Genomic DNA, 57049 nt, shown 5'->3' with positions numbered 1-57049 from the left:
CGGCCTGATCAAGGCCATCGACCGGTTCGACCTCTCGCGCGATGTCGAGTTCGCCACCTTCGCGGTCCCCTACATCGTCGGCGAGATCAAGCGCTTCTTCCGGGACACGACCTGGGCGGTTCACGTCCCCCGGCGGCTCCAGGAGCTGCGTGTCGACCTCGCGAAGGCGAAGGAGCTGCTCTCGGCCGAGCTCGACCGGGACCCCACGGTCAGGGAACTCGCCGCACATCTCGGCCTGCCCGAGGAAGAGATCATCGAGGGTCTCGTCGCGGCCAACGGCTACTCGGCCGGTTCGCTGGACACGCCTTCCGCGGAGACCGATTCCGGCAACGACCAGCGGTCGTACGCCGACGTGATCGGCGAGACCGATCCCGGGATGGAGACGGTCGAGAACCTGCACACGCTGGCTCCGCTGCTGGAGCAGCTGGACGACCGCGAGCGCCGGATCGTCCGCATGCGCTTCGGCCAGGAGATGACGCAGTCCGAGATCGGTGCCGAGCTCGGCATCTCGCAGATGCATGTCTCCCGGCTGCTCGCGCGCATCGTGAAGCGGCTGCGTGCGGGCATGTCCGTCGAGGCCTGAGACCTGACGCGAACGGGCTTCCGGCCCCCGGACCGAGTACTCCTCCATGGCCGTGGTGCGGCTGCGCCCGCGCGCGTAATATCTGCTGACAACACCCGGGAGTGGGATGTCCCGACGCGGGTACACGATCAGCGAGAAAGAGGCCCACGGCCTCCCCGCTGCGCCCTGGCTGGAGCACATGAACGAACAGGCCATCTCCCGGCCGGACGACTCCGGTCGGAGCTGCCCGCCCACGGAGGCACTGCACAGCGCCGAGGTGTTCGCAGGCGAACCGGGGTGCATCTCTCAGGCACGGGCGCTGGCCGACCGCTTCCTGGCCCGGCTCGTGTCCGAGTGGACCGCTGTGCTCGGCCCCCGCACCCGCACCGATCTGATGCTGGCCGTGAGCGAGCTGGTCACCAACGCCGACCGCTACAGCCACGGCCCCTACCTGCTGGAGCTGGAGGGCACCGCGGAGCGGATCAGCGTCACGGTGTACGACAGCAGCAGCGCGCTCCCGGTCTTCTACTCCCCCGATCCCACCCGCCCGGGCGGCCACGGCATGGAGATCGTGGTGGCCCTGTGCGACAGCCTGACGGCCGAACGCGTCCCGGTCGGCAAGCGCATCCGGGCCGAGTTCACGCTCAGCAGCTGACCCTGCCGTTCCGCCCGGGACCGTGACACGACAGGCCCGAGCGCCCTTCCCCCGTCGGACGGGGGGGAAGGGCGCTCGGCGTGTCACCGGCCGTCGGCTCAGCCCAGAGCCGGCGGGGCGTCCTCGGGCGAGGTGCCCCAGCCGGACGGCTCGTCGCCCACGGTGAAGGTGAGCGAGCGGGCCGAACGGATGTCGTCCGTGGTCAGGTAGGTACGCGACTGCCGCGCACCGTCGAGCCGGGCCGACTGGATGTAGCGGTCGGCGTCGGAGGCGCCGGGGGCGCTGACGGTGAGCGCGCCGCGCGGGTAGTACCGGCGGTCGAGCTTGATGTCGACGCGCTCGAACGCGGGCGTGGACAGGCCCCAGGTGTCGGTGCCCGGCTGGACCGGGAAGACACCGATCGCGGAGAGCACCATCCAGGCGGACATGGTGCCGAGGTCGTCGTTGCCCGTCATGCCGGTCGGGCCGTTGGTGAAGAGCGTCAGGGCCGCGTGGACCACATCGGTCGTCTTCCACGGCTGGCCGGTGGAGAGGTAGGTGTACGGGGCGATGAGGTCGGGCTCGTTCTGCGGGTTGTACTTGTCGGCGTTGTAGTACGCGTACGGGCCGTTCACCCACACCTCGCGCGCGGTCTTCGCCGGGTCGGCGAGGAGCTTGTCGTACGCGAAGAAGGAGTCGAGCCGCTCGTTGGCGGCGTCCTTGCCGCCGATCAGGCCGACCATGCCGGGGATGTCCTGCGGCACCATCCACTGGTACTGCCAGGACGTGCCCTCGTGGAAGCCCTCGCTCTGCGCCGGGTCGGCGGGGCCGGTGAAGGCGCCGGAGGCGTCGCGGGCGCGGAAGAAGCCGGTCGAGGGGTCGAAGATCCTCCGGTAGTTCTGGGCGCGCGCGTCGTAGCGGGCGGCGTCGTCGTCATGCCCGAGGTCACGGGCCATCTCGGCGAGCATGCCGTCGGACAGGGCGTACTCCAGGGTGGCGGAGGCGCCGTGGTCGTAGTCCGAGTCACCGGGCTTGGCGTGCGGACGGTTCTTGATGTACGGGGCGAAGCCGCCCTTCAGGTACTCGACGTTGGCTTCGCGGCCGACCGGTGCGAAGTCCGTGGCCGGCACACCGTCGGCGTTCTTCTTCAGGGCGCGGTACGCCTGCTCCTCGTACCCCTTCAGCAGCCCCTGCTGGTAGGCGTTGGTGAGGAAGGGGGTGACCGGGTCACCGGTCATGATGTTCGTCTCGACCGTGCCGTAGCCCCACTTGGGCAGCCAGCCGCTCTCCGCGTCGATCCGCAGGACGGATATCGCCATGTCGCGGGACTCGCGCGGGGCGAGCAGCGAGAGGAGCTGGGCCTGGGTGCGGTAGGTGTCCCAGAGCGACCAGTTCTGGTAGTAGGTGAAAGTCCCGTGCGAATCGACAGCGCGGTGGGTCTTCTGGTCCCAGCCGGTGTAGCGGCCGTCCACGTCGCTGCCGACGTTGGGCGCGAGGAAGGACCGGTAGAGCGAGGAGTAGAAGGTGCGGCGGAGTTCGTCGCTGCCGCCCTGGGCCTTCACGCCTTCGAGGCGCTTCTCCCAGCTGCGCTGTGCGGCGCGCTCGACACGGTCGAAGCTGCGGCCGCCCTCGGCGCGGAGGTTGAGCGCGGCGCCCTCGGCGTCGACGTAGCTCAGGGCCGTCGTCGCCTCGACGGTGCGGTCCTCGGTGGTGTCGAAGCGCAGCCAGGCACCGTTGCGGGCGTCGGTGGCCGAGGACTTCTTCGAACCCTCGGTGACGGTGGCGCCGTTCCAGGTACCGGACGTGGTGAACGGCCGGTCGAAACGGGTGACGGTGTAGACCGTGTACGCCTTGGTGTCCTGGCAGAAGCCACTGCCCTTGATCGCGGTCCGCACGGTCCGGTTGTCGAGGATCTCGACCTCGGACGAGAGCGTCCTGTGCAGCGACTGGCCCGCGTTGAGCAGGACGTTGGCCTTGTCGGTGGCCGGGAAGGTGTAGCGCTGCACCCCGGTGCGCTGCGTCGCGGTCAGTTCGGCGTCGATGCCGGTCCTGAGCCCGACCTTGTAGTAGCCGGGGCTCGCCTTCTCGTCGTCGTGGCTGAACTCCGCCGCGTACTTCGCGTAGTCGGTCTCGGTGACGTCACCCGTGGTGGGCAGGGTCGGCAGGTCGCCGCCCAGTCCGCAGCCGACACCGGAGAGGTGGACCGAGGAGAACCCGCGGATGTGGTTCTCGCCGTAGTCGTAGCCGGTGTTGTGGCCGGTGTCCGGGGAGAGCTGCACCATGCCGAAGGGCACGGAAGCGCCGGGATAGGTGTTGCCCTCGTTCTGGGTGCCGATGAACGGGTTGACCAGGTCGGTCAGCCGGCCGTCGGTCCGGGGCGCGGCCTGGGCCGTGGCCCCGGTGGTGAGGACACCGCCCAGGAGCGCGGCGGCGGCGAGTGCGGCCGCCGGGCCGCGCAGTCGCGGCCGTGGGGTCCGGTGCATGGGGATACTCCTTCGGACAACGTTGTCAGAGCGCGATCATTCTTGGTTCCCCGCTGATCCGCGTCAAGGGGTCGGACGGTGCCGCTCCGGCCCGCCCGATGCGGGGCCGACCGGAGCTGCGCCTTTCGGCATGCCCGGGGAGGTGGCGGGCGGGCCGCGGGTCAGACGAGCTGGTAGAGGCTCTTGGCGACCAGCCACACTCCGACCAGCAGGGACAACGTCACGATCACCTGGTCCTGGTGGCCCTCGGTCCACTCGCGCAGCGCGGCAAGTCCCGCCCGGGCCTCCGCGGGCCGGAAGGTCGCGTAGAGCTCCATGACCAGCAGTCCGAAGGTGGCCAGCAGACAGAAGACCATCAGGGCCACGTACGAGCCGAGGGAGGACAGGTGCGCCTGGACGACCGTGGCAGCGCCCGCCGCGACCAGCCCCCAGGGCTGCAGAATGACGCCCAGTCCGGCGGCCGTCCAGCCGGAGGCGCTGTCCAGCCTCCCCAGCCACTTGGGGGTCCGGCGCGGCCGGGCGGCCCGCCGCCTCTTGCGCTCCGCGTAGACCACCATCCCGAGACCCAGCACCAGTTTGAGTGCCAGCGCAAGCGTGGAGGGCGCGCTCCTGGGCGCGGGCGGCTTGCCTCCGGTCAGCAGAGTCACCGCGGCGAGCACCAGGACCAGACAGCCGAGCCAGGCCAGGATGAACGCCAGCCCCTTCCGCACGCCCCGGGGCGCGGAGAGCAGCAGGATGAACGCGCTGTTGTGCAGGGGCCCCATGGTGATGGCCACGGCGATGATGACGAGGTCAAGAACCATGCGTGGCGCTCACTCGCCCCGGACCGGGCGTACGGCCGACGTCGGCCCGGCGCCCCCGCCCGGCCGGCGTCGGCACCCGGCGCGGGCGCGGAGAGCGGCGCCGGTGGTCCTCACGGTGGGCTGCTGCATGTCCGGGCTCCTCGTCGCGGGAATGAACCGTTCTCCGTCGACTTCGTAACCCGTTCGCCGCCCGGACGCCGCCCGGACGCCGCCATTCGTGCCGAACCGGTCGGGAGGGACTCGAAGGGCTCTGCCGCGCGAGCCCGGCGACCGGACTCATCCGCGTCCGTCCCCACTCCGGCGACTGATCAGCCCTCTGCCGCGCACAGCCCGGCAACTGGCCCGTCCGCTGCCGAACGCCCCCGGGTACGAACGAGGCGCGCCCGGGACTCGGGAGAAACCGGGCGCGGCCCGTCAGCGTCATCGGCGGGCGTTGAGACGGGCGGCCTGGCGCGTCAGGTGGTCGCGCTCGGCGAGGTTGGGCGCCTTGTGGGCCGCTTCGGCGTACAGCCGTGCCGCCGCCACCAGGTCGCCGTCGCGCTCGTGGAGGTACGCCGACACCGCGGCGTAACGGGGCAGCGAGGCGTCCAGCGCCGTGAGCGCCGCCAGGCCGGCGCGCGGTCCGTCGGCCTCGCCGACGGCGACGGCGCGGTTGAGCCGGACGACCGGGCTGTCGGTCAGGCGCGTGAGCTCGTCGTACCACTCGACGATCTGCGCCCAGTCGGTCTCCCCGGCGGTGGGCGCGTCGGCGTGGAGCGCCGCGATGGCGGCCTGGGCCTGGAACTCTCCCAGCCGGTCGCGGGCGAGGGCCGCCTGGAGGATCGCGACTCCCTCGGCGATCAGCCGTGTGTCCCAGCTGCCGCGGTCCTGCTCGGCGAGCGGTACGAGGCTGCCGTCGGGTGCGGTCCGGGCGGCGCGCCGTGCGTGGTGGAGCAGCGTGAGGGCGAGCAGCCCCGCAGCCTCGGGGTGGTCGACTGCGGCCACGAGCTGCCGGGTGAGCCGGATGGCCTCGGCGGCGAGGTCGACCTCGCCGGAGTAGCCCTCGTTGAAGACCAGGTAGAGGACGCGCAGCACGGTGGCGACATCGCCGGGCCGGTCGAACCGCACGTCGGAGACGGTGCGCTTGGCCCGGCTGATCCGCTGCGCCATGGTCGCCTCCGGCACCAGGTAGGCCTGGGCGATCTGGCGGGTGGTCAGCCCGCCGACCGCGCGCAGCGTGAGCGCGACGGCGGACGACGGCGTCAGCGACGGGTGGGCGCACAGGAAGTAGAGCTGGAGCGTGTCGTCCACCGCGGACGCGGGCACGGGCGACGGCTCCTCGTCGACGAGGTCCTCACGCCGGCGGCGAGCCGCCTCCGCCCGCGTCGCGTCGAGGAACCGGCGCCAGGCCACGGTGACCAGCCAGCCCTTGGCATCCCGCGGAGGGTCGGCCGGCCAGACGCGGACCGCCTCGACGAGCGCGTCCTGCACGGCGTCCTCGGCCGCCGCGAAGTCGGCTCCGCGGCGGACGAGGACGGCGAGCACGCTCGGTGTGAGGCTCCTCAGCAGGGCCGTGTCCATCCGGTTCACCTGGGAGGTCACTCCGTGACGGTGGGGTGCACACCCAGGAACGGGCGCAGCTCCAGCCACTCGTGGATCGGCTTCCCGCCCGCACCGGGGGCGGCCGACAGTTCCCCGGCCAGCTCGACGGCGCGCTCGTAACTGTCGACGTCGATGGCCATCCAGCCGGCGATCACGTCCTTGGTCTCGGCGAACGGCCCGTCGGTGACCGGCGGGCGCCCCGGACCGTCGTACCGGACGAACGTTCCCTCGGGTGCCAGCGCCCGGCTGTCGACGAACTCGCCGGACTTCTCGAGCCGGGCCGCGAAGTCGTTCATGTACTGCATATGGGCCGAGATCTCCTCCGGCGTCCACTGGTCCATCGGCACGTCGTTGACGGCGGCCGGGGCGCCGCGGTAGTGCTTGAGCAGCAGGTACTTGGCCATCATGTTCCTCCTCGCTGGTGCGACCCATTGTGGTCGCGTTCATTCCTGGGACGGAGCCGGTCACGGGTTCTCGACATCGCCGTCCGGACTTCTTCCCGGCTCTCGTGGATGAGCCCGGGTGAGCCGTCCCGCGGCGTCCGGGTCCACAGCATGGCGCGAGGGCGAGAGCGCGGCGGATCGGCTCGGGCAGGACCCCTGAGTCATGGTGGTCCTCAGCTCCGTCGGCCACCCACTGTGACGCCGCATGCACCTGAAGCGCCACGGCTCGCGGAGCACCGTACCCGTACGGGATGATCGTTCTGACGCCGGCCACGGGGAGGACTACCGTCGGGAGGAGGACTCCCGGACCACTCCCGTACTACCAAAGCAGTACGCCGGATCGCCGTCTCAGGGACGACGACGCGGCGGCTTTGAAGGGAGATCGTGGTGTACATGAGTTCCCTCGCGCTGTCCGTCCTGCTGTCCCTGGTCTCCGCGGTCGCCTACGCGGCCGGGGCGATCGTCCAGGAGCGCGTGGCCACGGCCTCCGACGGCCGCTCACTCGCACCGCTGCGCAACCGGGTCTGGTGGGCCGCGGTGGCGCTGAACGGCGTGGGTGCCGTCCTGCACGTGGTGGCACTGGCATACGGTCCGCTCAGCCTCGTGCAGCCGCTGGGCGCGCTGACCATCGTCTTCGCCCTGCCGATGGCCGCCCTCTTCGTACGCCGCAGGGCCGGGGCCACGGCCTGGCGCGGCGCGGTCATGGCGACCGTGGGTCTGGCCGGGCTGCTCGCCCTGACCGGCAGCTCCGACGCGCGCACCCTGGGCGGGCCGCAGCAGCTGATGCTCGCCGTCGTCACCTTCGGTGCGGTGGCGGCGCTCATCCTGCTCTCCCGGGCGATGCACCGGCCGGTGATGCGGAGTGTGGTGCTCGCCGGGGCGGCCGGTGTCGCGTTCGGTATCGCCTCGGTGTTCACGAAGACCGTGGCCATGGAGTGGACCTCGGGTTCCGTGGGGTCGGGCCTGCCGACCCTGCTGGTGATCGCGGCTCTCGCGGGGTCCGGTCTGCTGCTGTCCCAGGCCGCCTACCGGGGCGCGGGTCTGACGGCCCCCCTCGCCACGGTCACCGTGGTGAATCCGGTGGTGGCGGCCGCGGTCGGCATCACGCTGTTCGGTGAACAGTTCCGGCACGGCACCCTGGGCACGGTCCTCGCTCTCGCCTGCGGAGCGGTCGCGGCCGGCGGGCTGATCATGCTGACCACGGAACGGATGGGCGCGGAGCGCCGCGAGGGACAGCGCACAGCCGGCGCGGACGAAGCGGCGCCGGTCCGGGGCCGTGCGGGCGGGTCGACGCCGGCCGCCACCGCGCCCGCGGCCCCTGAGGCCCTGCTCGCCTCCGGCGAGGATGCCGGGGATTTCGCCGGGCCCGCCGGATCGCAGGACCCGGCGGGCACCCCGCCGCAGCCGGTCCGGGCGACACCCGCCGTGGTGGCCCTTCCCGAGCCCGCGAGTCCGACGCCGTCGCTGACGGCCGCGGAAACGATTCCGGCAGCTCTGCAGTTGCCCGTACGCAAGCCGCCGGCGCTCCGGGTGGAGTTCGGCCCCGGCCCCCGGCCGCACACCGGCATCGCACGACGGAGCGGGTCGTCCGCGGGGTCCACCGGCTCGGCCGTCTCTGTCGCCGCCACCGTCGCACCGGCCGAGGAGGCCGGTGACGGCGGCACGGTTCAGACCTTGACGCCGCCCGCCCTCAGGTAGGCCAGCGGGTCGATGTCGGAGCCGTAGTCGGGGCCGGTACGGACCTCGAAGTGCAGATGCGGCCCCGTGACGTTCCCGGTGGCGCCGGAGCGGGCGATGCGCTGGCCCCCGGTGACGTGCTGTCCGCCGCGCACGAGCAGCGACGACAGATGCGCGTACTGGCTGAACTTGCCGTCGCCGTGGCGGATGACGATCTGGTATCCGTACGGCCCCGCCCAGCCCGCCGAGACGACCGTGCCGGACGCCATCGCCTTCACCGAAGTGCCGGTGGGCACGGGGAAGTCGACGCCCGTGTGATAGCCGCTGGACCAGGAACCTGCCTGGTGGTAGGGCGTGCCGGTACGGGCAGCGATCGGGGCGGTGAGTCCGGAGTGCTTCTCGGCCCGCTCGGTGCTGTGGTGCTCCGTCTTCTTGGGCTGCGGCTTCGTGTGCTGGGATTGCTGCTTCTTGGGCTGCGGCTTCGTGTGCTCGGTCTGCTGCTTCTTCGGCTGCGGTGTCTGTTTCGCCGGTGCCTGCTGCTTCGGCTGGGCCGCCTGCTGATGCTCGGGCCGGTCCGCCCGCTTCGGCTCGGCCGGGGCCTTCGGCCGGGCGGCGGGCTTCGCAGCCGGCTTCGGGGCGGTCCTGGCGGCCGTCCCCGGGGTCCCGGCCCGCTCGAAGCTGAGGCGCTGGCCGGGGAAGATCAGGTCGGGGTCGTCGCCGACGACCTTGCGGTTGGCCGCGTAGAGCCGCTGCCAGCCGCCGTCGAGGTGCCGCTCGGCGGCGATCCCGGAGAGCGAGTCGCCCGGCGTCACGGTGTACGAGTCCCGCTTGCCCGGCACCGTCGTCGGTGTGGCGGGCGCCGAGGCCGGCTTCGCCGCGGTGGACCGGCCGTCGGCCTTCTTCGGCGTCCCGACCCGGGTCGTCCGCTCGGTCTGCGGGCTGACGTCGGGCGTGTCACCGCCCCGCGTCAGTCCCGCCTTCCCGGAGCAGTCCGGCCAGGCGCCCGGCCCCTGCCCCTCCAGAACCTTCTCCGCGATGGCGATCTGCTGGTCCCTGGTCGCCAGGTCGGCCCGCGGCGCGTAGACCGTGCCGCCGTACGCCGCCCAGGTCGACCGGGTGAACTGCAGCCCGCCGAAGTAGCCGTTGCCGCTGTTGATGTGCCAGTTACTGGTGGACTCGCACGCGGCGACCTTGTCCCAGACATCCGCTGACGCAGCCCCTGCCGATGCGGCGGCGAGGAGCGGGAGCGCAAGGCCCGCACCGCCCGCCGTGACCGTCAGCGAGGCACGGTTGATGCGGCTCGGCTGATATCTGCGGTGCCGTCCGTTCGCGGCCATGACTTGGCTCCCCCACTGACTGTAGGACACGTCGCAAGCGGTCAACTTATGTGCAGACAAAGGGCGATGACAAGAGCACGGCCGAGTCCGGCCCCGCGTCCACGCCCCGCGCCCGCGCGACCGCTGCCCATTGACACGGTCGGCGTCGGCCAGCGACGCTGGGCCCGACAGATCGGGAGAGCGCTCTCCGATCGTTGCGGGCGCGAGGTTCGAAGGGGCATGACCGTCATGACGGACGAAGAGATCGATCCGCTGCTGGAGAAGCTCGACGCAGCACAGAAGGTGCGTCTGCTGACCGGCGCGAGCACCTGGCGCACCTACGAGGAACCTGCGGCCGGGCTGCGCCCCCTCACGCTCTCCGACGGGCCGGCCGGTGTACGCGGGGAGACCTGGGACGAACGGGAGACCTCGCTCGTCCTGCCCTCCCCGACGGCGCTGGCCGCCTCCTGGGACGAGCGGCTCCTGACGGATCTCGGCACGCTGCTCGCCGCGGAGGCGCGGCGCAAGGGGGTCGACGTACTCCTCGCCCCCACCCTCAATCTGCACCGGTCACCGCTGGGCGGCCGGCACTTCGAGTGCTTCTCCGAGGACCCGCTGCTCACCGGGCGGACCGGAGCCGCGCTCATCAAGGGCATCCAGTCGGGCGGGGTCGCGGCCACCGCCAAGCACTTCGTCGCCAACGACGCCGAGACGGACCGGCTGAACGTCGATGTCCGCATGGATGAACAGACCCTCCACGAGGTCTATCTCGCGCCCTTCGAGGCGGCGGTGGGGGCCGGGGTGTGGGCCGTCATGTCCGCTTACAACAAGGTGGACGGCATCACCATGTCCGCCTCCGCACTGCTGGAACGCCCACTGAAGGACGGCTGGGGGTTCGAGGGCCCCGTGGTCTCCGACTGGGGCGGCGTGCGCACCCTCCTGGACACCGCGCGCTCCGCGCAGGATCTGGCGATGCCGGGCCCGGACGGCCCCTGGGCGACCGGACTGCTCGCCGCCGTCGAGCAGGGGCTGGTGTCCATGGAGGCTGTCGACGACAAGGTGCGACGGCTGCTGCGACTCGCGGGCCGGGTGGGTGCGCTGGGATCGCCCCGGCCGGTGTGGCGGCCCGTGGTGGCTCCCGACGCACAGCGGGCACTGCTGCGCCGGGCCGTCTCCGCCGGTTCGGTACTGCTCCGCAACGAAGGCGGCCTGCTGCCGCTGGACCCGGCCGCCCTGGGCTCGGTCGCGGTCATCGGCCCGCACGCCACCGCGGTCCGCATTCAGGGCGGGGGCAGCGCGGAGGTGTTCCCCGATTCGGTGGTCACCCCGCTGGCCGGGATCGAGGAGGCACTCGCGGGGGCGGCGACGGTGACCTACCAACCGGGCCTGCCGGCGGCCGGCCGGCCCCGGCCGCTGGGCCGCGACACCTCGCGCGATCCCCGCAACGGCGAACCGGGCGTGCTCGTAAGGCTGCTGGACGCGAACGGGGCCGAACTCCACGCGGAGCACCGGCTGTCCGGGCGGATCGTGGAACCCTCCGTGGTGCCGGAAGGCACCGCGTCCGTGGAGATCCGGGCCCTGTTCCGGCCCGCCGTGGGCGGGGTGTGGACCTGGGCCGTGGGGGGCTGGGGTGCCATCACCCTGTCCATCGGCGGCCAGGAGGTGCTGTCCGGCACGTTCCCGCTGGACAGCGACGATCCGACCCGCGTCCACGTCGCCCCGCCCCTGCACCCCGCGAAGGCCGAACTGACCGCGGGCCAGGAGGTGGAAGCCGTGGCGCGGCGCTCGCTCACCCCCGGATCGGGTGTGGCGACGGTCCTCGCCGCCGCGCCGCCTGCCGGTGACGCGGCCGGCGCACTCGCCGGTGCCGTGGCCGCCGCGCGGTCGGCAGACGTCGCGGTGGTGGTCGTGGGCACGACCGAGCAGAGCGAGTCGGAGGGTCACGACCGCGAGGACCTCGACCTGCCGGACGGGCAGGAGGCGCTCGTACGGGCCGTGGTGCGGGCCAATCCGCGCACCGTGGTCGCGGTGAACGCGGGCGGCCCGGTCGCGCTGCCCTGGCACAACCGGGTGCCCGCGGTGCTGCTGACCTGGTTCCCCGGCCAGGAGGCCGGAGACGGGCTGGCGGACGTCCTGTTCGGCCGGGCCGAGCCGGGTGGCCGGCTGCCCACCACCTGGGGCGCCGCCCAGGACGACGTACCCGTGCTCGGCACCACCCCCGCCCCCGACGGGCGGCTGCACTACGAGGAGGGGCTGCACATCGGCTATGCGGCCTGGCTGCGCTCCGGGACCGCACCGGCCTACTGGTTCGGGCACGGCCTGGGCTACACGAGCTGGGCCTACGAGGAACTGACGGCCCCGGCGGCGGTCCGGGCCGGGGAAGCCTTCGACGTACGCGTCCGGGTACGCAACTCGGGGCGACGGCGCGGCCGCGAAGTCGTCCAGGTCTATGCGACGAGGAGCGCGTCCTCGGTCGAGCGGCCGGTACGCCGGCTGATCGGGTACGCGGCGGTCGAGGCGGATCCCGGGGAGAGCGTGGTCGCGGTGGTCCGGGTGGCCGGGCGAGCCCTTGCGCACTGGTCGCTCGCGCGGCACGGGTGGGAGACGGAGGCGGGTGAGTTCGCGCTGCTGGGCGGGCGTTCGGCGGGCGATCTCCCGCTCGGCGCGACGGTGACGGCGGTCGTCCCGCACACCCCTGCGGACACGGGCGCCGACAACGGTTCGGATCACAATGGAGAGCGCTCTCCGCTGATGCTATAAATGCGCTCATGACGGATGATCTGCGATCGGCCGGTACACCCACCCTTGAGGACGTGGCGAGGGCGGCCGGTGTTTCCCGCGCCACCGTCTCCCGGGTGATCAACGGCGTACGAAATGTCGACCCGGTGATCCAGGAGGCCGTGCGCCGCGCGGTCGACCTCACCGGCTACGCACCCAACCGCGCGGCACGCTCCCTGGTGACCCGGCGCACCGACGCCATCGCGCTGGTGGTGTCGGGCGCGGGTGTCGAGTCCGAACCGGACGACGGTACGCGGGCGGGCGGCGCCGACGCGGCGGCGGCCGACTTCGAGAACGGTTCCTCCTTCACCGCGCAGGTCTTCACCGACCCGTTCTTCGGCCGGGTGGTGACCGGGGTGGTCAACTACCTGCGGCCGCGCGGCATGCACCCGGTCCTGATGTTCGCCGAGACGTCACGGGCCCGCGAGGACGTGGTCTCGTTCCTGCGCCAGGGCAGCGCCGACGGCGCCCTGGTCGTCTCGACGCACGCGGAGGACCCGCTGCCCGGCATGCTGACGGACGCCGGGCTGCCGGCCGTGCTGTACGCACGCCCTGCCCGGCCGGTCCGGATCAGTTATGTCGACCTCGCTCACCAGGACGGTGCGCGGCTGGCCGCCGAGCATCTGCTGGCCCGGGGCTGCCGGCGGATCGCGACCATCGCGGGCCCGCTCAACGTACCGGCCGGGCAGGAGAGGCTGGCCGGTTTCCGCGACACGATGGCGCGCAGCGGGCATCCGTACATCCCGATCGCCGAGGGCCAGTTCACCCAGGAGAGCGGCGAGGCCGCGATGGAGCGGCTGCTGGCCGAGCATCCCGATCTGGACGCGGTGTTCGCCGCCAACGACCTGATGGCGATGGGCGCCTGCCATGTCCTGCGGGAACACGGCAGGCGGGTGCCCGAGGACGTCGCGGTGATCGGCTTCGACGACAGCAGCGCGGCGTCCGCCTGCCGCCCGCCGCTGACCACGGTCCGCCAGCCGGTCGAGGCGATGGCGGCGGAAATGGCCCGGCTGCTGATCGAGCGGCTGTCGAAGCCGGACGGGGCGGCGACGTCGGTGATCTTCGAGCCTGCGCTGGTGGTGCGGGACTCGGCGTAAACGGGCATCACGCCGCTCGGACGCCAGGGGGTGTTGTGCCGCCCGGCCACTGCCGAAAGGATCGGGCGGTCACTGTGCCACTTGATCGGGGTCCCCTGTGAGTCTGACCGACCGGATACTTCCCCTCGCGGGCGTCGCTCTCGGAGCGCTCATGTCGTACCTGGTGAGCAGTCTGAACGAACGCGCGAGGTGGCGCAGAGCACAGTCCGTGCGGTGGGACGAGCACCGCCTGACCGCCTACGCGGAGTACGCCCATTCCGTGAAGGAACTGGCGGCCCGCTATCACATGATCGCCTCCGCCCGGGGTCTGACGTCGGGGCCGGTGCGGCTCGAACCGACGCCCGACGTGCTCAGGGAGCTCGGCGAGCTGGAGTCCCGCCGCTCCGCCCTCTCGGAGACACTCGGGCTGCTCGGTGACACCGAGGCGAACACCGCCTCCAAGACGCTGGACCACTGTCTGTGGCGGCTGGAGTGCCTGGCCCGGGGTGTCACCACAGAAGTCGAACAGAACTGGGATCAGGCCTATATGGAGTTCCGCGAGGCTCGAAGCCGCTACGTGGAACGCGCCCGGGCCGGCCTCGGCGTGCCGGGGGCCGTCGCCCGGGACGTGACGTGGCCGGCCGCGTGGCGCCCCGCCGCCCGCGCGTCGTCCTCGTCGTGATCTGAGAAGCCGGCCCCACCGCCCCGTGGGCGTTGCGCTGCCCCGCCATCACCCCGCCGCGTCCGACGTCGTCCGCGCGCGCTCCCGGCTCCGTACCGCGTCCGCGGCGGTCCGGAATCCCGGCTGCGGGGCGGTGGGCTGCGGGTCGGGGGACGGGCGGCTGCCGCCCCTGGCCAGGAAGTCCGCCAGCGGCAGTGTGGCGGCGCCGACGGTGACCGCGTCGGGGCCGAGACGGCCCATCTCGATCGTCGTACGGGCAGCGGCGTGCCGGAGCGCGTACTCCTGTGCGTACCGGCGGATGTCGGGCAGCAGGTGCGGGCCGATCAGCAGGCCGGCCCATCCGCCGAGCAGGATGCGTTCGGGCAGGAACAGGTTGATCAGGTCGCCCAGCGCGGCGCCCAGGCACTCGGCGGTCTCGTCGAGCAGCGAGACGGCCAGCGGGTCGGGTTCGCCGCCGGGACCGGGATAGGCGGCGGCCAGCAGCGCGGCCAGGGCCGTCTCGTCGTCGGCGTCGGCGGGCAGCGGGCCCCCTGCCTCGTGCCAGCGCTCACGCATCGCCTCGGCGCCCGCGTACGCCTCCAGGCAGCCGATCGAGCCGCACCGGCAGCGGCGGCCGCGCAGCTGCACGGTGCTGTGCCCCCATTCGAGGGCCTGGCTGCTGCGGTCCTCGTCGAGGAGGTCGCCGTGGTTGACGCAGGCGCCGACGCCGGAGCCGATGAGCGCGATGGCCGAGGCCCCCGCACCGCGTCCGCCCCCGAACCACATCTCGGCCTGGCCGAGCGTCTTGGCGCCGTTGTCGATGAAGAACGGGACTTCCGTCGGGACCCGCACGGCGTCCCGGAGGAGCTGCTCGAAGGGGACGGCGCTCCAGCCGATCGTCTGGCCGTGCACGACCGAGCCCACGTCGCCGATCACCCCTTCCGGGGCGTCGCGCTCGATGATGCCGGGGACCCCGATCCCGATGCCGAGCAGTCGGCGCGGATCGGCGCCGGCGTCCCGCAGCACATCGGCGATCCCGCTGCGGACGTGGCCGACGATGCGGCTGACGTCGTAGCCGTGCTGGGCCAGCAGCCGTTCGGTGCGGGCGAGTTCGGTGAGGGCGAGGTCGAAGAGCTCGACCCTGATCCGGGTCTCGCCGATGTCGATGCCGATGAGGAGACCGCCGCCCGGAGCGACGCGGAGCAGCGTACGGGGACGGCCGCCGTCGGAGTCGACGACACCGGCCTCCTCCAGGAGGCCCTCCGCGGCCAGCTCCGCGACGACGTTGCTGATGGAACCTGAACTCAGCCCCGTCGCGGGACCGAGCTCCTGGCGGCTCAGCGGGCCGTCGAAATACAACCGTTGCAATACCCTCGCCCGGTTGCCCCGTCGCAGGTCACGCACGGTCCGTCTGTTGCGCTCAGCCATGTGGCTCCTTCCCTTCCCGCAACATACCGCGACCGCGGGACTTGACGCGACCTTCTCTCACCTCTTAAATCACGTCATAAATTAAGCCCTGAAGGTCGTTCGGTTCTCGAACGCGGCCTTCCTCCCCGGAAAGGGGCCATCCCGCATGCGCACCATCAGAGCCGCAGCAGCAGTCACCCTCGCCATCTCCATCGCCGCCGGAGTCACCGGCTGCGGAGGCGGAACGTCCGCCAAGGGCGGCAGCAACGATTCGCCGAAGACCCTCACGTACTGGGCCTCCAACCAGGGCCCCAGCATCGAGGCCGACAAGAAGATCCTGACCCCCGAGCTGAAGAAGTTCGAGGACCAGACCGGCATCAAGGTCAAGCTCGAGGTCGTGCCCTGGGCCGACCTGCTCAACCGGATCCTCGCGGCCACCACGTCCGGTCAGGGCCCGGACGTCCTCAACATCGGCAACACCTGGTCGGCCTCGCTCCAGGCGACGGGCGCGCTGCTCCCCTGGGACAAGGCGAACTTCGACGCGATCGGCGGACGGGACCGCTTCGTCGACTCGGCGGTCGCCTCGGCCGGCGCGGAGGGCAAGGACCCCTCCGCGGTGCCGCTCTACTCGCTCGCGTACGCCCTCTACTACAACAAGAAGAGCTTCGCCGACGCCGGCATCGACAAGCCCCCGGCCACCTGGGACGAGCTGGTCGAGGACGGCAAGAAGCTCTCCAAGGACGGCAAGTGGGGGCTGGGCGCCGAGGGCGCCAACCTCTCCAACAACATCCACCAGACCTTCGTCCTGGGCCAGCAGCACGGCGCGGACTTCTTCGACGCCGCCGGAAAGCCGACCTTCACCTCCGACGGCGCCGTGGCGGCCGTGAAGCAGTACATCGACCTCATGGCCAAGGACAAGATCATCGCGCCGGGGAACGCGGAGTACGCCCAGAACCAGTCCCTGACGGACTTCGCCAAGGGCAAGACCGCGATGGTGCTGTGGCAGGCCGCCGCCTCCACCTTCGCCTCCCAGGGCATGAAGCCCGAGGACTGGGGCGCCGCTCCCGTGCCCGTCGCCTCCGGCACTCCCGGTCAGGGCAAGAACGTCAACTCCATGGTCGCCGGCATCAACATGGCCGTGTTCAAGAACACCAAGAACATCGACGGCGCCAAGAAGTTCGTGAAGTTCATGACGAGCGACGCCGAGCAGAAGCTGCTCAACAAGACCTACGGGTCCATCCCGCCGGTCAAGACCGCCCAGGCCGACGCCGCGTTCTCGGCGCCCGACCTCGCCGTCCTGCGCGACACCCTGGCCAAGAGCGCGGCCCCGCTGCCGCAGGTCCCCAACGAGTCCCAGTTCGAGACGGCCGTCGGCACCGCGGTCAAGGAGCTGTGGGCCGACGCCGCAGCTGGACGCCCCGTGACCACCGAATCCGTCAAGGCGCGCCTCGAAAAGGCCCAGCAGACGATGCAGCAGTAAGGCACCCCTCATGACCGCCACCGTGAACACCGACAGCCGGACGGACAAGTCGGACAGGGTGACGAGCCGGGGCGATGGGGGTGCGCGCAGGAGACTGCCGCGCGTCCCCGACCGGATCCGCCAGGGCGGACTGCCCTATCTCCTGCTCCTGCCGGCCGTTCTGCTCGAACTACTCGTCCATGTGATTCCGATGGTCATCGGAATCGTGATGAGCTTCCGCCAGCTCACGCAGTTCTACATCAACAACTGGGGCGGGGCGCCCTGGACCGGCTTCGACAACTACAAGATAGCCGTCGACGTCAACGCCCCCATCGGCGAGGCACTGCTCCACTCGTTCTTCGTCACCTGCGTCTTCACGTTCTTCGCCGTCGGCCTGTCCTGGCTGTTCGGTGTCGCGGCGGCGATCATGCTGCAGGAGAACTTCCGCGGCCGCGGCTTCCTGAGGGCGGTCTTCCTCGTCCCGTACGCCCTGCCGGTCTACGCGGCCGTCATCACCTGGGCGTTCATGTTCCAGCGGGACAACGGCCTGGTCAACCACGTGCTCCACGACCAGCTCGGCCTCACCGACCAGCCCTCGTTCTGGCTGATCGGCGACAACAGCATCTACGCACTGATCGTCGTCTCGGTCTGGAAGGGCTGGCCCTTCGCCTTCCTCATCGTGATGGCCGGACTCCAGAACATCCCGCGCGAGCTGTACGAGGCCGCGTCGATCGACGGGGCCGGCATCTGGCAGCAGATCCGCAAGATCACACTGCCGTCGCTGCGCCCGGTCAACCAGGTCCTCGTGCTCGTCCTGTTCCTGTGGACGTTCAACGACTTCAACACCCCGTACGTGCTGTTCGGCAAGGCGGCGCCGGAGAGCGCGGACCTCATCTCGATCCACATCTACCAGTCGTCGTTCGTCACCTGGAACTTCGGCACCGGATCCGCGATGTCCGTACTCCTGCTGCTGTTCCTCCTGGTCGTGACGGCCCTCTACCTGCTCATCACCTCACGCGGAAGGAAGGGTGCAGATGCCTAGCCATGCCCAGCCGGCCGCACTGAAGACAACGGCGGGATCGCGGTCCCGGTCCCGGTCCCGGTCCCCGATGGCCGCGCCGCAGTCCTTCCTCTGGACCCGGCGCGTCATCCTGACCTTCCTGGCCGCCTTCGCCCTGCTGCCCGTCTATGTGATGGTCAGCAGCTCGCTCAAACCGCTCCAGGACGTGTCGGGGAAGTTCCACTGGATCCCGTCCGGGCTGACCGTCCAGCCGTACTTCGACATCTGGGAGACCGTCCCGCTCGCCCGGTACTTCGTCAACTCGCTGGTCGTGGCGGGTACGGCGACGGTGCTCTCGGTGATCATCGCGGTGTTCTCCGCCTACGCCGTCAGCCGCTACAAGTTCCGCGGCAAGCGCGTCTTCACCGTCACCGTGCTCTCCACCCAGATGTTCCCGGGCATCCTCTTCCTGCTCCCCCTGTTCCTGATCTTCGTCAACATCGGGAACAGCACGGGCATCGCCCTGTACGGCTCGCGCGGCGGACTGATCCTCACGTATCTGACGTTCTCGCTGCCGTTCTCCATCTGGATGCTCATCGGGTACTTCGACTCGATCCCGAAGGACCTGGACGAGGCCGCCCTGGTCGACGGCTGCGGACCGCTCGGCGCCCTGTTCCGGGTCGTCGTGCCGGCCGCCGTGCCGGGCATCGTCGCCGTCGCCGTGTACGCGTTCATGACGGCCTGGGGCGAGGTCCTCTTCGCCTCCGTCATGACCAACGACACCACCCGCACGCTCGCCGTCGGCCTCCAGGGCTACGCCACGCAGAACGACGTGTACTGGAACCAGGTCATGGCCGCCTCGCTCGTCGTCAGCGTGCCGATCGTCGCCGGCTTCCTGCTCCTGCAGCGCTACCTGGTCGCCGGCCTCACCGCGGGAGCCGTCAAGTGACCGCTTCGGAAAGGAAGTCAGTGACCGACCTCAGCGCCCTCCCGGCCGGATTCACCTGGGGCGTCGCCACAGCCGCGTACCAGATCGAGGGAGCCGTGGCCGAGGACGGCCGCGCCCCCTCGATCTGGGACACCTTCTCCCACACCCCGGGCAAGGTGGCCGGCGGCGACACCGGCGATGTGGCCTGCGACCACTACCACCGGGTTCCGGAGGACATCGCCCTGATCAAGGAGGTGGGCGCGGGCGCGTACCGCTTCTCGCTCGCCTGGCCGCGGATCGTCCCGGGCGGCGACGGGCCGGTCAACGAAGCCGGACTCGACTTCTACGACCGGCTGGTGGACGGCCTCCTGGACGCCGGGATCACCCCGTTCGCCACGCTCTACCACTGGGACCTTCCCCAGGCGCTCCAGGACCGCGGCGGCTGGACCGTCCGGGAGACCGCCGAGCACTTCGCCGCGTACACCTCGGTCGTCGTGGACCGGCTCGGCGACCGGGTGAAGGACTGGGCGACCCTCAACGAGCCGCTCTGCTCGGCCTGGATCGGGCATCTCGAGGGCACGATGGCGCCGGGTCTCACCGACCTGACCGCCGCCGTCCGGGCCTCGTACCACCTGCACCTGGGCCACGGCCTCGCCGTTCAGGCGATCCGCGCCACGTCCCCGGACGCCCGCGTCGGCATCGTCAACAACCTCAGCCCCGTGGAGGCCGCCACCGACCGCGAGGCGGACCGGGCCGCCGCCGTGCGCGGAGACGGGCACATCAACCGCTGGTGGCTCGACCCGATCCTCGGTCGCGGCTACCCGCAGGACATGGTCGACCTGTACGGAGTCGAACTCCCGGTCCAGGACGGCGACATGGAGCTCATCGCGGCGCCGCTCGACTGGATGGGCGTGAACTACTACTTCCGCCAGGTCGTCACGGCGGACGCGACGGGCCCCGTCCCGCACGCCAAGCAGGTCTATCTCCCCGGCTCCCGCCACACCCACATGGACTGGGAGGTCCACGCACAGGGGCTGGAGCAGCTGCTCCTGCGCCTGACCGAGGAGTACGGCGTCCAGCGGATCTACGTCACCGAGAACGGCTCGGCCTACCAGGACGTCGTCCTCGCCGACGGTTCGGTGCACGATCCGGAGCGGACCCAGTACCTCGAGGAGCACCTCGCCGCCTGCGCACGCGCCGTCCGCAAGGGCGCCCCGCTCGCCGGCTACTTCGCCTGGTCGCTGCTGGACAACTTCGAGTGGGCGTACGGCTACGACAAGCGGTTCGGCCTGGTCCACGTCGACTACGCGACGCAGCGCCGCACGGTCAAGAGCAGCGGCCGGCGGTACGCGGAGCTGATCGGCGAGGCGACGGCGCCCCGCACACGCGGCAAGGCCGCCTGACGCCTGGCCTTCCGGTCAGGACCCGAGGCCCCCAAGCGACCTCCGGCCGCGGCGGACCACCGCCGCCGCCGCCGGAGGTTTCGCGCCGCCCGGGGCTGTGAGTGGTCGCCGCAAACCGATCGCCGGCCGTCGCTTGCGGCGTGCTGCTTGCCTCTTGTTGCCTGCCGCTTGCCGCTTGCCGCTTGCCGCTTGCCGTTACGGCATCAGGCGTCGCGACCGGCCCTGCCGGTCGCCGACGGCCAGTTCGCGAGCAGGAAGTGCAGAGCCTCGACCGCACGCTCCCAGGACGTCTGCACGGAGCGCGGCGCACCGAATCCGCCATCGGCCTCCAGTGCGGTGAACCCGTGGAAGGTGCTGCGCAGCAGCCGTACCGCGTCCGTGAGGTCGGGTTCGGCCAGGCCATAGGCGCGCAGCATCGCCGAGGTGGTCTCGATGGTCCGGTGGTACGCGGGCGCTCCGGCGGCGACGGCGGGGTCGACCCGCATCTGCGTCGCCTCGTAGCGGCCCGGGCACTCCAGGGCGAACGACCGGTAGGCATCGGCGAACGCGACCAGCGCGTCCCTCCCCGCCCGGCCGGCCACCGCCGCCTCGATCCGGTCGATGAACTCCCCCGCCGCCAGCAGCGCGACCCGGGTGCGCAGGTCCTGCAAGTTCCTGACGTGGGAGTAGAGGCTGGCGTCCTTGACGCCGAAGCCACGGGCCAGCGCGGAGATGGTGACCTTGCCGAAGCCGATCGAGTCGGCCAGATCGGCCGCCGCCACCACGACCCGGTCGGACGTGAGCCCCGCGCGAACCATCCCCACCCCCACCGAAGTACTTGCCTAGACCCCTTAGCTTTTCTCCGAATATACACAGGCACAGGCTCGGGCCATGAACGTCACGAGCCCGCGGTGGTCACGGATTGCCGTGACCACCGCGGGCATGTGCACCGCGCCGACAGCGGGGATGGGGACGGCGCGGGCAGTCCTGGAGGGGAGCGGACGGAGCGTTGACGGGAGTGACCGGAGAGGAGGCGGACAGCTGATGGAGAGCGCTCTCCTCGATGGCGCGGAGCGGAACGGATGGTGCACCGCGGAGAGATCCACTCCGGGGGTGCGGCCCGGACCCGGATCAAATGGGAGAGCGCTCTCCAAAGCATGGTCAGTGTTGCGCCGCCGCTGCGGAAGTGTCAAGAGCCGGTGAACAACGGCCCCGAGGGCACCCGTTGACGTTCGGAATCGGAGCACGGTCCGGGTGGACACAGGAACAGACGAACAGACGAACAGACGGACGGACGCTGACGGGTCGAGCCCGGTTCGAGAGGGGTCGGGTACCGTCCGGCCGTTGAACAGGCCGTCCCCCCGTCCCGTATCCATACTGGACATCGCAGCCTCCCGGCTCCCGGCCCCCAGGCTCCCCGGCCCGCGGACCGGTCCCCGGCTTCCCCGACACACTGCAGGAGCAGACAGATGAGCGGCACTGCGCAAATCGGCGTCACCGGACTCGCGGTGATGGGCCGCAACCTGGCCCGCAACTTCGCCCGCAACGGCTACACGGTCGCGGTGCACAACCGCACGACCGCGAAGACGGACGCGCTGGTCGCGGAGTTCGGTGACGAGGGCTCCTTCGTGGCCGCGCACACTCCTGAGGAGTTCGTCGCGGCACTCGAACGGCCGCGCCGCCTGGTCGTCATGGTGAAGGCGGGCGAGCCGACGGACGCGGTCATCCAGGAGTTCGCCCCGCTGCTGGACGAGGGCGATGTCGTCATCGACGGCGGCAACGCCCACTTCGAGGACACCAGGCGCCGCGAGAAGGAACTGCGCGAGCGCGGCATCCACTTCGTCGGCGCGGGCATCTCGGGCGGCGAGGAGGGCGCGCTGAACGGGCCGAGCATCATGCCGGGCGGTTCGGCCGAATCGTACGAGTCACTGGGGCCGATGCTGGAGAAGATCGCGGCGAGGGCGCAGGACGGCGCACCCTGCACCACCCACATCGGGCCGGACGGTGCCGGTCACTTCGTGAAAATGGTCCACAACGGCATCGAGTACGCCGACATGCAGCTCATCTGCGAGGCCTACCAGCTCCTCCGCGACGTGGCCGGATACTCCCCCGCACGGATCGCGGACATCTTCCGCTCCTGGAACACCGGGCGGCTGGACTCCTACCTCATCGAGATCACCGCAGATGTGCTCTCGCATGTCGATGCCACGACCGGTAAGCCCTTCGTGGATGTCGTGCTCGACCGGGCGGAGCAGAAGGGCACCGGCCGCTGGACCGTGCAGATCGCGCTCGACCTGGGTGTTCCCGTATCCGGCATCGCCGAGGCCGTGTTCGCCCGCTCCGTCTCCGGTCACGCCGCCATCCGTGACGCCTCACGCCACCTCGTCGGACCGACCGCCCGGGAACTCGGCGCGGACGAGGCGGCGACGTTCGCCGACCAGGTCGAGCAGGCACTGTACGCCTCGAAGATCGTCGCCTACACCCAGGGCTTCCACGAGATCGCGGCAGGCAGCGAGCAGTACGGCTGGGACATCGACCTCGGCAAGGTCGCCGCGATCTGGCGCGGCGGATGCATCATCCGGGCCGCGTTCCTCGACCGCATCACCAGCGCCTACGAAGCCCAGCCCCGGATGCCGAGCCTTCTCTCCGACAAGAGCTTCGCCGAAGAGATCGCCGCCGCACAGGACGACTGGCGCGCAGTGATCGCCACCGCCGTCACCCAGGGCGTCCCCACCCCCGCCTTCGCCGCCACCCTCGCCTACTACGACTCCCTGCGCGCCGAACGCCTCCCTGCCGCACTCACCCAGGGCCAGCGCGACTACTTCGGCGCACACACCTATCACCGCACCGACCGCGAGGGCACCTTCCACACCCTCTGGGGCGGCGACGGAACCGAAGTCACAGGCTGACCGGCACGACAGTCCCGGCTTCCTGATGTCCTGTCACCCGGCACCGGGCTTCCTGAGGCGCTCCTCCAGGCGCTGCGCAGCGCGGGGAGGCGCTCCTCCAGGTGCTGCGCAGCGCGGGGAGGCGCTCCTCCAGGTGCTGCGCAGCGCGGGCGGCGGGCAGGGCCCGTCCGGTCAAACGCTCACCCGGTGGCCCCTGGGCGCCTCCCCCGGAGACTCAAGTGGCTGTCCCGCCCGGTCTCTCGGCCAGGTCACGGGTCTCGCCCCCCCGGTCTCCGTACCGCACAATGCTGTTGGTCTCCCGGCCCGGACCGTTCATGATCGTGGGCATGACTGATCCCACCGCTTCCCAGCAGGACTCCGGCTCGGGAATTCGCATCACCCGGCAGTTCGGGTGGAACAACATGTTCGTCCATCCGGACGACGAACCGCGCACCGAGGGTGGCTTCCGCGGCGAGCGGGACACGCTGGTCGGGTTCCTGCGTGACCAGCGCCTCACGCTGGAGATGAAGTGCTCGGGTCTCGACGCGGCCGCTCTGGCGCGGCGCTCCGTGGAGCCGTCCACCCTGTCGCTCCTGGGGCTGGTGCGCCACATCGCCGATGTGGAGCTGTACTGGTTCCGTCGTGTGATGGCCGGCCAGGACGTGCAGCGCGTCTACCGCACCGCCGTTGACCGTGACGCCGACTTCAACGGGGCGGTGCCCGATCCGGAAGCGGTCGAGGAGGCGTGGGCAAGGTGGCGGGCCGAGGTCGCGTTCGCGGAGGAGTTCGTGGCCGGGGCGCCCGATCTCGGTGTCACGGCGCTGGGCGGGGACGAACCGGTGGAGCTGCGCGTCGTGCTGGTCCACATGATCGAGGAGTACGCCCGGCACAACGGCCACGCCGACCTCCTGCGCGAGCGGATCGACGGACGCGTGGGTCAGTAGCCGAACGCGAGAGCCGGTGACGGTCCCGGGGCAGGGCGGTTCGGCAGGAGCGCCGGAGGCCTGTGCCGCCGCCCGGAGCGGGTGCATCCCGGGTCGCCCGGTCGGGTGACCCGGGGTGCGGCGCGGCCCGCGGTGTGGGTAAGTGGCAGCGGGCCCCGCCCTCACCCGCGGCGGGTTCCGCGATCCAGCGCGCCGAACCGCCGAGCCACTCAGGGAGCCGCCGCATGCCCGACACCACCGCAGAAGCGGCTGCGGCGCAGCCCGTCGTGGCGCCGCTGACCAGCGCGGCCCTGTTCCTCGTCGCCACGATCGAGCCCGGGGGCGAGAGCGCCGTTCGCGCGGCCCTGCCGGATCTGGCGGCGTTCGCCCGCTCCATCGGGTTCCGTTTTCCCCGTGCCGGGCTGTTCTGTGTGACCGGATTCGGCTCCGACGCCTGGGACCGGCTGTTCTCCGGCCCGCGGCCCGCCTCGCTCCACCCCTTCCAGGAACTGCACGGCACCCGCCACCACGCCCCCGCCACCCCTGGCGACCTGCTGTTCCACATCCGGGCCGAGCGGATGGACGTGTGCTGGGAGTGGGCCTCGCAGCTGCTGGACCGGCTCGGCGGGGCGGTCAAGGTCGTCGACGAGACGCACGGGTTCCGCTACTTCGACCACCGGGATCTGCTCGGGTTCGTCGACGGCACCGAGAACCCGGTGGGCGACGACGCGCGGGCGGCGGCCCTGGTGGGAGCCGAGGACCCCGATTTCGCGGGCGGCAGCTACGTCATCGTGCAGAAGTACCTGCACGACCTCACCTCGTGGAACGCGTTGTCGACCGAGGAGCAGGAACGGGTGATCGGGCGGACCAAGTTCACCGACATCGAGCTCGCCGACGACGTCAAACCCGCCGATTCGCATGTCGCGTTGAACACCATCACCGACCCGGACGGCACGGAGCGCGACATCCTGCGCGCCAACATGCCGTTCGGCAGGTTCGGCCAGGGCGAGTTCGGTACCTACTTCATCGGGTACGCCGCCGACCCGGACGTCACCGAGCGCATGCTCCGCAACATGTTCCTCGGCAGCCCGCCCGGCACGCACGACCGCATCCTCGACTTCTCGACCGCGGTCACCGGCACGCTCTTCCACGCCCCCGGCGCCGACTTCCTCGGCGCCCCGCCGCCGCCTCCCGCCTCCACCGAGGCCCTGTCCCGGCCGGAGCCGGCGTCCGCGCCGGTGGCCGGGGCCGTGGCCCCGCCGGTGTCCGGGGACGGTTCGCTGCGTATCGGCAGCCTGCAAGAAAGCGCCCAGTGATGAACAACCTCCACCGCGAACTCGCCCCTGTCACCCAGGCCGCCTGGGACCAGATCGAAGAGGAGGCCCGGCGTACCTTCAGCCGCCATCTCGCGGGCCGCCGCGTCGTCGATGTCAGCGGTCCGCAGGGACCGCAGCTGGCTGCGGTCGGGGACGGCCATCTGCGTGACATCGATCCGCCCACCCCCGATGTGCTGGCCCGCGCCCGCACATCGATGCCGGTCATCGAGTGGCGGGTGCCGTTCACCGTGACCCGGGCGGCCGTCGACGACGTCGTGCGCGGTTCGGACGACAGCGACTGGCAGCCCGTCAAGGACGCGGCCCGCACCTGTGCGTTCGCCGAGGACATGGCGATCATCGACGGTTACGCCGCGGCCGGGATCGCCGGTCTGCGGGACGGTTCCTCGCACCCGCCGCTGCCTCTGCCGGCCGACGCCCGCGACTATCCGGCCACGGTCAGCCAGGCGCTGACCCGGCTGCGGCTCGCCGGTGTCGACGGACCGTACCGGCTGCTGCTGGGAGCGGACGCGTTCACGGAGGCGACCGAGACGTCCGACCACGGGTATCCGGTCTCCACGCACCTGGGCCGGCTCCTGGACGACCAGATCCTGTGGGCGCCTGCCGTCGCGGGCGGGGTGCTGCTGTCCACCCGGGGCGGCGACTTCGAACTGTGCCTGGGCGAGGACCTGTCCATCGGCTACCAGGACCATGACGCGACGGACATCCGGCTGTACTTCCACCAGTCGTTCACGTTCCGGATGCTGACGCCGGAGGCCGCGGTCCCGATCATCGCCTGATCCGGACGGCGGGCCTTCGCCCGGTCGCTCGTATGCTCGGCTGCCATGACGAGCCGAACGTCCACCTCGCCGACATCGCCGGAGCCCGGGGTCGCGCTGCGGGAGATCCTCGCCTTCGACGACAGCGGAACGCTGCGCCTGCTGCTGGCCCCGGCCGGCCGGGACGTCGGTGTACGGGGCGTGGCGGTCGGCGACGAGGGGCCGGCGCAGCCGCTCGACGGCTGCCTGGTGCTGGTGACCGGCGCACCGGCCCCGTCCGCCGACGCTGCGGATCCGGTACGCACGGCCGCTCTGCGCGGCGCCTGCGGCGTGGTGCTGCGCGACGTGGAGGGGGCGGCCGCCGCGCCGGAGGTACTGGCCGCCGCCGAGGAGGCGGGCATCGCCCTGCTCACCCGCGCGGAGTGGGCCGACTGGGCGGACACGGCCGCGCTGTTGCGCTCCGCCCTGGCCTGCGCGCGGGCCGGACGCGACGAGGGGCCGGCCGGGATCACGGCCGGCGGTGCGGAGAGTCTGACCGCACTCGCCGCGGCCGTCGCCGAGTACACCGGCGGCTCGATCACCATCGAGGACACCCGGTTCCGGGTCCTTGCCCACTCCGCCACCGGGCCGGAGGCCGACGGGCTTCGCCGGTCGACGATCCTGGGCGGCCGGGTGCCGCAGTGGCGCGTCGCCGAACTGCGCCGGAGCGGGATGCTGCGGGTCCTGTGGACGTCCCGGGACGTGATCCACCGCGCCGAGGACGCCGACGGCCCGGAGCGCCTGATCATCGCGGTCCGCAGCGGTCCCGAAGTGCTCGGGTCCATCTGGGCGGCCGGGGACGGGCGCACCCTGTCGCCGCACGCCGCGGACGCGTTGCGACTGGCGGCCGAGGTCGCAGCGCCCCTCCTGGTACGGCACCGGCTGCGCGAGAGCGGTGCGGCGCGTCGCAGGGAACTCGCGCTGCGGGGCCTGTTGTACGGGGACGGGGACGCCCGCACCCATGCCTGGTCGCTGGGGTTCTCGCCCGATGGGGCCTGCGCGGTCGTGGTCGCCGAGCGGGACGGTGCGGCCCCGGGCGTGGGCGACCGTACGCTCGATGTCCTCGCGCTGCACGCCGTGTCGTACCGGCCTTCGGTACGGGTGCTGCGCGACGGCGACCGGCTGCTCGCGCTGCTTCCCGTCGAGGCCGGTCAGGAACGGGACGCCCTGGGCCTGGCGAGGGAGCTGGCGACACTGGCCCCGTCCCTGCCGGGCGGTGTGCCGGTCCTGGCCGGTGCGGGTCCGGTGGTCCCCACAGCGCTGCGCGTGCGGGCCTCGTGCGAGGAGGCCGCACTGATCGTGCGGGTGCTGCGGGGGCGCGCCGCCCGGGACGCCGCGGCGGGTCCGGCGCGGTACGCGGACGCCGCGGGGGTGGGCGCCTCGCTGGACGTCGTGCGCGTCCTGGATGCCGTGCGGCCGGTGTGGGAGGCGGGCAGCGGGCCGGTGCACGACCTCGTACGGGCCGATCTGGCGGCCGGCGGCGAGCTGGTCCGCTCACTCGCCGCCTATCTCGACGCGTCGGGTGACGTCGCCCGGGCGGCGGGCCGGCTCGTGGTGCACCCCAACACGCTGCGCTACCGGCTGCGGCGCGCCCGGGAACGGTTCGGTGTGGACCTGGACGACCCCGACACCAGGCTCCTCATCACCCTCGCGGTCCGTCTCACCGGGTAGGTTGGCCCTCCGCCCGTACGGCCGTTGGCCAACCGGCCATGGTTCTGCGCCGATGCTGTCCTGCTGGACAGAGACCTGTGGGGCAGCCATCACCGACTCTGGCTCCATGAGCCTTCCCTCATCACTCTCCGCCCGGTCCTCCTCCGAGCGTGTCGCGGCCGCGGTCCGCCACGCCGTCGCCTCCGGTCTGCTCGGCGAGTCCTGCCCGGTCGCCGGGTTCATCGACACGGACGGCGTCCGCGACTCGGTCGCCGCCCTCCACGAGGCGTTCCCCGGGGTGCCCGCCGTGCTGCACACCTTCGCGGCCAAGGCCTCGTCGCTCGTACCCGTGCTGCGGCTGCTCGCCCGGTGCGGCATGGGCTGCGAGGTCGCGAGCCCGGGGGAACTCCGGCTCGCGCTCGACGCGGGGTTCGCGCCGTCGAGGATCGTGCTGGACTCCCCCGCCAAGACGCGTGACGAGATCCGCCGGGCACTGGCGGTCGGTGTGGCGCTCAACGCCGACAACCTGGACGAGGTGGAGCGGATCGCCGCGCTGCGGCCCTCGGATGCGGTGTCCGCCATCGGACTGCGGGTCAATCCCCAGGTCGGCGGCGGTTCGATCGGCGCGATGAGTACGGCCACGGCCACCTCGAAGTTCGGCGTGGCGCTGCGCGATCCCGGCGCGCGCGAGAACGTCGTGAAGGCTTTCGCGGCGCACCCCTGGCTGACCCGGCTGCACGCCCATGTCGGCTCCCAGGGCTGTTCGCTGGAGCTGATCGCGGCCGGAATCGCCGAGACCTACCGGCTGGCCGAGGAGATCAACGAGACGCTCGGCCGCCGGCAGATCACCGGCCTCGACATCGGTGGCGGCCTCCCGGTGAACTTCACCGACGACACGGTCCGGCCCACGTTCGCCGCCTATGCGGCGGCGCTGCGCGACGCGGTCCCCGGGCTCTTCGACGGCCGGTACGAGCTGGTCACGGAGTTCGGCCGTTCCCTGCTGGCCAAGAACGGTTTCATCGCCGCTCTGGTCGAGTACACGAAGGACGCCGGGGGCCGCCGCATCGCGCTCACCCACGCGGGCGCCCAGACCGCCACCCGTACCGTCTTCATGCCGGATGCCTGGCCGCTGCGGGTCGGCACCTTCGACGCCGGGGGACTCCCCAAGCACGGGGCGGCGCTCGTCCAGGACATCGCCGGGCCGTGCTGCTTCGCCGGGGATGTCGTCGCCCACGCCCGGGAGCTGCCCGAACTGCGGGCCGGTGACTATGTGGTGCTGTACGACACGGGCGCGTACTACTTCTCCACGCCGTGGTCCTACAACAGCCTTCCGCGGCCGGCGGTGTACGGATTCGGCATGAGCGGCGAAGCGGGGCAGGACGGCCCGTCGGTCCGCTTCGCACCGGTGCGTGACGCCCAGTCGCTGGACTCGGTCTCGGCCGAGAGCGGGCTGGCGCACGCCGACGCCCTGCTGCACCTGCACGGCTGACCCGCCGACGGATATCACCGGCCGGACCGGGCCGGCCGGTCTACCGCCCGAGGGCTGAGCCGGTCCCCGTACCGGTCAGCCGACCGGTGAGGGCTCGGGCTCGGGCGGCGGCACCGGCTCGGGGTTGGGTGCCGGCGGCTGCGGAATCGGGTCGGGCGCCGGTCCCGGCGGTGTCGGACCGGGCGGCGCCGGCACGGGGCCGGGCGGAACCGGAGTCGGCTCCGGCAGCGGCCGGGGCGGTCCCGGCATCGGCCCGGGGGTGGGCGCCGGTGGTACGGGGTCGGGGAACGGATGGGTCATCTCGGGCCTCCGAACGGTCGGGGTGGATCTCTCCTCCACCGTCTCCCGGACCGGCTGCCCGCGCCCGGCGAGTCCATACGTACGGGCTACGGATGATCCGGCCGGGCTCAGTACCCGGCCACGGCCGCCGCGGCGGCCAGACCCGGGCGCGGGCTCGACAGGACGGGAACCGGGGTGGTCGTTCGGGTGACGGCGCCGGCCATGGAGCCCTGCGCCAGCACGATCGCATCGGTGTCCGTCACCGCGTCGGCCGCAGCGGCCACGAGATCCAGGAAGCCGTCACGGTCACCGGCCTCGAAGCGTTCCCAGGCGCCTTCCACCAGGACGGTGGTCACCTCCGCGCCGGGCAGCCCCGCTTTCCTCGCTTCCTCCGCGAGCAGTGCACAGGTCGGCTCCAGGGTGGCGGGGTATGTCGCGAGGACGGTCACCCGTCCCGCGCGGACGGCGGCCGCGGCCATGGGCCGGTCGACACGCAGGACCGGGATGCCGAGCGCCTCCCCGGCTGACTCGGCGACCGCGCCGATCGTCGAGCAGGTGCAGAGCACGGCGGTGGCCCCCTCGGCGACGGCAACGACGAGCAGCGCCTCGACATCGCCCGCCACCGACTCGGGCCCGGTCACCCCGGCCCGGTCGAGCAGTTCTCTCTGCACGACGTGGCGCAGGACAAGACCGGGGTGCCCGGCATCGCGCAGTGCGTCGAAAACCGGGACATGGACCGCGGAGGTATGCAGCAGCGTGAGGGTCACCGCCGACACGCTACCGGCACCCTCCGGCCCCGCCCGGGGCCGTACCCGCCCGGAGTCGGGACCTGCCCGGGGTCGGCACCCGTCCGGGGTCGGCACCCGTCCGGAGTCGTACCCGTCCGGAGTCGGGACCCGTCCGGAGTCAGTACAGCTCGGGGTGGGACGCGAGCTGCCCCTTCGCCCGCTCCACCAGCTCGGCCGGGGCCTCGGGGGCCTCGTCGGGGTGGCGTGACGCCCACTTCGCGGCGTACGGACAGAGCGGGACGACGGGGACGCCCTCACGGCCCGCCATGGCGTAGAACTCCCTGACCAGCGATCCCCCGATGCCCTTGCCCTCGTGCCCCGGCTCGACGACGGTGTGCACGGCGACGAGCGCGGCGGGCGCACCCTCCATCACGAAGTACACGATGACCCCGGCGGCCTCGCCGTTCTCGTACGCGAGCAGCTTGCCCGCCGCCCGGTCGTCACGGATGTCGGGCCCGCTCTCTGCGGCCTGGTCTGCCATGGCGGATGCTCCCTCGCTGGGTGAGGCGCTTCAGCGTGCCGCGGGAACGGCGTGCGGACTGCGCTCGGTATCGGTTCCCGGCACGGGCGCGGAGGCGTCGGCGCCGAGCGCGACGATCCGGTTTCCCGCGTCGACATGGACGATACGCGGAACCAGGCCGCGCGCCTCGGCGTCGTCGACCTGCGCGTAGCTGATCAGGATGACCAGATCCCCGGGGTGCACGAGGTGGGCGGCGGCGCCGTTGATCCCGATGACACCGGAGCCGCGCTCGCCCTCGATGACGTACGTCTCCAGACGGGCGCCGTTATCGATGTCCACGATGTGCACCAGCTCACCGGGCAGCAGGTCCGCTGCCTCCATCAGCTCGGCGTCGACGGTGACGGAGCCGACGTAGTGCAGATCGGCCTGGGTCACGGTGGCACGATGGATCTTGGACTTGAACATGGTACGTATCATCAAGGTACTCCTGGACATAGGCTCCCTGCCTGCGTTTTTGCAGGTCAAGTGCTGTTTCCCTACCTTACAACGAGTCGCATGTCCGGTCAGCTCTCGCAGGGTTCCTGAGGACTGATGCTGACCAATTGCTGACTTTCCGGCGCACTGATAGTCGTTGCGGGAGAGCTTCGCCGACCCTCCCGGACTTCACTGCGACGGCTGCACAAGCCTACGCAGCAGCCTCCGAAGAGTGTCCGTGATCACCGTCACTCTGGCGGTCAGGGACGAGGGCGGTCACCGGGGATCCGGGCTGCGCACCACCTTGGGTCAGCTGACCCAGGCCCCTCACCACCGCCTCAGGGAGGAGGCACCAATGGTTCACCAGGAATCCGAAGGGCCGAAGCGGCACGGCAACACGGCCGCGGATCGCCGGTCAGCCAAACCGGCGATTCCGACGACCATGGCCATAACTCGTCCGGTGACTCCTGGCGGTGGCACAGGGCGGGCGTCAAGGACGTTTGGGATTCGGCCAGAGCAGAGTGCGAGTCGATGCCGCGATCGGGCTCAGGTCAGCCTCAAGGAGCCATCTTGCCCGTGGAAGCGCAGTCGCACTCCGACGAGACCCGCACCGATGTCAACTCGTCGGGCAGGCGCCGCAGCGTCGAGCCCGTCGTTATGGACGCTTCTGAGGTTGCCACGATGCTCAACATGTCCACGAGCTGGGTCTACAAGGAGGCATCGAAACGAGGACGCCGAGGACACCGTGCAGGAGACGGTGTCAGCCGGGAAGCGTCAGCCGGAAGGTGGTGCGTCCGGGCCTGCTGGTCACAGTGGCGCTGCCGCCGTGGGCGGTGATGACGGCATGGACGATGGCCAGGCCCAGCCCCGTGCTCCCGGTGCTGCGGGATCGTGCCTGGTCAGCACGGACGAAGCGTCCGAACACCTCGGGTTGCAACTCTCCGGGGATACCCGGCCCGTTGTCACTCACACTCACGCAGACGCCGGTGGTGCCGGTGGTGGCGGTGACTGTCACTTCGGTGCCAGGGGGCGTGTGGGTGCGGGCGTTGGCGAGGAGGTTGCCGATGGCCTGCTGGAGCCGGTGGGCGTCACCGGTGACGGTGACCGGCTCTTCGGGGAGTTCGAGGAACCAGCGGTGGTCGGGGCCGGCGGCGCGTGCGTCGTCCGTTGCGTTCAGGATCAGCAGCGTCAGGTCGACCGGCTGGTGTTCGAGGGGGCGTCCGGCGTCCAGGCGGGCGAGGAGGAGCAGGTCGTCGACGAGGCGTGTCATGCGCTGAGACTCGCCGTTGATGCGCTCCAGAGCGTGGCGGACTTCGCCGGGCACGGGTCCGCGTTGGCGCAGGGCGAGTTCGGCGTGGCCTCGGATGTTGGCGACAGGGGTGCGTAGCTCGTGGCTGGCGTCGGCGGCGAAGTGGCGGAGGCGTTCCTCGCTTGCCTGGCGGCGGGTGAGGGCGTCCTCGACATGGCGGAGCATGTGGTTGAGGGCGGTGCCCACCTGGCCGACCTCGGTGCCCGGGTCTGTGTCCGGGAGCGGTCCCGGCATGGCGATCTCGCCGCTGGCGAGCGGTAGTCCGGCGACCTCCGCGGCTCTGGCGGTCACTCGTTGAAGGGGGCGCAGGGAGACCCGCACCCACAGGGCGCCGGCGATGCCGGTGACCACGAGGGCAGCTCCGAACAGCACGGCTTCGACCGCTTCGAGGCGGTGCACTGTCTCCTCCACCGGGTGCAGGGGCAGTCCGGTGATCAAGGTGTCCTGATCGTCGCCGTGGACGGCGGCAACGCGGTAGGCCCCCAGAGCGGAGAGGCGGATGCTGTGTCCGCTTCCGTCAACGGGGACCGTCGCCAGAGCGTTGCGGTCCCCGGGCGTGAGCTGCAGGGGCCGGTCATTGGCGTCATCGACGACGGCGGCCTGGGTGACGATGCCGTTGAGGAGCCGGGCGCCGAGGGTGGACTCGGCCTGGCCACGGGTGTCGGGACGGTTGTCGCTGTCGGCCTGTGCCTCGTGTTCCAGGCTGGCCGCGAACCTGCCTCCCGAGGCGGAGAGTTGTTCGTCCAGGCGTCCCATCAGGAAGCCTCGCAGGGCCAGGGCGGTAGTGATGCCGACGGCTAGGCAGGCGAGTGCGAGCAGGGTGACGAGGCCGGCGGTGAGCTGGGCACGCAGGGTGCGGGGAAACGGGCGTTTCATGGAGTGCCCGGCTTGAGGACGTATCCGACGCCGCGAACGGTGTGGATCATGGGGGTGCGTCCGGCGTCGATCTTCTTGCGCAGGTAGCTGATGTAGAGCTCGACGATGTGGGCGCGACCGCCGAAGTCGTAGGCCCAGACCCGGTCGAGGATCTGGTCCTTGGACAGCACCCGGCGTGGGTTGCGCATGAGGAAGCGCAGGAGTTCGAACTCGGTACGGGACAAGTCGACGGGGACCTCACCGCGCCTGACCTCCCTGGCCTCCTCGTCCATGCTCAGGTCCCCCACTGTCAGCCGGTGCGCACCCGGCTCGGCGGTCATGCCCGCCCGTCGGAGCAGCCCGCGCAACCTTGCCAGAACCTCTTCCAGGCTGTAGGGCTTGGTCACGTAGTCGTCGCCGCCCGCGGTGATGCCCGCGATGCGGTCCTCGACCGCATCGCGGGCGGTCAGGAACAGCACGCACACACGGGGCGCCTCGCGTCTGAGCGCGCGCAGGACCTCCAGGCCGTCGAGGTCGGGCAGCATCCAGTCCAGGACCACTGCGTCGGGCCGGAAATCACGGGCCCTCGCGAGCGCGCTCGCACCGTCCGCTGCGGTGCTGACCCGCCAGCCCTCCGCGGTCATGACACCGGACAGCACGTCCGTGACGTCGGGTTCGTCGTCGACGACAAGGACTCGGACGGGGGTGCCGTCCGGGCGGTGCAGAAGGGATGTCGCAAGCGGCTCGTCCATGGTCCTTCCAGCATCCCCCTGCACGGGCCGTGACCGCGTGAGGCGTACCTCTGAGTTTGCTCTGAATCGGTGCCGCGAGCCGCAGGCGGGTCCGTTTCAGAAGGTACGCAGAGGTTGGGCTGTGAGGCTGGCCGCCCATCGCCGGAGCAAGTCCCTGCCGGAGGAGCCCCATGACCAGCACCCTCGCCACTCCCCCTGTGAGCCGCGGGATGCGCCACCGGCGTCCACGCCGCAGTCCCGTGCCGTTCTTCGCGCCTCTGGTGATCTGGGCCGGTGCCGCAGGGGTGCTGGCCCTGTGGTGGAGCGACACAGGTTCGGTGGTCGGGCCGGCGGGGTGGCTCACCGGGGCGGGACGCATCACGGGACTCCTGGCCGGTTACGCCTGTGCGGTACTGCTGGCCCTGATGGCCCGTGTTCCGCTGCTGGACCACACGATCGGCACAGACCGGCTCGCCCGCTGGCACGCACTGGGCGGGCGCTGCACCATCTCCCTGGTCATCGCCCACACCCTGCTGATCATCTGGGGCTACTCCCTGACCTCACACACCAGCGTGGTCAGCCAGACCTCCACCCTCGTCCTGCACTACCCCGACCTCCTCAAAGCGACCGCAGGATTCCTGCTCCTCCTGGCCACCGGGATCCTGTCGGCCCGCGCGGCCCGCCGTCGGATGAGTTACGAGACCTGGCACTACCTGCACTTCGCCACCTACCTCGCCGTCTTTCTCGCCTTCGGACACCAGCTCTCCAACGGAGCCGACTTCGTCGGCAACCGCCCCGCCCAGATCGCCTGGTACACGCTGTTCCTCGGCGTCGCCGCCCTTCTCGCCTGGTACCGGTTCGCCGTCCCCCTCCGGCGGGGACTGCGCCACCGGATGCGCGTCAGCGCGGTACGACCCGAGGCACCGGGCGTGGTGTCCGTTCACCTCACCGGTGAGCATCTGGACGAGCTGGGTGGTGAGCCCGGACAGTTTCTGCGCTGGCGCTTCATGACCCGTGGTCTGTGGTGGACAGCGAACCCCTACTCCCTCTCCGCCCCCGCACACCCCCGCCACCTGCGCATCACTGTCAAGACCGCAGGCGGGCACAGCGCCGCCCTGGCCCACCTGACTCCGGGCACCCGGGTCTGGGCCGAGGGGCCCTACGGCGCCTTCACCGCGAACCGCCGCACGACACCCAAGGTCCTGCTCCTGGCCGGCGGCGTCGGCATCACACCCCTGCGTACCCTCTTCGAGACGCTGCCGGGACAGGTAACCCTCGTCTACAGGGCCCGCCGGCCCGACGACCTCGCCCTGCGCGGTGAAATCGACGCGATAGCCGCACGCCGACAGGCCACCGTGCACTATCTCGTCGACGAACCCGACGGACACCCATCCCCTCTCACCGCCCCCGGGCTGAGCGCGCTGGTTCCGGACCTGGCCTCGCACGACGTCTACGTCTGCGGCCCGCCAGGCATGACACAAACCGCCAAGAACGCCCTACAGGAAGCCGGCGTACCCGCACGGCGCATCCACCACGAGTCGTTCGCGTTCTGAGGAGAAGCAATGCGCAGAGCCGTCCTCGCCACCACCGGGATCAGCGCCCTGGTCATCGCGCTGCTCTCCCTCAAACCCCACCATCTCCCCGCCATCGCCGGCAGCCCGCCGTCAACGCCCTCGTCATCTCCTCACACCTCCACAAGCACTTCGCCGGGCGCATCCACAGGCACCGGCACGTTCACCGGCGATCCCGTCGACACCCAGTACGGGACCGTGCAGGTCGCAGCGACCCTCTCCAAGGGAAAGATCACCGCAGTCAAGGTTCTTCAGGCCCCGGACAGCAACGGCCGCGACCAGCAACTCGCCGCCTACGCCCTGCCCCGCCTCACCCACGAAGCCCTCGGCGCACAGAGCGCGCACATCGACGCCGTCTCCGGCGCCAGCTACACCAGCCAGGGCTACATCCAGTCCCTGCAGAGCGCGCTGGATCAGGCCCATGCCTGACACCGCGCCCGCGCTGCGTCACGTCGAGCACGTGATGGGCACGGTCTTCTCCTTCGATATCCGGGACGAGCCCACTCCGGCCATCCACAACGCCGTCCAGGAGGCCGTACAACTGCTCCACCGGGTCGACACCGTGTTCTCCACCTACCGCCCCGACAGCCACATCAGCCGCCTCGGACGTGGCGAGATCCATCTCGGCGACTGCCCGCCCGAAGTCCATGAAGTGCTGGCCCTCTGCGCACAGGCCACCCATGTCACCGACGGCTGGTTCAGCACGACGCCGGCCGGAACGCTCGACCCCTCGGGACTCGTAAAAGGCTGGGCCACCGAAGCCGCATCTCAACTTCTCCACTCATCAGGCGCGCACAACAGCTGTGTAAACGGCGGCGGCGACCTCCAGCTCCGTGGCCAGGCAACCGTGAACAGCCCCTGGCGTGTCGGCATCGCACACCCGCTGCACCCCGGCGAACTGGCCACCGTCATCACCGCCGACCGCACCATGGCCATTGCCACCTCGGGCACCGCCGAACGCGGCGCCCACATTCTCGACCCGCACACCGGTGCACCTGCCACCGCGTTCGCTGCCCTCACCGTCATCGGGCCCAGGCTGACCATGGCCGACGCCTACGCCACCGCAGCCTTCGCCAGGGGCCGGGACGCACGGGACTGGCTGGAATCGATGGATGGCTACGAGGCGCTCGCGATTCTGCCCAACGGCCGGTTCTGGCGGACGTCGGGGTTCAGTCGATACGGAGTGTGAGGTGGCCTCAGCCGATGGGCCGCCACGAATCCGGCTCGCCCGCTGTCCGGCTGCGCCCGGCGAGGCCGGCCCGCACCCTGGAGGTGCGCCCCGATCGCGAGAAGGAGACGAGGTCTCACCCATGTCCTACGACCGCACCGTGACACTGCGTGGCACCTTCGACGAGACCGTCGCAGCTGTGCGCAAGGCTCTGGCAGACCAGGGCTTCGGCGTGCTCACGGAAATCGACATGCAGGCCACGCTGAAGGCGAAGCTCGGTCACGAAATGGAGCAGTACCTCATTCTCGGTGCCTGCAATCCGGCTCTGGCCCGGCAGGCACTGGAAGCAGACCCGTCAGTCGGGCTGTTGCTTCCTTGCAATGTCGTTGTCCGAGCGGCCGGCGACCACGTAGTCGTGCAGGCCGTCGACCCCGCCACCATGGTCGCCTTGACCGGCCTCGATGCCATGGAGCCGGTCGCGGAGCAGGCGACCCGCCTCCTGGACGCCGCCCTCGCAGTTCTGGCGGAGGAAAGGGGCGGCGGGCACTCATAGGGATTGGAATGATCACCTACATGGCGGTGGGAGGAGGAACGCATGCCAGTTCGGTGCCTACCGCTCCCCGCCCGCAATGGTGCGCGTTGACGGGGCCCGGCGACGGCACTGAGTTCGGTGGCCTCGGCAAGCCGGCCGGTGCGTTCACAGATCTCCGTCCGCGGACGCCGGGCGGCACCAAGGCACTACGGCGACGGGACATGAGGCGTGGTGCAGCGCCCGATGTGCGACCCGGCCGAGTTCGAGACCGATCAGCGCGTCACTCCGTCGTGCTCCGACGACCAACAGGTCCGCGGCGGCCGAGCGCTGTGTCAGCCCCTTGTGGGCGGGGCCCTCGACCGTACTCCTGCGGACGCGCACCTGGGGATGTTCACGCACCGTCGTCTCCAGGGCACGGTCGAGCAGCTCCGACGCCCTCTGCGCGTATTCCGTCACCTCACCGGTGAGGTGAGGGTGCTCGACCGGTTCATGCGCCGGCCGACGCCAGGTATGGAGCACCTCCAGTTCCGCGTGCCGGACTGCCGCCTCGCGGAAGGCGAACCGCACGGCGGGCGCCTCCGCGTCCTTGCCCCCGATGCCCAACAGGATGCGCTGATGTCGCGCCTCCAGTGCCTTCCGGTCTCCTCTGACGACGACAACCGGGCAGTGGGCACGTGCGGCCATGGTGAGACCGACCGATCCCAGCAGCAGGCCGGCGATTCGACTTCTGCCCCGGGATCCGACAACAAGGGCTGCGGCTGCTTCTCCCTCCCTGAGCAGACCTCGCGACGCGTCCTCGGCGAGCACCTCCGTGGTTACGGTGAGTCCTGGTCGGCGGCGTTCGGCCCGCTCTCCGGCCACACCGACGATGTTCTCCGCAAGGATCTGATCGGCGGGCCGGTCGGTGGTCAAGGCCGGCACGGCCCCCTCATACCGTTCCCACAGTGAGGCATGCACAATGCGCAGCGGCCATCCATGTCGTGCCGCTTCGTCGGTTGCCCAGTCCACTGCCGTGAGGCTGGCGTCCGACCCATCCACTCCTACCACCAAGGGCGATCCCATCGTCCCCACTCCTTCCCGGTGCAGGGTGGCTCGGTCCCACGCTCGCACCGGAGTCCGTCGCGGGGGTAGGGCCGGCCGGCCCCAACATGACCCGCACGGCCGCGTCGCCCCTCCACCCGTCCGCGACGAGGGCTCCTGCCTTGCCGCTGCGTCCCGGCCGGCCTGCGTTCGAAGGGCCGATGGTCCCGGGAGGGGACCGTTCGGCACTGCCCACGGCCTCGGACCCGGCACCAGAGTGGGAGGTGCCGCGTTCGGCACATCCGTGAAGGAGGAACGTCATGCAGCACCGCACCGTCTTCGAGGTGATGACGCACGACGTGGTCACGGCCGATCCTGCGACTTCCTTCAAGGAGACCGCCCGTCTTTTCAGGGAGAACGACATCTCGGCGGTTCCCGTCGTCGATGAGCACCGGCGCCTTCTTGGCGTGGTCTCCGAGGCCGACCTGCTGCGGGCCACTGCTGGACTTCCGGACCTGGAGGGCCGCTGGGCGGGCGTCCGGCTGCTGTCCGAGGAACGCGGGATGCCCGACGCGGAGACGGCGGCCGGCCTGATGACCTCCCCGGCCGTCGCAGCGCAGTCGGGGTGGAGTCTCGTCGAGACGGCCCGGACGATGCACCGCAAAGGTGTGAAACGGCTCCCCGTATCCGATGAGACCGGGCGGCTCGTCGGAATCGTCAGCCGCAGCGATCTGCTCAAGCCCTTCCTCCGCCGCGACTCCGCGATCCGCGACGAGATCAAGCATGACGTCCTGGTCGGCACCCTGCGCCTGTCCCCTGAAGCGATCGACGTGTCCGTGGAGGAGGGAGTCGTGACGCTGACGGGGCATGTCGACGAGCGCGCCGACATCCCTGTGATCGTGCGCCTCTGCCGCTGGGTGGACGGAGTGGTGACCCTGCACGAGTCGATCGACTACACCTACGACAATCTCGCCCTCGACGTGGACCAGCCTCGATGAGGTCTCCTCGGGTGGCACCGGTCATGCCTGACGACGAGAACGTCCGGGCCGTGTGTACGGAAGGAGCGGATGATGCGGCATCGCAGGATCGAAGAACTGATGACCCGTGAGGTGGTGAGCGTCCGCGGCGATGCCCCGTTCAAGGAGATCGCACGCTTGCTCGCGGAGCACCGTGTCACCGCGGTGCCGGTGTTGGACAGCAGTGACCGGGTGGCCGGGGTGGTTTCGGAGGGTGACCTGCTCCGCAAGACCGCCGACCTGGTCACCGCACCGGACGGCCGGCCGGCCGTACCGGGACTGGAGGCGTGGGAGCGGGCCAAAGCCGAGGGAACGCGCGCCGAGGAGCTGATGTCCGCGCCGCCCGTCTGCGCCCGTCCGGACTGGACCGTGGCTGAGGCCGCGCGGCTGATGGAAGTACACAAGGTGAAGCGGCTCGTCGTCGTCGACGATGCGGATCGCTTGGTGGGGATCGTCAGTCGCCGAGACCTGCTGGAGATCTTCCTCCGCGAGGACGCCGACATCCGCCGGGAGATCAATGAGGACGTACTTACCGAAACGCTGCGCCTCGATCCGGCCGCTCTCACCGTCGAAGTGCGGAACGGACGGGTGGAGTTCAGCGGCCGGCTTCCGCTCCGGAGCGTAATCCCCGCAATCGAGCGCATGTGCGCCACCGTCGACGGAGTGGTCTCGGTCTCCACCCACCTCACCTACGACGCTGACGACCTGCCTGATCCAGCAGTCTGAGAGTCCATGCCAAGGCCCGGACGGGGGCACGCACTGTCGGGCCGCTACGCCCGAGGCAACCACAGCCAAGCATCGGATGGCCCGACCCGGCCCACCGCTCCTCCTCGGCGGCGGCAGGGAAGGAGATGCCCCCTCATGCGACCCCGCCAGGGAAGGCACCCATGAACGACCTCATCGTCGTCGGACTCGATGGATCCCCCGCAAGCGACGCTGCAGCCCGTTGGGGAGCGCGAGAGGCGCTTCTGCGGAAGCTGCCCCTCCGGCTCGTCCACGCCGTGGACCGATGGCCCCCCTTCGCCCTCCCTGTCCCCACGATCGACACGCACCCCATGAGAGTCCCGGCATTGCTGAGCGAAACCGCCGATGATCTACGCACGAGGTACAGCGAACTTCAAGTCAGTGCGGAGTCCTTCGTCGGCAAGCCGGCCGACATACTCCGGGACTCGGCCGCGAACGCACACATGATCGTCCTCGGTGCACGCGGGCTGAGCAGTGTCACAGGATACGTACTCGGGTCGGTCGGGATGGCGGTCATCCGGGCGACGGCGCGGCCGGTCGTCATGGTGCGGGCCGATGACGACCCGGCACCACACACGAGCGGTCGGCACGCGTCGCATGACCTGGTGGTGGGAGTGGACATCAGCCGCCCCTGCGACGCTCTGCTCGCGTTCGCATTCGATGAAGCGGTACGGCGGGCCTGCACCCTTCACATCCTGCACAGTTGGTCACTGCCTCCACTGGTCGGACATGGCGCCACTTACGATCCGAGAGTGCATGCCCAGCTCGAACTGAACGCGAACGCCGCGCTGGCAGACGCTCTGAGCCCCTGGAGGGCAGCACACCCCGCTGTGGACGTCACCACTCGAGCGAGCGCCGGGCACGCCGCCACGGACCTCCTCGACAGCAGCTCAGAGGCAGGACTCGTCATCGTCGGCCGACGCATTCGACAGTCACCGGTGGGAACACACATCGGGCCGGTCACCCACGCGGTCCTCCACCATTCCAGCACTCCCGTCGCCGTCATCGCACACGCCTAAGGGCTGTCGCCCCTGTTCAACACTCCGGGCAACGCTCACGGCTCGATCAGTCAGACATGCATGGCGGCGAGGGGCTCACTATCCGCACCCCGCTCCAGGTCTACGGCCCGCCTCACCCATGCGTCTCCTCCCCGAGGGCGCCGACGTCGGTGCCCTCCCCACGGGAGCGGCGCCCTCAAAAGGGGGCGAACGGCCCAGGACAGACCCTCGACGGCCCATCCGCTGGGGGCTCGCGCCACCCCATCGTGGAGAAGCAAGACACCACGACCGTACCTGGAGGTGCGCTGTGCCACGCCCTGTGACTGTCGGCCTGAACGGAACGCCGGCAAGCCTCGCCGCCGCAGCCTGGGGCGCCCGCGAGGCAAGCATCAGGCACCTTCCCCTTCGCCTTGTGAGCGCCTGGGAATGGCAGCCCTACTCCCACGCCCCACTCTCCGGGACGGAAATGCCGGAACAGTGGTCACGACGCCTGCCGGAGGAAGCCGCAGCGCAACTGACACATAGGTTTCCTGACCTGGACATAAGTACGAAGCAGCTCACCGGGCCACCCCCCGAAATGCTGTGCCGGGAGGCTGCCGAGGCCGAGCTCCTGGCCGTCGGAACAGCGGGCCTGGGAGCACTCACCGGCTTCCTCATGGGATCTGTCGCCATGGCGACGGTCGCCCACACACACCGGCCCGTGGTGCTCGTGCGCCCCGAAGGAACGCCGCCGCCCGCCGACGATGCGGACCTCGCGCAGCGCGTTCAGGAGGTGGAGAGGCGGGACACCGGCGGTCCGGTGGTCGCCGGCATCGATCTGGGTCCCACCACCGATGGTGTACTGCGGTTCGCCTTCGAAGCGGCGGCCGTGCGCTCCGGAGACCTGCGGATCGTCTACAGCTGGAATCCTCCGGTGGGCTACGTGCAGGGCATCGGAGGCGACCTGCGCTGGCGAGCCGATATCGCGGCCGAAGGAGCGAGCATGGTGCGCTCCCTGCTGGGACCGTGGTCGAAGAAGTACCCCGGAGTACCCGTGAGTGAGCATGCCGAGATCGGATCGCCCGCGCGTCACCTCGTCGAGGCCGGGGCACGAGCGTCACTGGTCGTCATCGGCCGGCGAACGAATCGCTACTGGCCCCGGGAGCCGCGCATCGGGCACGTCGCCCACGCGGTTCTGCACCATTCCCCGGCGCCGGTCGCGGTCGTGCCCCAGGACTGACCACGCGGCCATCCGGCCCTCTTCGGGGAAGAACGGCCCCTATCGGTGCCCGTGCGCGCAGGCCGAGGCTGGATGAGTAGCACTTCCGCACAGTTTCGCCGGGAGACTCAGATGCTGACCACTTCACCGAGCGACACCACGGTGACCGCTCTGGTAGCCGACGCCACTGCCGCACCCTCCCTGCACAACTCGCAGCCCTGGCAGTTCCGTTACGGCCGATCCGCCCACGTCATCACGCTACGGGCCGACTTCGCACGCACCATGCCGGAGGCGGACCCCTCGACCCGCGAACTTCACATGGGCTGCGGAGCCGCTCTGCTGAACCTGCGGGTGTCAGCTGCCCACCACGGTCTGGCAGCGGTGATCGCGCTCCTTCCCGCGCCGGCGGATCCGGCCCTGCTGGCCGAAGCCCGTCTGGCTCCGCTGACGGATGCCCCTGCAGGAGCGGCAGACCCGCAGCTCGCGGAGCTGCATTCAGCGATACGGGACAGACACACCTGCCGCTTCCCTTTCGCCGAGCAGCCGATTCCCCCGGAACTCCGCGCGCTGTTCTCCGACGCTGCACTTGCTGAGCATGCGGATTTCCGGTTCATCGATTCCATCCACCTGGACACCGTGCTCCAGTTGATCAGCGATGCCGCGGGTTACGACCGCATGGACCCTGCGCGTGATGCGGAACAGCGCTACTGGACCCGTGACACGAAGGCCGACGCACCCGTCGACGGAGTTCCGGACTACGCGTTCGGTCCGGGGGACGCATCCGGCAGGTCGACCACCCGCGACTTCGCAGGAACCGCTGCCCTGGCAGGACGTGTCCGGGCCCGGTTCGAGCGTCGGCCTCAGCTGGGCCTGCTGAGCACGAAGGGCGATCGTCCGCTGGACTGGCTCAGGGCCGGCCAGGCACTGGAGCGCGTTCTGCTCTCGGCGACCGCCAAGGGCGTCTGCGCCTCCTTCGCGACACAGCCGCTTGAGTGGCCAGAGCTGCGATGGACGTTGCGGGACCCCGTGCTGGGCACGGGACATCCTCAGATGATCGTCCGCATGGGATACGGCCCCGTGGGCCCTCACACACCGCGTCGGCCTCTCCGTCAGGTGCTGGTCATCGAACCGTAGAAACGGATCCCGATACGGCACGTCGACCAATTTCCCGGAGGGCCCTGTGACTGATTCTCCGCACACCGTCAGCGACGTCATGACCCACACCGCCGTCGCGATCGGCAGTCGTGCTCCGTACAAGGAGATCGTCCGTCTGATGGCCGAGTGGAAGGTCAGCGCGCTGCCGGTCCTCGCGGGCGAGGGCCGTGTCGTCGGCGTGGTGTCGGAGGCCGATCTCCTGCCGAAGGAGGCGCTCCGGAGGGACGATCCCGGCTGCCTCGGGCCGCTCGACGAGACTTCCAAGGCCGGTGCGGTGCTGGCGGAGGATCTGATGTCGAGCCCGGCCGTGACCCTTCACGCGGACGCGACGATCGCCGAGGCCGCTCAGATCATGGCGCGCAAACGGGTGAAACGACTTCCTGTGGTCAATGATCTGGGACTGCTGGAAGGAGTGGTGAGCCGAGGAGACCTGCTCAAGGTGTTCCTCAGGCCGGACGCAGAACTGGGCGCGGAAATTCGCAACCGCGTGCTCGGCCAGATCTCACCACCGCTTCGGATCGACGCCTCGGTCGAGGATGGTGTCGTCACTCTCAGCGGCTCGCTGCGGGACAGGTCCATGGTGCCTCTGCTGGTACGGGCTGTCCGGGCCGTCGAAGGTGTGGTGGACGTACGCATGGATCTTGACGAGAGCCCACTCGGCGGCTCTGCCTAGACAGGGCGCCGAACCGGGCGGTATCACCCCTTCCCCGAGTGCGCCGGCCCCGTCCCTGAGACAATGCCCGTAGGAGGGGCAGTGAGCCGACCGACCTCCAGAGGCCGCAGATGTCCGATACCTCGACCGTCTCGGCCCAAGCGCCGATCCGCGTCTTTCTGCTCGACGACCACGAAGTGGTCCGCCGGGGACTCCGCGACCTCCTGGACTCGGAGCCCGGGCTGGAAGTGGTCGGCGAGGCAGCCACCGCCGACCAGGCACTGGCCCGGGGACCCGCGCTCAGGCCCGATGTCGCCGTGCTCGACGTCAGGCTGCCCGACGGGGACGGCATCACCGTGTGCCGGGAACTGCGCTCGCGCATGCCGGACCTGGCCTGTCTGATGCTGACGTCCTTCGACGACGAGGACGCCCTGATCGACGCGATCATGGCGGGGGCAGCCGGGTACGTGCTCAAGCAGATCAACGGCTCGGACCTGGTGGCAGCCGTGCGGACCGTCGCCAAGGGCCAGTCCATGCTGGATCCCGCGACCACTGCCCGGCTCCTGCACTCCGTACGGGGCCCCGAGGCAGGCAGCCCCTCGGAGGACGAGAGGCTCTCCGTGCTGTCCGAACGGGAACGTTCCGTTCTCGAGCTCATCGGTGAGGGCCTCACCAACCGCCAGATCGCCAAGCGGTTGTATCTGTCCGAGAAGACCGTCAAGAATCACATCTCCCGGCTTCTCGGGAAGCTGGGAGTGGAACGCCGCGTGCAGGCGGCCGTCATCGCCACGGAGGTACGGGAGCACACGGGGCAGGAGAAGTGAAAGGTTCCCGCATCCGCAAGCCGTTCAGTCGCCGTCCAAAGGCAGCGGGACCCGCCACTCCAGCGCGGTGCCGCCGAGAGGCTTCGGGCGCGTACTGACGGAGAGTGTCCCGCCCAGTCGCTCCGCCCGCTCGGCCAGATTCCGCAGACCGCTGAGACTGCTTCCCGCCGGCAGGCCGACACCATCGTCCGTCACTGTCACGACCAGCAGTCCCGCATCCACGACGACCGCTGCCTCCACTTGAGTCGCTCGCGCGTGGCGGGCGACATTGCTGAGTGCCTCCCCGATCACCGCGATCACCTGGTCCGCCACCCCTTCGGGCACGTCCGTATCGATCAGGCCCTCCATCCTCACGGCGGGCGTGAACCCCAGCGAGGGCAGGGCGTTGTCCACTGCCTGGAGGACCCTGGATCTGAGTTTCGGGGTGCTCCCGGCCGTCTCGTGTTCTCTGAGGCCGAAGATGGTGGTGCGGATGATCTTGATGGTGGCGTCCAGGTCGTCGATGGCCCGGTTCAACCGCTCGGCGCCCTCGGGGTGCTCGATGAACGGGCGGGCGCTCTGCAACGTCATGCCCGTCGCGAACAGTCGCTGGATCGCGAGATCGTGCAGGTCTCGCGCAATCCGGTCACGGTCCTCCAGAAGGCTCATCTGTTCTGCATCCCGACGGCCGTCAGCCAGTTCAAGGCCCAGCGCGGCCTGCCCCGCGAAGCTCGGCAGTGCGGCGATCTCCGCGCTCACGAACATCGGCCCGCCACGACGTCGGGCCAGCACCATGACACCGCTCAGCTTCTCCTTGGTCCCTACGGCAACCGCCACCGCCGGCCCGAAACCCTCCCACCGCTCCGGCCGCTCCGTGACCCTGGCGTCGGACCCGACATCCGGCACGGTGACGAGCCCGTTCTCAGCAAGCGCGGCGGCAGCGAGCGTCCCCCGGGCGCTGGGCAGCACGATCCCCCGGTGGGCATCGGCTCCTTCCCCGAGGGCGAGAGAGCCGGTCAGCTCCCCGTTCGGCCCGACGAGGTAAAAGGCAGCCAGGTCGGCACCGACGATGTCCATGGCCCGTTCCAGCATCCCTTCGAGCACCTCGGACTCGGCGGCACCGGAAAGCAGCGCGCTCGTGAAATCGGAGCTCGCGGCCAGCCATCGCTGTCTGCGCCGGCCCTCCTCGTAGAGCCGGGCGTTCTCGATGGCGATACCCGCCGCCACGGCCAAGGTGGCCACGACCGCCTCGTCCTCCTCGTCGAAGTCGAGTGCCCCCCGTTTCTCTGTGAGGTAGAGATTCCCGAAGACCTCGTCGCGGACCCGGATGGGCACCCCGAGGAAGGAGTGCATGGGCGGATGATGAGCCGGAAAGCCGTAGGAGGCCGGGTGCTCCGAGAGCTCGCTCAGCCTCAACGGGACCGGGTGCCGGATCAGCTCGCCCAGAATCCCGTGCCCGGAGGGGAGGTCACCGATCCGCTCGTGCACCTCGTCACTGATGCCGATGGGAAGGAACTCGGCAAGCTCCTCGTCGTTCCCGATCACCCCCAGGGCCCCGTACTCGGCGTCCACCAGGATGACGGCGGCCTCGACGATCCCGCGAAGAACCTGCGGCAGGTCGAGTTCCCGGCCCACGGACATGACCGCTTCGAGCAGCCCGTTCAGGCGATCCCTGGTTCCCCGCACCTCATCGATACGGCCCTGGAGCTCTTCCAGGAGCTCGTCGAGTCTCAGGCGCGGAATCCTGGCCGCCGGGTCCTCATGGTCACCCCGCCCCATGGCAAACCTCCGCCGACAGGTAAGACCGGACAGCGCGGATACGCGCGTGCTCCCAACCTATGCCCGACCGTCCAACGGATCATCTCGGACAGGCCGTCCCGTCACGCCGCGCGACGGGACGGCGTCGGGCAGTGCGGCCTGGTGAATGGCGACCGCGTCCTCACACGGCGGGGACCGTAATCACTGGGCAGTGGGCCCGATGCAGCAGGCCGTGAACGACTGAGCCGACGCGCATTCCGCTGTATCCGCCTTGCCCCCTGCGTCCCACGACTACGGCCAAGGCATGCTCGCCCGCCTCTGCCAGGGCTTCGACCGGAGATCCGGTCAGCACCTCGTGGTAGAGACGGACGTCGGGATACTTCTGCGACCAGCCGGCCATGGTCTCCGACAACAGGCGACGCTCAGCCTGGAGGCTTGCGTCCTTTCCGTGAAGCGAGAAGACCGGGGGCTGCCACACCGCGAGGGCCCGCAGCGCGCAGCCGCGCAGGTCCGCCTCCTCGAATGCCAGGGCCAAGGCCGCCTTCGAGGACTCGCTTCCGTCCACACCCACCACCACGTACGGGGACTCCTGAGTGCTGTGCTCCGCATCTCCGACAACGACGACCGGGCAGTGCGCCTGCGCGGCAACCGGGATCACCAGCGAACCGGCGCTGAGGAATCCTTCGGCACGGTTCAGATGCCGTGAGCCGAGCACCAGCATGCGAGCCTTCCCCGACAGATGTGCCAGCGTCGGTCCAGGACGTCCGCCCAGAAGCGCAGCGGTAGTACCCACATCAGGCCATCGGGCCTGCGACCAGGCGACAGCCTCCGCCAGCGCGTCCGCACCGGCGCGTTCAAGCTCCATGTGATGCAGGGTGTCGTCGACGTGCTGTGTGTCGTGCTGCGGCCGAACGACAACGACGAGCCGCAGCGACACTCCACGGCGGTGCGCCTCATCCGCTGCCCATGCCAGAGCCATGTGCCAGTCCCTGACGGGGTCGATTCCGACGACGATTTCACGGCGATCCGCGTTGCTGGTCATGACCAGTTCCCCTGTCCGGTACGGCGACGAGGTCCGGCCGGCAGATGCCTGCGAGCCGGCGAGTGGAGGCCGCGCCCTGCGGCCCGTCCGTCGGGTGCAGGCGCCAGGCCACGGACTCGCCCCCAGCCTGCCAGCGCGGTCTGCGCCGCGGGCAGGAGCCGCCAGGGGCAAGAACAGGCCCAAAGGTCCCCCTCGTATCCCGGCTGCGCAGGAAGACCGCGGAACAACACTGCCGGTCGGTCCGGGCGAAGGACCGTTCGGCCCCTCCTGCGTCAGGCATTTCCGTCGGAAGCTGGAGCTCAGAGGAGTTTCCGGGCGCGCAGACCGTGCCTCCGTGAACAGAGAGCAGGGCACCCCATGTCGACGACCGAACACGATGCGGCGGTGGTGGCAGCGCTGGTCGAGGACGCCGTGGCAGCGCCCTCCATGCACAACTCCCAGCCCTGGAAGTTCGTCTTCTCCACCGACACGGGAGTGCTCGCCGTGTACGGCGACCCCGTGCGGACCATGCCGGTCGGTGACCCCGACAACCGAGGCGTGCACCTGGGCTGCGGCGCTGCCCTGTTCAACCTTCGCGTCGCGGCGGCCCATCACGGCTGGACGGCCCGCCCGACGCTGCTCCCCCGCCCATCGGATGGCTGGCACCTGGCGGACGTCGTACTCCGGAATGCCGAGTCCCCCGAAAGCGACTTGTCGGCGTTGTATCCCGCCGTACGACAGCGGCGCTCCAGCCGCTTCCCCTTCTCCGACGAGCAGGTTCCGCAGGAGATAGTCGACGAGCTGTCCGCGGCGGCCGTCCTGGAAGGCTGTCTGCTCACGGTCCCTGGGGCCTGGCACACGGAAACGGTCATGGAACTCGTCCATGACGCGGAGCTCTTCGAGTCGGCCGATGCCTCGATGCGCGAGGAGATCGCCGCCTGGACACGCACGGGCAGGGCCGGTGAGGGGCCGAGCACCGAAGGCATACCCAGCTCCGCCTTCGGCCCGAGGCAGTTCGGTATCAGCGCCCCCACCCGGGACTTCGACACCTCGCACAGCGTGCGGGACCGTGGCGAAGCCGTCTTCGAGAAGCACCCGCAGATCGCGCTGCTCGGTACGGCGAAGGACGGGCCCGTGCACTGGCTCAAGGCAGGGCAGGCCCTGGAGCGTGTGCTTCTGCAGGCCACCTCGGACGGGCTCGCGACGTCGCTGATGTCGCAGCCTCTCGAATGGCCCGAACTCCGGTCCTTCGCACGCGATCCCAACTCCGCCGCGGGGTTCGTCCATATGCTCCTCAGGCTCGGCTACGGCCCTTCGGGGGCTGCGACACCTCGCAGACCGGTCGATGAGGTCCTCAGCATCAGGTGACACCGCGTACCCCGCCCCATGACGGTGTGCGCGGTACGCGCTGCGATCGGGGTCACGGGAACCGGAACCATCGCTCTCCCCCGGCGGGCACCGTGACCCTCCGCTTCCCAGGAAGCAACACGACAAGCGGCCCCAGCGAAGAGGCGGGAACACTGATGCCGATCCGGCCGGGAATCATGCGGATCCGGATCCCACGGTGGCCGTGAAAACACAAGGTGAAGGAGAATCTGGGGATTTCCGGCAGGACGACGGGATCCACCCGAAGCCCCTCGGCTCCGGCCTCCAGACCGGTGATCCCACGCTGGACCATGTCCAAGGTGCCTGCCATGGCACCCAGGTGTATCCCCTCGCCGGTGGTGCCGCCCTGCGTGTCCGCCACGTCGCTGAGCAGCGCCTCCTCCACGTAGCTCCAAGCTTCCGGCCCCTTCTCACGGGCGAGTACCCAGCCGTGAACCAGGCTGCTGAGCGTCGAACCGTGGCTGGTACGCCTCGCGTAGTACTCGACGGTGTCACGCCACACCTCGTCGTCGAGCCGGTATCCGAGCCGGGCGAACAGCGCGGCAAGATCGGTGGGCCGGAAGACGTAGCCGAGCATGAGGGTGTCGGCCTGCTTGGACGCCTGATACCGGTTGACCGTGTCGCCTTCCGCCTCCAGGATCCGGTCGAGCCTGCGGATGTCCCCGTAGCGACGGCGGTAGCCGGCCCAGTCCAGTTCCTCCAGCCGGCCGTAACTCTCGAACTGACTGACCACGCCTTGGTGGAAGGGCACGTACATGCGACGGGAGATGTCGTCCCAGCGGTCGCGTTCCGTGCTGTCCAAGGACAGCTGCTCCATCAGTTCCCGGCGCCGGGCGTCGGGCAGTTCGTCGAGCAATTCGAGGCCACGTGCCATCACCCAGGCGGCGGTCAGGTTCGTGTAGGCGTTGTCGTCTATGCCTGGGATCTCGGCATCCGGATAGGCATCGTGGTATTCGTCCGGTCCGACGACTCCTCGTAGCCCGTAGCGCCGCCGGCCCTGGTCGAAGGTGACAGCGCCCGCCCAGTACCGGGCCACCTCCAGCAGGATCTCCGCCCCGGCGGAGTGCAGGAATCCGCGGTCTCCCGTGGCCTGCGCGTAGCGCCAGACGTTGAGGGCGACGGCCGATCCCACGTGGCGCTGGAGGTGGGAGCGGTCGGGCAGCCAACGGCCGGACTGAGGGTTGAGGTGCAGCGACTGGGTCTCCTCGCGCCCCGAAGCGGCGCTCTGCCACGGGTACATGGCCCCATCCCTGCCGGCTTGCCTCGCCGCGGCCCGGGCTGCGGGCAGCCGGCGGTAGCGGTACATGAGCAGCGCCCGGGCGACCTCGGGAAAGTGCAGCGTCACGTAGGGCAGCACGAACAGTTCGTCCCAGAAGACATGGCCCCTGTACGCCTCGCCGTGCAGCCCTCTGGCGGGCACGCCGACGTCCAGTTCCGCGGAGTGGGCCGACAACGTCTGCAGCAGGTGGAAGAGATGCAGGCGCAGGATGTGCCCCGCTGGACCGGGCACGTGCAGCTCCGCCTCGTGCCACAGCCGCTGCCAGGAGGATCGGTGCGAGGTCAGCAGGGCGGAGAAGCCCGGCGCGTGCGAGACGTCGTCCACGGCTGCCGCCAGGGGGTCGTCGACCGGGCGGTCGCGTGAGGTGTGCAGGGCGATGGTTTTCGTGACCGTCGCAGAGCCGCCCGGGGCCATCGGAAGCACGTATCGCTGCACAGCGGTGGTTGCGTCGTGGTCGTCGACGACCGGTACCGAAGGGGCGGTGTGTGTGCGGGCGGCCAGCGCGACCTGGACATCCGATGCGGCGGTCCGGCAGGTGAGCCACGCGATGCCACCGGGTTCCGACCCGGTGCGGTGGGCTTTCAGGTGGTGCCCGTTGAGATCGCTGTAGCGCGCGACTCCGGTATTGCTGACGGCGCCGTCGAGAACTGATTCGATTTCGAGTGCCCCCTTCCAGCCGTAGGCACGGAAGAGGCTGCGCTGTGCGGCCAGTCGCGGGTTGCCCATGTGGACGATCCGGTGGTGGGTGACGCGCAGACCACGGCCCTCGGCATCCTGGAAGAGCAGGCGGTGGGTGAGCACGCCGGCACGGAGATCGAGGCTGACGCCGTAACGTCTCAGATTCCCCGAGTCGGGAGTCAGCCACTCCCCGGGGGAGCCGCCCTCGGGTAGGCAGCGGTAGCGCAGCAGCGTCCAGTTCGGCAGGTTGACCATGTCCTCGTTTTCGACCTTCCGGCCGGCCACCGCGGAGGTGAGGCGGTCGTAGCACCCTGCAAGGTAGGTCCCGGGATGGTGCACAGTGTCCGCCCGGCACTCCGGAGCGGAGCCACGCGTGGCGAATCTTCCGTTGCCGAGGGTGCACAGGGTCTCGGCCACCTGCTCCGTCTTCGGGTCGTACTTGCCGTAGTGCCACGTCCAGGCCGCTGTCATGGAGGTGCTCCTGGTGGGTTCCCGATCAGCTCGGTCAGGTCTCGCACGACGAGATCGGCGCCCCGACCGGCCAGCGCAGCCGCCCGTCGGGGGTCCGCTGTGCGGTCCACCCCTACGACGAGACCGAATTCTCCGCGCCGTCCTGCCTCCACTCCGGCGAGGGCGTCCTCTACTACCGCGGCGTTCCCGGGGTGTGCCCGCAGACGGGATGCCGCTTCCAGGAACAGGGCCGGGTCCGGTTTGCCGGGAAGCCCCAGCCGGGCCGCCTCCCCGCCGTCGACCACGGCTTCGAAGCGACTGCGGAGGCCGGCGGACTCCAGGAGTTCTGTGGCATGCCGGGAGGCGGATACGGCGGCGCACGCGGTGCCGTTCTCCCTCAGTGCGTCGAGTGCCGGGACGACGTCCGGGAACGACGGCACTGTCCTGGTTCGCAGCATCTGTGTGAACTCCTGCTCCTTACACGCAGCCACCGCCCACACGCTCGCGCAGCCGGGCGGGTCGTCGGCGTGTCCGAAGGGCAGTGCGAGACCGCGGGCGTCCAGGAAAGCCCGGGCGCCGTCGAACCGCGCCTTTCCGTCCACGAGCCTCCTGTACTCCCCGTCCGCGTCGAAGGGCGGCTGCCTGTTCCCCCTGGACGCCAGGGCCTCCAGACAGCGATCGAAAGCGGTTTTCCACGCTGCGGCGTGCAAGGACGCGGAGTCGAGGAGCACGCCGTCCGTATCGAGGACGACCGCACGCACGTACGAGGCGCCGCGCAGGCTGGTCATCAGCCGGCTGGGGCGAGTCGGGTGACTGCGTTGTGCTGCGGCTCTCCGAGCGCCACCTTGAGCGCTCCGGTGTCCGCCGCACGCCCGAACACGTCGTACGCCTCCTCCATCTGTCCCAGTTCGAACCGATGGGTGACCAGCTCTGCCGTCGGGAGCCTCCCGGTCGCCAGCAGGCGCAGCAGCATGGGGGTGGACGAGGTGTCCACGAGACCGGTGGTGATGGTGATGTCCTTGATCCAGAGGTCTTCCAGGTGCAGGACGGCCGGCTTGCCGTGGACGCCGATATTGGCGACGCGACCGCCCGGCCGGACCATGCGCGTGCACATCTCGAACGAGTCCGGGACTCCCACCGCCTCGATGACGACGTCGGCCCCCAACCCGCCCGTCAGGTCCGCCACAAGCTGCTCGGGGTGCTCGTCTGCGCGTGCAGTCGCCTCCGCGCCGAGGGTCCGTGCGGCGTTCAGTCGCGGTTCGGCCAGGTCTACGACGATGACTCGCTCGGGAGAGTAGAGACGAGCGGCGACGACGGCCGCCAGGCCGATGGGACCGGCGCCGACCACCACGACCGTGTCGCCCGGTCGTACCGCCCCGTTGAGAATGCCCACCTCGTAGGCGGTCGGGAAGATGTCCGCCAGGAGAACGGCGTCGAGGCTGTCGACGGAGCTGGGAAGTGGGTGGACGGAAAGGTCCGCGAAGGGCACCCGTACGTACTCGGCCTGTGTGCCGTCGATGGTGTGCCCGAGCACCCATCCACCTCCGCCCCGGCATTGCCCGTATCTGGCCTCACGGCAGAAACGACACCGCCCGCAGGAGGAGATGCAGGAGATGAGCACACGGTCACCGGGGCGGACGCCCCGTACGTCGCCGCCGGTCTCCATCACAGTGCCCACGGCCTCGTGACCGAGCACGCGCCCTGGCTCCACCTCGGGCACATCTCCCTTGACGATGTGCAGATCCGTCCCGCAGATGGTCACCGCGTCAACCCGCACGATCGCGTCGCCGGCGTCCTCGACGCCCGGATCCGGCACATCGCCCCACTCGATGCGGCCGGGGCCTCGGAAGAGGAGTGCCTTCATGACGTGGCCTGCTTCCTGTCTCTCGTCGACGAGGTCACAGCCAGGTTCACCCCGGGGTTCGGGGAAGCGCATGGGCCGGTCGGTCCCCAGGCGGGCCCTGGCGGGCCCGTCCGCCTTCCTTCACCGGGTGCGATGGTGGAAATGCCCGCTCAAGCCAAGGGGTGCCCATGTCCCAAGCGATTCCTCGCCCCGTCCGCACGGTCCCCCGGCCGGCGCTGCTCACCTTCCTCGGCGGTGTGGGAACCGTGACCGGAAGCAAGTTCCTGATCGAAGGCGACCGGTCCCGCGTTCTCATCGACTGCGGCCTCTTCCAGGGTTTCGCAGACCTGAGACGGCGCAACTGGAAGAAGTTCGCCCGCGAGCCGCGCGACATCCACGCCGTCGTCGTCACTCACGCGCACCTGGACCACTGTGGCTACCTGCCCCGACTGGTACGGCAGGGATTCAGGGGCCCGATTCTCATGAGCGCCGACAGCGCCCGCCTTGCAGCGATCGTCCTGCGCGACAGCGCCCGCCTCCAGATCGAATCCGCCAGGAACGCGAACGAGCACGGCTGGTCGAAGCACCACCCGGCCGAGCCCCTGTACGACGAGGCCGACGTGGAGAAGACCCTGACGTACTTCGACCCCCTGCCTGTCGGCAGCGAGACCGAAATCGAGGCCGGCACTCGCGTGACCCTTCACCGCGCGGGTCACATCCTCGGCGCCGTGTGGGCCCATCTCACCCTGGAGGACGGACACAGCCTTGCCGTGTCCGGAGACCTCGGCCGGCCGGGACACCCCCTCCTCCTCCCTCCCGAGCCGTTCTCCGGGGCCGACGTGCTGCTCATGGAGTCCACCTACGGCGACCGTGACCACGACCAGGAAGGTGGCCGTTACGACTTCGCCTCGGTCATCGAGCGCACCGTGTCCCGCGGAGGCACCGTGGTCATCCCGGCCTTCGCGATCGACCGCACGGAGGTCGTCCTGCACGAACTGGCCGGCCTCCGCAGCAACGGAGTCCTGCCCGGATCCGTACCCGTCTTCGTCGACAGCCCCATGGCCCTGGCTGCCCTGGACGTGTACCAGGATGCGCTGCGCTGCCGCTCCCCCGAGTTGCGGCCCGAGGTACTGGACCAAGGGCCGAACGCGCTGAGCCCGGAGCCCTTCCTGGCCGCCCGGACGGTGCAGGAGTCCATCGCCATCAACAGGTCACGGGGACCGTGCGTCATCGTCTCGTCGGCAGGCATGGCAACGGGCGGCCGCGTCCTTCACCATCTCAGCCGGCTGCTGCCGGATCCCCGCAACAGCGTGGTCATCGTGGGCTTCGCCGCGGCCGGCACCCGCGCCAGGGACCTGGTGGACGGCGCTCGCGCCCTCAAGATGTTCGGTGAGTACGTTCCTGTACGCGCCGAGGTGGCCGACGTTCCGCACTTCTCCGCGCACGCCGACGCCGGCCAGATTCTCGACTGGCTGCGCGATGCTTTGCCCCCGCACACCACCTACCTCGTTCACGGCGAGGAGGCATCGTCAGAGGTGCTGCGCGCCCGCATCGACCACGAGCTGGGATGGACCGCCGTCGTCCCCCGCTCCGGTGAAGCGGTTCTGATCCGATGACGAACCACCCTCGCCTACGGCACACCGTCGTGGAACCAGTCAACTCCCTGAGGACAGCGCCATGGCCACACGCCCGTACAACGTCGCAGATGTCATGACGAAGAAGGTCGTGGCGGTTGCGCCAGGAGCCGGTTTCAAGGAGATCGTCGAAGCCATGGCCCGATGGAAGGTCACCGCCCTCCCCGTTCTCGAGGAAGAACACCGTGTCATCGGGGTGGTCTCGGAAGCCGACCTGCTCCCCAAGGAAGAGTTCCACGAGAGGAGCCCCGGTCTCATCGAGCAGATGCGCCGCCTGGGAGACACGGAGAAGGCGGGCTCGCTGTGTGCCAGAGACCTGATGACCAGTCCGGCCGTCACCATCTCCCCGGACGCTCTTCTGCCGCAGGCCGCCCGCCTCATGGCAACCCACCACATCAAACGCCTCCCTGTCGTCGACATGGACACGCTGGCAGGCATCGTGAGCAGGTCCGATCTGCTGAAGGTGTTCCTCAAGCCGGATTCCGAACTCGCCGACGACGTCCGGCACCAGGTCATCGAGCGTCTCTTCCCCCTGCCCTCGGCAAACGCGCGGGTAGACGTCACCGACGGTGTCGTGACCCTGTCCGGAGAGGTGCACGACGGGACTCTCGTACCGGTGGCCGCCCGGCTGGCACAAACCGTTGAGGGCGTCGTGGACGTGCGGTGCGAAATCACCGTTTCCGAATCTGCCTGAAGCGGCTCACCGATGACTGCGGCGCCGAGCGCGTCGCAGTTCGTCCGTGCCCCGCACAAGGGGGCGGCGATGCGTCCCAGCTCCGTCCGGTCACCGGTGGCGAACACGATGGCCCGCGCCTGGCCTTCGGCACAGGCCGTCCCGCTGAGGGCAGGTTCGGCCCCTCGAGAAGCGGGGCGCCGAGGCGGCCCGCCGCGTCCGCCCGCTCCACCGGGGCGGACTCCCCCGTCAGCATCGACAGGTCTACTTCCACTCCCCCCTCCGTCACACGTGCGTCCGCGGGAACCTTGTCGCCCTCCTCCAGGAGGATCACGTCTCCGGGCACGAGATCGCGGGACTCCACCGTGCAGGGCCGGCCGTCCCGCACGGCGAGGGTGTGCTCCGGGAGATAGCGCGCGAGTGTCTCGACGGCACGCTCGGCCTGCCGTTCCTGAAGCAGGGCGAAGGCCGCGTTGACGGCGATCACCGCCAAGATGGCCCAGCACGGCAAGATCCGCTATGAAGGCGAGGCCGGCCGCTGCCCACAGAAGCAGCGCCAGAGGGTGGACGAGCTGCGTGACCAGCTCCCGCACGAAGGAGGAGTGCGCCTTGGCTCGTACTTCGTTGGGTCCGTGAACAGCGAGGCGCCGGGCCGCCTCGCGCGCCGACATCCCGTCGGGGCCTGTGGCCAGTTCGCGGCGCAGCCGTGGCACGGGCTCGCTCGGATCGAAATGCGGAGGGAGAGCGGGGAGCGGGGTGTCGCCGCTCGGGACGGACTCAGTCATCGTCGTGTCCGGGTTCTCGACGGAGCCGACCCGTCCATACGGGTTCGACCTCTTCCCACTCCCTCTCCCACGCGACGAGGCGACGGCCCATGGCCCGCCGCCGGGCCAGCAGGACGACGGTGACCTCCGCCAGTCCGACGACACCGGCAGCCCCTGCGCCGACAGCCATGGAGGTGAAGACCCGCTGGGAGACGCTGGGCGGGGACTGGGCCTGGTACGTGCCTGCGCCATTCACCCAGATCGCCACTTCGTCACCCTTGGGCGTACCTGCCTGAACACGGATGCTTCCGCTCCGAGGGACGTGAGCCGGGTACTGCCATGAGGCCGGCGCGGTGGAAACGGGCGTCGCCCCGTACCGGGCCGCCGCGATGATGCCGGCCCGGTCGGTCGTGGTGGCGATGATCCGATGCCGGTGTGCGGCCGTGGCCCCGTCCGTCCGGGCAGCGGTGTTCCACAGGACTCCTCCGCCTATCGCGCCGCAGATCAGTGCGATCACCGCCGCGAAGATCACAGCGCGG

50 protein-coding genes and 1 pseudogene (2 of these 51 cut by a window edge) are annotated in these 57049 nt (G+C 70.4%); 30 read left to right on the top strand and 21 right to left on the bottom strand.

The window, feature by feature from the left end; all coding sequences use genetic code 11:
• Both OG782_RS34080 and OG782_RS34075 read left to right on the top strand, forming a co-directional pair.
• Nucleotides 1-583 carry the 3' portion of an RNA polymerase sigma factor SigF gene (locus OG782_RS34080; protein WP_406457697.1) on the top strand. Its footprint begins 320 nt before the window's first position, so the window shows 583 of its 903 coding nt (coding positions 321-903); its start codon lies beyond the left edge, outside the window; it ends in the stop codon at nucleotides 581-583.
• 178 nt (nucleotides 584-761) lie between these two features.
• Nucleotides 762-1217 carry an ATP-binding protein gene (locus tag OG782_RS34075; RefSeq protein WP_406459429.1) on the top strand — a complete coding sequence of 152 codons (456 nt, stop codon included), beginning with the start codon at nucleotides 762-764 and terminating at the stop codon, nucleotides 1215-1217.
• A gap of 98 nt (nucleotides 1218-1315) precedes the next feature.
• Here the strand turns inward: OG782_RS34075 and OG782_RS34070 are convergent, their stop codons facing one another.
• The 4 genes from OG782_RS34070 to OG782_RS34055 all read right to left on the bottom strand — a co-directional run bounded on the left by OG782_RS34070 (nucleotide 1316) and on the right by OG782_RS34055 (nucleotide 6467).
• A complete protein-coding gene (locus OG782_RS34070) occupies nucleotides 1316-3679 on the bottom strand; it encodes a GH92 family glycosyl hydrolase (RefSeq protein ID WP_406457695.1) in 2364 nt (787 codons plus the stop codon).
• A gap of 161 nt (nucleotides 3680-3840) precedes the next feature.
• On the bottom strand, nucleotides 3841-4482 hold the full coding sequence (locus OG782_RS34065; RefSeq protein WP_406457693.1) for a GAP family protein: 642 nt from the start codon (nucleotides 4480-4482) through the stop codon (nucleotides 3841-3843).
• A gap of 420 nt (nucleotides 4483-4902) precedes the next feature.
• Entirely contained in the window at nucleotides 4903-6042 is a 1140-nt protein-coding gene (locus OG782_RS34060) for an RNA polymerase sigma factor (protein WP_406459427.1), read from the bottom strand.
• A 17-nt stretch (nucleotides 6043-6059) separates the two neighbouring features.
• Nucleotides 6060-6467, bottom strand: a complete 408-nt coding sequence (locus OG782_RS34055; RefSeq protein ID WP_406459425.1) for a YciI family protein — start codon at nucleotides 6465-6467, stop codon at nucleotides 6060-6062.
• Between the two features lie 423 nt (nucleotides 6468-6890).
• Here OG782_RS34055 and OG782_RS34050 point away from each other — a divergent pair, with 423 nt between their 5' ends.
• Entirely contained in the window at nucleotides 6891-8204 is a 1314-nt protein-coding gene (locus OG782_RS34050) for a DMT family transporter (RefSeq protein WP_406457691.1), read from the top strand.
• Here the strand turns inward: OG782_RS34050 and OG782_RS34045 are convergent.
• Entirely contained in the window at nucleotides 8174-9520 is a 1347-nt protein-coding gene (locus OG782_RS34045; protein WP_406457689.1) for a transglycosylase family protein, read from the bottom strand. The two genes, OG782_RS34050 and OG782_RS34045, sit on opposite strands and share 31 nt — an antisense overlap.
• 219 nt (nucleotides 9521-9739) lie before the next feature.
• Here OG782_RS34045 and OG782_RS34040 point away from each other — a divergent pair, with 219 nt between their 5' ends.
• From OG782_RS34040 to OG782_RS34030, 3 genes are all read left to right on the top strand, one after another.
• The gene (locus OG782_RS34040) at nucleotides 9740-12259 is read left to right on the top strand and encodes a glycoside hydrolase family 3 C-terminal domain-containing protein (protein ID WP_406457687.1); all 2520 of its coding nucleotides are present in this window, start codon (nucleotides 9740-9742) and stop codon (nucleotides 12257-12259) included.
• An 8-nt stretch (nucleotides 12260-12267) separates the two neighbouring features.
• Nucleotides 12268-13374, top strand: coding sequence for a LacI family DNA-binding transcriptional regulator (locus OG782_RS34035; protein WP_406457685.1), 1107 nt, complete (start codon nucleotides 12268-12270; stop codon nucleotides 13372-13374).
• Nucleotides 13375-13471: 97 nt separating this feature from the next.
• Entirely contained in the window at nucleotides 13472-14035 is a 564-nt protein-coding gene (locus OG782_RS34030; protein ID WP_406457683.1) for a hypothetical protein, read from the top strand.
• A 48-nt stretch (nucleotides 14036-14083) separates the two neighbouring features.
• Here OG782_RS34030 and OG782_RS34025 read toward each other — a convergent pair whose 3' ends face one another.
• On the bottom strand, nucleotides 14084-15442 hold the full coding sequence (locus OG782_RS34025; RefSeq protein ID WP_406457681.1) for an ROK family protein: 1359 nt from the start codon (nucleotides 15440-15442) through the stop codon (nucleotides 14084-14086).
• A gap of 145 nt (nucleotides 15443-15587) precedes the next feature.
• On the opposite strand from OG782_RS34025, the gene OG782_RS34020 reads away from it, so the two are divergent.
• The 4 genes from OG782_RS34020 (at nucleotide 15588) to OG782_RS34005 (ending at nucleotide 20211) form a co-directional block, all read left to right on the top strand.
• Nucleotides 15588-16901, top strand: coding sequence for an ABC transporter substrate-binding protein (locus OG782_RS34020; protein WP_406457679.1), 1314 nt, complete (start codon nucleotides 15588-15590; stop codon nucleotides 16899-16901).
• Nucleotides 16902-16911: 10 nt separating this feature from the next.
• Nucleotides 16912-17922 (top strand): carbohydrate ABC transporter permease, encoded by a 1011-nt coding sequence (locus tag OG782_RS34015; protein ID WP_406457677.1) that lies wholly within the window; start codon nucleotides 16912-16914, stop codon nucleotides 17920-17922.
• Between the two features lie 67 nt (nucleotides 17923-17989).
• Nucleotides 17990-18829 (top strand): carbohydrate ABC transporter permease, encoded by an 840-nt coding sequence (locus tag OG782_RS34010; protein WP_406459423.1) that lies wholly within the window; start codon nucleotides 17990-17992, stop codon nucleotides 18827-18829.
• A 20-nt stretch (nucleotides 18830-18849) separates the two neighbouring features.
• A complete protein-coding gene (locus OG782_RS34005) occupies nucleotides 18850-20211 on the top strand; it encodes a GH1 family beta-glucosidase (protein ID WP_406457675.1) in 1362 nt (453 codons plus the stop codon).
• A 203-nt stretch (nucleotides 20212-20414) separates the two neighbouring features.
• Here the strand turns inward: OG782_RS34005 and OG782_RS34000 are convergent, their stop codons facing one another.
• Nucleotides 20415-21008: a TetR/AcrR family transcriptional regulator gene (locus OG782_RS34000; protein WP_406457673.1), complete on the bottom strand. Its 594-nt coding sequence runs from the start codon at nucleotides 21006-21008 to the stop codon at nucleotides 20415-20417.
• Nucleotides 21009-21659: 651 nt separating this feature from the next.
• Here OG782_RS34000 and gndA point away from each other — a divergent pair.
• The 6 genes from gndA (at nucleotide 21660) to OG782_RS33970 (ending at nucleotide 29271) form a co-directional block, all read left to right on the top strand.
• Entirely contained in the window at nucleotides 21660-23099 is a 1440-nt protein-coding gene (gndA, locus tag OG782_RS33995; RefSeq protein ID WP_406457671.1) for an NADP-dependent phosphogluconate dehydrogenase, read from the top strand.
• A 401-nt stretch (nucleotides 23100-23500) separates the two neighbouring features.
• Nucleotides 23501-24022 carry a DinB family protein gene (locus tag OG782_RS33990; protein WP_406459421.1) on the top strand — a complete coding sequence of 174 codons (522 nt, stop codon included), beginning with the start codon at nucleotides 23501-23503 and terminating at the stop codon, nucleotides 24020-24022.
• A 224-nt stretch (nucleotides 24023-24246) separates the two neighbouring features.
• On the top strand, nucleotides 24247-25317 hold the full coding sequence (locus OG782_RS33985) for a Dyp-type peroxidase (protein WP_406457669.1): 1071 nt from the start codon (nucleotides 24247-24249) through the stop codon (nucleotides 25315-25317).
• On the top strand, nucleotides 25317-26114 hold the full coding sequence (locus OG782_RS33980) for a family 1 encapsulin nanocompartment shell protein (protein WP_406457667.1): 798 nt from the start codon (nucleotides 25317-25319) through the stop codon (nucleotides 26112-26114). Before OG782_RS33985 ends, OG782_RS33980 begins: the two co-directional genes overlap by 1 nt.
• 45 nt (nucleotides 26115-26159) lie before the next feature.
• Entirely contained in the window at nucleotides 26160-27803 is a 1644-nt protein-coding gene (locus OG782_RS33975; RefSeq protein WP_406457665.1) for a PucR family transcriptional regulator, read from the top strand.
• Nucleotides 27804-27909: 106 nt separating this feature from the next.
• Nucleotides 27910-29271: a diaminopimelate decarboxylase gene (locus tag OG782_RS33970; RefSeq protein WP_406457663.1), complete on the top strand. Its 1362-nt coding sequence runs from the start codon at nucleotides 27910-27912 to the stop codon at nucleotides 29269-29271.
• Nucleotides 29272-29678: 407 nt separating this feature from the next.
• Here the strand turns inward: OG782_RS33970 and OG782_RS33965 are convergent, their stop codons facing one another.
• The 5 genes from OG782_RS33965 to OG782_RS33945 form a co-directional block, all read right to left on the bottom strand.
• Complete coding sequence (locus tag OG782_RS33965) at nucleotides 29679-30317, bottom strand: aspartate/glutamate racemase family protein (RefSeq protein ID WP_406457661.1); 639 nt, start codon at nucleotides 30315-30317, stop codon at nucleotides 29679-29681.
• 139 nt (nucleotides 30318-30456) lie between these two features.
• Nucleotides 30457-30819: a GNAT family N-acetyltransferase gene (locus OG782_RS33960; protein WP_406457659.1), complete on the bottom strand. Its 363-nt coding sequence runs from the start codon at nucleotides 30817-30819 to the stop codon at nucleotides 30457-30459.
• Nucleotides 30820-30849: 30 nt separating this feature from the next.
• Nucleotides 30850-31275 carry an aspartate 1-decarboxylase gene (gene panD / locus OG782_RS33955; protein ID WP_406457657.1) on the bottom strand — a complete coding sequence of 142 codons (426 nt, stop codon included), beginning with the start codon at nucleotides 31273-31275 and terminating at the stop codon, nucleotides 30850-30852.
• A 757-nt stretch (nucleotides 31276-32032) separates the two neighbouring features.
• Nucleotides 32033-33457: a sensor histidine kinase gene (locus OG782_RS33950; protein ID WP_406457655.1), complete on the bottom strand. Its 1425-nt coding sequence runs from the start codon at nucleotides 33455-33457 to the stop codon at nucleotides 32033-32035.
• On the bottom strand, nucleotides 33454-34188 hold the full coding sequence (locus OG782_RS33945) for a response regulator transcription factor (RefSeq protein ID WP_406457653.1): 735 nt from the start codon (nucleotides 34186-34188) through the stop codon (nucleotides 33454-33456). The genes OG782_RS33950 and OG782_RS33945 overlap by 4 nt, the downstream gene beginning before the upstream one ends.
• A gap of 170 nt (nucleotides 34189-34358) precedes the next feature.
• Between OG782_RS33945 and OG782_RS33940 the strand changes: the two genes are divergently transcribed.
• The 4 genes from OG782_RS33940 (at nucleotide 34359) to OG782_RS33925 (ending at nucleotide 37459) form a co-directional block, all read left to right on the top strand.
• On the top strand, nucleotides 34359-35720 hold the full coding sequence (locus tag OG782_RS33940) for a ferric reductase-like transmembrane domain-containing protein (RefSeq protein ID WP_406457651.1): 1362 nt from the start codon (nucleotides 34359-34361) through the stop codon (nucleotides 35718-35720).
• A gap of 9 nt (nucleotides 35721-35729) precedes the next feature.
• On the top strand, nucleotides 35730-36167 hold the full coding sequence (locus OG782_RS33935) for an FMN-binding protein (RefSeq protein ID WP_406457649.1): 438 nt from the start codon (nucleotides 35730-35732) through the stop codon (nucleotides 36165-36167).
• Nucleotides 36160-36927, top strand: coding sequence for an FAD:protein FMN transferase (locus tag OG782_RS33930; protein WP_406457647.1), 768 nt, complete (start codon nucleotides 36160-36162; stop codon nucleotides 36925-36927). The genes OG782_RS33935 and OG782_RS33930 overlap by 8 nt, the downstream gene beginning before the upstream one ends.
• A 121-nt stretch (nucleotides 36928-37048) precedes the next feature.
• On the top strand, nucleotides 37049-37459 hold the full coding sequence (locus tag OG782_RS33925; protein ID WP_406457645.1) for a DUF302 domain-containing protein: 411 nt from the start codon (nucleotides 37049-37051) through the stop codon (nucleotides 37457-37459).
• Nucleotides 37460-37603: 144 nt separating this feature from the next.
• On the opposite strand, the gene OG782_RS33920 is transcribed toward OG782_RS33925, so the two are convergent.
• Complete coding sequence (locus OG782_RS33920; RefSeq protein WP_406457644.1) at nucleotides 37604-38500, bottom strand: universal stress protein; 897 nt, start codon at nucleotides 38498-38500, stop codon at nucleotides 37604-37606.
• Nucleotides 38501-38778: 278 nt separating this feature from the next.
• On the opposite strand from OG782_RS33920, the gene OG782_RS33915 reads away from it, so the two are divergent.
• From OG782_RS33915 to OG782_RS33885, 7 genes are all read left to right on the top strand, one after another.
• On the top strand, nucleotides 38779-39456 hold the full coding sequence (locus OG782_RS33915; protein WP_406457642.1) for a CBS domain-containing protein: 678 nt from the start codon (nucleotides 38779-38781) through the stop codon (nucleotides 39454-39456).
• A gap of 72 nt (nucleotides 39457-39528) precedes the next feature.
• Nucleotides 39529-40200 (top strand): CBS domain-containing protein, encoded by a 672-nt coding sequence (locus tag OG782_RS33910; RefSeq protein ID WP_406457640.1) that lies wholly within the window; start codon nucleotides 39529-39531, stop codon nucleotides 40198-40200.
• Between the two features lie 161 nt (nucleotides 40201-40361).
• A complete protein-coding gene (locus OG782_RS33905) occupies nucleotides 40362-41237 on the top strand; it encodes a universal stress protein (RefSeq protein ID WP_406457638.1) in 876 nt (291 codons plus the stop codon).
• Nucleotides 41238-41355: 118 nt separating this feature from the next.
• Nucleotides 41356-42435 carry a universal stress protein gene (locus tag OG782_RS33900; RefSeq protein WP_406457636.1) on the top strand — a complete coding sequence of 360 codons (1080 nt, stop codon included), beginning with the start codon at nucleotides 41356-41358 and terminating at the stop codon, nucleotides 42433-42435.
• Between the two features lie 111 nt (nucleotides 42436-42546).
• Nucleotides 42547-43548, top strand: a complete 1002-nt coding sequence (locus OG782_RS33895) for an Acg family FMN-binding oxidoreductase (RefSeq protein ID WP_406457634.1) — start codon at nucleotides 42547-42549, stop codon at nucleotides 43546-43548.
• A 79-nt stretch (nucleotides 43549-43627) separates the two neighbouring features.
• A complete protein-coding gene (locus tag OG782_RS33890; protein ID WP_406457632.1) occupies nucleotides 43628-44242 on the top strand; it encodes a CBS domain-containing protein in 615 nt (204 codons plus the stop codon).
• A 110-nt stretch (nucleotides 44243-44352) separates the two neighbouring features.
• Nucleotides 44353-45045 (top strand): response regulator, encoded by a 693-nt coding sequence (locus tag OG782_RS33885; RefSeq protein ID WP_406457630.1) that lies wholly within the window; start codon nucleotides 44353-44355, stop codon nucleotides 45043-45045.
• Between the two features lie 24 nt (nucleotides 45046-45069).
• Here OG782_RS33885 and OG782_RS33880 read toward each other — a convergent pair whose 3' ends face one another.
• Entirely contained in the window at nucleotides 45070-46803 is a 1734-nt protein-coding gene (locus tag OG782_RS33880; protein WP_406457628.1) for a GAF domain-containing protein, read from the bottom strand.
• Nucleotides 46804-46963: 160 nt separating this feature from the next.
• The gene (locus OG782_RS33875) at nucleotides 46964-47824 is read right to left on the bottom strand and encodes a universal stress protein (protein WP_406457626.1); all 861 of its coding nucleotides are present in this window, start codon (nucleotides 47822-47824) and stop codon (nucleotides 46964-46966) included.
• Nucleotides 47825-48181: 357 nt separating this feature from the next.
• Here OG782_RS33875 and OG782_RS33870 point away from each other — a divergent pair, with 357 nt between their 5' ends.
• Entirely contained in the window at nucleotides 48182-49171 is a 990-nt protein-coding gene (locus tag OG782_RS33870; RefSeq protein ID WP_406457624.1) for an Acg family FMN-binding oxidoreductase, read from the top strand.
• Between the two features lie 52 nt (nucleotides 49172-49223).
• On the opposite strand, the gene OG782_RS33865 is transcribed toward OG782_RS33870, so the two are convergent.
• From OG782_RS33865 to OG782_RS33855, 3 genes are read right to left on the bottom strand one after another with little or no spacing between them, the layout of a single operon-like run.
• Nucleotides 49224-51617, bottom strand: coding sequence for a glycoside hydrolase family 65 protein (locus OG782_RS33865; RefSeq protein WP_406457622.1), 2394 nt, complete (start codon nucleotides 51615-51617; stop codon nucleotides 49224-49226).
• Nucleotides 51614-52384 (bottom strand): HAD family hydrolase, encoded by a 771-nt coding sequence (locus OG782_RS33860; protein ID WP_406457620.1) that lies wholly within the window; start codon nucleotides 52382-52384, stop codon nucleotides 51614-51616. The genes OG782_RS33865 and OG782_RS33860 overlap by 4 nt, the downstream gene beginning before the upstream one ends.
• A complete protein-coding gene (locus OG782_RS33855) occupies nucleotides 52384-53460 on the bottom strand; it encodes a zinc-dependent alcohol dehydrogenase family protein (protein ID WP_406457618.1) in 1077 nt (358 codons plus the stop codon). The genes OG782_RS33860 and OG782_RS33855 overlap by 1 nt, the downstream gene beginning before the upstream one ends.
• Before the next feature lie 167 nt (nucleotides 53461-53627).
• Here OG782_RS33855 and OG782_RS33850 point away from each other — a divergent pair, with 167 nt between their 5' ends.
• Complete coding sequence (locus OG782_RS33850) at nucleotides 53628-55055, top strand: MBL fold metallo-hydrolase RNA specificity domain-containing protein (protein ID WP_406457616.1); 1428 nt, start codon at nucleotides 53628-53630, stop codon at nucleotides 55053-55055.
• 61 nt (nucleotides 55056-55116) lie between these two features.
• Nucleotides 55117-55767 carry a CBS domain-containing protein gene (locus OG782_RS33845; RefSeq protein ID WP_406457614.1) on the top strand — a complete coding sequence of 217 codons (651 nt, stop codon included), beginning with the start codon at nucleotides 55117-55119 and terminating at the stop codon, nucleotides 55765-55767.
• On the opposite strand, the gene OG782_RS33840 is transcribed toward OG782_RS33845, so the two are convergent.
• The 3 genes and pseudogenes from OG782_RS33840 to OG782_RS33830 form a co-directional block, all read right to left on the bottom strand.
• Nucleotides 55745-56233 carry an HAD-IC family P-type ATPase gene (locus OG782_RS33840; RefSeq protein ID WP_406459419.1) on the bottom strand — a complete coding sequence of 163 codons (489 nt, stop codon included), beginning with the start codon at nucleotides 56231-56233 and terminating at the stop codon, nucleotides 55745-55747. The genes OG782_RS33845 and OG782_RS33840 overlap by 23 nt on opposite strands.
• Nucleotides 56234-56285: 52 nt before the next feature.
• Nucleotides 56286-56531: pseudogene (locus OG782_RS33835) on the bottom strand (cation-transporting P-type ATPase); the annotation flags it as partial.
• Nucleotides 56524-57049: the 3' portion of a hypothetical protein gene (locus tag OG782_RS33830; RefSeq protein WP_406457612.1), read on the bottom strand. It continues 68 nt past the right edge of the window; only the last 526 of its 594 coding nucleotides appear in the window; its start codon lies beyond the right edge, outside the window — the gene reads right to left on this strand; its stop codon occupies nucleotides 56524-56526. The gene OG782_RS33830 and the pseudogene OG782_RS33835, both read right to left, overlap by 8 nt.

Source organism: Streptomyces sp. NBC_00876 (genome assembly GCF_045207435.1).
Lineage (GTDB): Bacteria > Actinomycetota > Actinomycetes > Streptomycetales > Streptomycetaceae > Streptomyces.
Note: the sequence above shows the minus strand (reverse complement) of the source record. Positions and strands in the feature narration are given on the sequence as shown.

Coding starts and splice junctions, on each gene's coding strand:
- OG782_RS34075 (WP_406459429.1), top strand. CDS start 762: ATGAACGAACAGGCCATCTCCCGGCCGGACGACTCCGGTCGGAGCTGC.
- OG782_RS34070 (WP_406457695.1), bottom strand. CDS start 3,679: ATGCACCGGACCCCACGGCCGCGACTGCGCGGCCCGGCGGCCGCACTC.
- OG782_RS34065 (WP_406457693.1), bottom strand. CDS start 4,482: ATGGTTCTTGACCTCGTCATCATCGCCGTGGCCATCACCATGGGGCCC.
- OG782_RS34060 (WP_406459427.1), bottom strand. CDS start 6,042: ATGGACACGGCCCTGCTGAGGAGCCTCACACCGAGCGTGCTCGCCGTC.
- OG782_RS34055 (WP_406459425.1), bottom strand. CDS start 6,467: ATGGCCAAGTACCTGCTGCTCAAGCACTACCGCGGCGCCCCGGCCGCC.
- OG782_RS34045 (WP_406457689.1), bottom strand. CDS start 9,520: ATGGCCGCGAACGGACGGCACCGCAGATATCAGCCGAGCCGCATCAAC.
- OG782_RS34040 (WP_406457687.1), top strand. CDS start 9,740: ATGACCGTCATGACGGACGAAGAGATCGATCCGCTGCTGGAGAAGCTC.
- OG782_RS34035 (WP_406457685.1), top strand. CDS start 12,268: ATGACGGATGATCTGCGATCGGCCGGTACACCCACCCTTGAGGACGTG.
- OG782_RS34025 (WP_406457681.1), bottom strand. CDS start 15,442: ATGGCTGAGCGCAACAGACGGACCGTGCGTGACCTGCGACGGGGCAAC.
- OG782_RS34020 (WP_406457679.1), top strand. CDS start 15,588: ATGCGCACCATCAGAGCCGCAGCAGCAGTCACCCTCGCCATCTCCATC.
- OG782_RS34015 (WP_406457677.1), top strand. CDS start 16,912: ATGACCGCCACCGTGAACACCGACAGCCGGACGGACAAGTCGGACAGG.
- OG782_RS34010 (WP_406459423.1), top strand. CDS start 17,990: ATGGCCGCGCCGCAGTCCTTCCTCTGGACCCGGCGCGTCATCCTGACC.
- OG782_RS34000 (WP_406457673.1), bottom strand. CDS start 21,008: ATGGTTCGCGCGGGGCTCACGTCCGACCGGGTCGTGGTGGCGGCGGCC.
- gndA (WP_406457671.1), top strand. CDS start 21,660: ATGAGCGGCACTGCGCAAATCGGCGTCACCGGACTCGCGGTGATGGGC.
- OG782_RS33990 (WP_406459421.1), top strand. CDS start 23,501: ATGTTCGTCCATCCGGACGACGAACCGCGCACCGAGGGTGGCTTCCGC.
- OG782_RS33985 (WP_406457669.1), top strand. CDS start 24,247: ATGCCCGACACCACCGCAGAAGCGGCTGCGGCGCAGCCCGTCGTGGCG.
- OG782_RS33980 (WP_406457667.1), top strand. CDS start 25,317: ATGAACAACCTCCACCGCGAACTCGCCCCTGTCACCCAGGCCGCCTGG.
- OG782_RS33975 (WP_406457665.1), top strand. CDS start 26,160: ATGACGAGCCGAACGTCCACCTCGCCGACATCGCCGGAGCCCGGGGTC.
- OG782_RS33970 (WP_406457663.1), top strand. CDS start 27,910: ATGAGCCTTCCCTCATCACTCTCCGCCCGGTCCTCCTCCGAGCGTGTC.
- OG782_RS33960 (WP_406457659.1), bottom strand. CDS start 30,819: ATGGCAGACCAGGCCGCAGAGAGCGGGCCCGACATCCGTGACGACCGG.
- panD (WP_406457657.1), bottom strand. CDS start 31,275: ATGATACGTACCATGTTCAAGTCCAAGATCCATCGTGCCACCGTGACC.
- OG782_RS33950 (WP_406457655.1), bottom strand. CDS start 33,457: ATGAAACGCCCGTTTCCCCGCACCCTGCGTGCCCAGCTCACCGCCGGC.
- OG782_RS33945 (WP_406457653.1), bottom strand. CDS start 34,188: ATGGACGAGCCGCTTGCGACATCCCTTCTGCACCGCCCGGACGGCACC.
- OG782_RS33940 (WP_406457651.1), top strand. CDS start 34,359: ATGACCAGCACCCTCGCCACTCCCCCTGTGAGCCGCGGGATGCGCCAC.
- OG782_RS33935 (WP_406457649.1), top strand. CDS start 35,730: ATGCGCAGAGCCGTCCTCGCCACCACCGGGATCAGCGCCCTGGTCATC.
- OG782_RS33930 (WP_406457647.1), top strand. CDS start 36,160: ATGCCTGACACCGCGCCCGCGCTGCGTCACGTCGAGCACGTGATGGGC.
- OG782_RS33925 (WP_406457645.1), top strand. CDS start 37,049: ATGTCCTACGACCGCACCGTGACACTGCGTGGCACCTTCGACGAGACC.
- OG782_RS33920 (WP_406457644.1), bottom strand. CDS start 38,500: ATGGGATCGCCCTTGGTGGTAGGAGTGGATGGGTCGGACGCCAGCCTC.
- OG782_RS33915 (WP_406457642.1), top strand. CDS start 38,779: ATGCAGCACCGCACCGTCTTCGAGGTGATGACGCACGACGTGGTCACG.
- OG782_RS33910 (WP_406457640.1), top strand. CDS start 39,529: ATGCGGCATCGCAGGATCGAAGAACTGATGACCCGTGAGGTGGTGAGC.
- OG782_RS33905 (WP_406457638.1), top strand. CDS start 40,362: ATGAACGACCTCATCGTCGTCGGACTCGATGGATCCCCCGCAAGCGAC.
- OG782_RS33900 (WP_406457636.1), top strand. CDS start 41,356: ATGCGTCTCCTCCCCGAGGGCGCCGACGTCGGTGCCCTCCCCACGGGA.
- OG782_RS33895 (WP_406457634.1), top strand. CDS start 42,547: ATGCTGACCACTTCACCGAGCGACACCACGGTGACCGCTCTGGTAGCC.
- OG782_RS33890 (WP_406457632.1), top strand. CDS start 43,628: ATGACCCACACCGCCGTCGCGATCGGCAGTCGTGCTCCGTACAAGGAG.
- OG782_RS33885 (WP_406457630.1), top strand. CDS start 44,353: ATGTCCGATACCTCGACCGTCTCGGCCCAAGCGCCGATCCGCGTCTTT.
- OG782_RS33880 (WP_406457628.1), bottom strand. CDS start 46,803: ATGGGGCGGGGTGACCATGAGGACCCGGCGGCCAGGATTCCGCGCCTG.
- OG782_RS33875 (WP_406457626.1), bottom strand. CDS start 47,824: ATGACCAGCAACGCGGATCGCCGTGAAATCGTCGTCGGAATCGACCCC.
- OG782_RS33870 (WP_406457624.1), top strand. CDS start 48,182: ATGTCGACGACCGAACACGATGCGGCGGTGGTGGCAGCGCTGGTCGAG.
- OG782_RS33865 (WP_406457622.1), bottom strand. CDS start 51,617: ATGACAGCGGCCTGGACGTGGCACTACGGCAAGTACGACCCGAAGACG.
- OG782_RS33860 (WP_406457620.1), bottom strand. CDS start 52,384: ATGACCAGCCTGCGCGGCGCCTCGTACGTGCGTGCGGTCGTCCTCGAT.
- OG782_RS33855 (WP_406457618.1), bottom strand. CDS start 53,460: ATGAAGGCACTCCTCTTCCGAGGCCCCGGCCGCATCGAGTGGGGCGAT.
- OG782_RS33850 (WP_406457616.1), top strand. CDS start 53,628: ATGTCCCAAGCGATTCCTCGCCCCGTCCGCACGGTCCCCCGGCCGGCG.
- OG782_RS33845 (WP_406457614.1), top strand. CDS start 55,117: ATGGCCACACGCCCGTACAACGTCGCAGATGTCATGACGAAGAAGGTC.